This window comes from Hominisplanchenecus faecis, assembly GCF_020687205.1.
GTDB classification, from domain to species: Bacteria; Bacillota; Clostridia; order Lachnospirales; family Lachnospiraceae; genus Hominisplanchenecus; species Hominisplanchenecus faecis.
The window spans coordinates 1-42,658 of sequence record NZ_JAJEQE010000025.1 but is presented as its reverse complement, the minus strand read 5'-3'; the positions used below and the strand labels follow the sequence as shown (position 1 = coordinate 42,658).

Annotated in this window: 39 protein-coding genes, 3 tRNA genes and 2 pseudogenes; 38 read left to right on the top strand and 6 right to left on the bottom strand. The window is 39.5% G+C overall.

Going from position 1 to position 42,658, the window contains the following annotated elements:
* Positions 1-5: 5 nt before the first annotated feature.
* The 5 genes from LKD42_RS08600 to LKD42_RS08580 all read left to right on the top strand — a co-directional run bounded on the left by LKD42_RS08600 (position 6) and on the right by LKD42_RS08580 (position 3,281).
* Positions 6-77, top strand: a tRNA-Asn gene (locus LKD42_RS08600).
* A gap of 48 nt (positions 78-125) precedes the next feature.
* Positions 126-197, top strand: a tRNA-Glu gene (locus LKD42_RS08595).
* Positions 198-201: 4 nt separating this feature from the next.
* A tRNA-Cys gene (locus tag LKD42_RS08590) sits at positions 202-272 on the top strand.
* A 246-nt stretch (positions 273-518) separates the two neighbouring features.
* Positions 519-1,583, top strand: a complete 1,065-nt coding sequence (locus LKD42_RS08585) for a GTP-binding protein (RefSeq protein WP_248835442.1) — start codon at positions 519-521, stop codon at positions 1,581-1,583.
* Positions 1,584-1,898: 315 nt separating this feature from the next.
* Entirely contained in the window at positions 1,899-3,281 is a 1,383-nt protein-coding gene (locus LKD42_RS08580; RefSeq protein WP_248835441.1) for a leucine-rich repeat domain-containing protein, read from the top strand.
* Positions 3,282-3,331: 50 nt separating this feature from the next.
* Here LKD42_RS08580 and LKD42_RS15400 read toward each other — a convergent pair whose 3' ends face one another.
* Positions 3,332-3,559, bottom strand: a complete 228-nt coding sequence (locus LKD42_RS15400; RefSeq protein WP_248835440.1) for a hypothetical protein — start codon at positions 3,557-3,559, stop codon at positions 3,332-3,334.
* A 158-nt stretch (positions 3,560-3,717) separates the two neighbouring features.
* Here LKD42_RS15400 and LKD42_RS08570 point away from each other — a divergent pair, with 158 nt between their 5' ends.
* From LKD42_RS08570 to LKD42_RS08510, 14 genes and pseudogenes are all read left to right on the top strand, one after another.
* Positions 3,718-4,878: a M56 family metallopeptidase gene (locus LKD42_RS08570; RefSeq protein ID WP_248835439.1), complete on the top strand. Its 1,161-nt coding sequence runs from the start codon at positions 3,718-3,720 to the stop codon at positions 4,876-4,878.
* A complete protein-coding gene (locus LKD42_RS08565) occupies positions 4,865-5,107 on the top strand; it encodes a hypothetical protein (protein ID WP_248835438.1) in 243 nt (80 codons plus the stop codon). Before LKD42_RS08570 ends, LKD42_RS08565 begins: the two co-directional genes overlap by 14 nt.
* Positions 5,108-5,148: 41 nt before the next feature.
* Positions 5,149-5,997 carry a hypothetical protein gene (locus LKD42_RS08560; protein ID WP_248835437.1) on the top strand — a complete coding sequence of 283 codons (849 nt, stop codon included), beginning with the start codon at positions 5,149-5,151 and terminating at the stop codon, positions 5,995-5,997.
* A gap of 13 nt (positions 5,998-6,010) precedes the next feature.
* Entirely contained in the window at positions 6,011-7,318 is a 1,308-nt protein-coding gene (locus LKD42_RS08555; protein WP_248835436.1) for a leucine-rich repeat protein, read from the top strand.
* 196 nt (positions 7,319-7,514) lie between these two features.
* Positions 7,515-7,895: a BlaI/MecI/CopY family transcriptional regulator gene (locus LKD42_RS08550; RefSeq protein ID WP_248835435.1), complete on the top strand. Its 381-nt coding sequence runs from the start codon at positions 7,515-7,517 to the stop codon at positions 7,893-7,895.
* A 904-nt stretch (positions 7,896-8,799) separates the two neighbouring features.
* The gene (locus tag LKD42_RS08545) at positions 8,800-9,522 is read left to right on the top strand and encodes a DUF6273 domain-containing protein (protein ID WP_022118527.1); all 723 of its coding nucleotides are present in this window, start codon (positions 8,800-8,802) and stop codon (positions 9,520-9,522) included.
* 14 nt (positions 9,523-9,536) lie between these two features.
* Entirely contained in the window at positions 9,537-12,992 is a 3,456-nt protein-coding gene (locus LKD42_RS08540; protein WP_248835434.1) for a VWA domain-containing protein, read from the top strand.
* A gap of 196 nt (positions 12,993-13,188) precedes the next feature.
* Positions 13,189-15,750 (top strand): hypothetical protein, encoded by a 2,562-nt coding sequence (locus LKD42_RS08535; RefSeq protein WP_248835433.1) that lies wholly within the window; start codon positions 13,189-13,191, stop codon positions 15,748-15,750.
* Positions 15,751-16,248: 498 nt separating this feature from the next.
* Entirely contained in the window at positions 16,249-16,620 is a 372-nt protein-coding gene (locus tag LKD42_RS08530) for a hypothetical protein (protein WP_248835432.1), read from the top strand.
* A complete protein-coding gene (locus LKD42_RS08525) occupies positions 16,621-18,219 on the top strand; it encodes an ATP-binding protein (protein ID WP_248835431.1) in 1,599 nt (532 codons plus the stop codon). It abuts the gene before it with no gap.
* A gap of 185 nt (positions 18,220-18,404) precedes the next feature.
* Positions 18,405-19,091, top strand: a pseudogene (locus LKD42_RS15395) (substrate-binding periplasmic protein); the annotation flags it as partial.
* 240 nt (positions 19,092-19,331) lie between these two features.
* The gene (locus LKD42_RS08520; RefSeq protein WP_334301362.1) at positions 19,332-21,278 is read left to right on the top strand and encodes a response regulator; all 1,947 of its coding nucleotides are present in this window, start codon (positions 19,332-19,334) and stop codon (positions 21,276-21,278) included.
* Entirely contained in the window at positions 21,271-21,534 is a 264-nt protein-coding gene (locus LKD42_RS08515; protein ID WP_248835429.1) for a hypothetical protein, read from the top strand. Before LKD42_RS08520 ends, LKD42_RS08515 begins: the two co-directional genes overlap by 8 nt.
* Before the next feature lie 92 nt (positions 21,535-21,626).
* Positions 21,627-23,549 carry a hybrid sensor histidine kinase/response regulator gene (locus tag LKD42_RS08510; protein WP_248835428.1) on the top strand — a complete coding sequence of 641 codons (1,923 nt, stop codon included), beginning with the start codon at positions 21,627-21,629 and terminating at the stop codon, positions 23,547-23,549.
* A 122-nt stretch (positions 23,550-23,671) separates the two neighbouring features.
* Here LKD42_RS08510 and LKD42_RS15505 read toward each other — a convergent pair whose 3' ends face one another.
* From LKD42_RS15505 to LKD42_RS08495, 3 genes are read right to left on the bottom strand one after another with little or no spacing between them, the layout of a single operon-like run.
* Positions 23,672-24,037 (bottom strand): hypothetical protein, encoded by a 366-nt coding sequence (locus tag LKD42_RS15505; protein ID WP_248835427.1) that lies wholly within the window; start codon positions 24,035-24,037, stop codon positions 23,672-23,674.
* A 12-nt stretch (positions 24,038-24,049) separates the two neighbouring features.
* Positions 24,050-24,979 (bottom strand): relaxase/mobilization nuclease domain-containing protein, encoded by a 930-nt coding sequence (locus LKD42_RS08500; protein WP_248835426.1) that lies wholly within the window; start codon positions 24,977-24,979, stop codon positions 24,050-24,052.
* Positions 24,946-25,269: a MobC family plasmid mobilization relaxosome protein gene (locus tag LKD42_RS08495; RefSeq protein ID WP_248835425.1), complete on the bottom strand. Its 324-nt coding sequence runs from the start codon at positions 25,267-25,269 to the stop codon at positions 24,946-24,948. The genes LKD42_RS08500 and LKD42_RS08495 overlap by 34 nt, the downstream gene beginning before the upstream one ends.
* A gap of 135 nt (positions 25,270-25,404) precedes the next feature.
* On the opposite strand from LKD42_RS08495, the gene LKD42_RS08490 reads away from it, so the two are divergent.
* The 15 genes and pseudogenes from LKD42_RS08490 to LKD42_RS15390 all read left to right on the top strand — a co-directional run.
* Positions 25,405-25,977 carry a V-type ATP synthase subunit I domain-containing protein gene (locus LKD42_RS08490; protein ID WP_248835424.1) on the top strand — a complete coding sequence of 191 codons (573 nt, stop codon included), beginning with the start codon at positions 25,405-25,407 and terminating at the stop codon, positions 25,975-25,977.
* Positions 25,978-25,987: 10 nt separating this feature from the next.
* Positions 25,988-26,365, top strand: coding sequence for a TnpV protein (locus LKD42_RS08485; protein ID WP_248835423.1), 378 nt, complete (start codon positions 25,988-25,990; stop codon positions 26,363-26,365).
* Positions 26,366-26,539: 174 nt separating this feature from the next.
* A complete protein-coding gene (locus tag LKD42_RS08480; RefSeq protein ID WP_283094984.1) occupies positions 26,540-26,767 on the top strand; it encodes a helix-turn-helix domain-containing protein in 228 nt (75 codons plus the stop codon).
* A 2-nt stretch (positions 26,768-26,769) separates the two neighbouring features.
* Entirely contained in the window at positions 26,770-27,951 is a 1,182-nt protein-coding gene (locus LKD42_RS08475) for a DNA methyltransferase (RefSeq protein ID WP_248835422.1), read from the top strand.
* Complete coding sequence (locus LKD42_RS08470) at positions 27,944-28,867, top strand: Bpu10I family restriction endonuclease (RefSeq protein WP_248835421.1); 924 nt, start codon at positions 27,944-27,946, stop codon at positions 28,865-28,867. The genes LKD42_RS08475 and LKD42_RS08470 overlap by 8 nt, the downstream gene beginning before the upstream one ends.
* A 38-nt stretch (positions 28,868-28,905) precedes the next feature.
* Complete coding sequence (locus LKD42_RS08465) at positions 28,906-29,367, top strand: hypothetical protein (protein WP_248835420.1); 462 nt, start codon at positions 28,906-28,908, stop codon at positions 29,365-29,367.
* Between the two features lie 11 nt (positions 29,368-29,378).
* Entirely contained in the window at positions 29,379-29,504 is a 126-nt protein-coding gene (locus LKD42_RS15095; RefSeq protein ID WP_283094983.1) for a hypothetical protein, read from the top strand.
* 65 nt (positions 29,505-29,569) lie between these two features.
* A complete protein-coding gene (locus LKD42_RS08460; protein WP_248835419.1) occupies positions 29,570-30,541 on the top strand; it encodes a caspase family protein in 972 nt (323 codons plus the stop codon).
* Between the two features lie 30 nt (positions 30,542-30,571).
* Positions 30,572-30,955, top strand: a complete 384-nt coding sequence (locus tag LKD42_RS08455; RefSeq protein ID WP_087252175.1) for a hypothetical protein — start codon at positions 30,572-30,574, stop codon at positions 30,953-30,955.
* 27 nt (positions 30,956-30,982) lie between these two features.
* Positions 30,983-31,438 (top strand): toll/interleukin-1 receptor domain-containing protein, encoded by a 456-nt coding sequence (locus LKD42_RS08450; RefSeq protein ID WP_248835418.1) that lies wholly within the window; start codon positions 30,983-30,985, stop codon positions 31,436-31,438.
* Between the two features lie 379 nt (positions 31,439-31,817).
* Positions 31,818-32,234: an IS66 family insertion sequence element accessory protein TnpA gene (tnpA, locus tag LKD42_RS08445; RefSeq protein WP_248835417.1), complete on the top strand. Its 417-nt coding sequence runs from the start codon at positions 31,818-31,820 to the stop codon at positions 32,232-32,234.
* On the top strand, positions 32,228-32,578 hold the full coding sequence (tnpB, locus tag LKD42_RS08440) for an IS66 family insertion sequence element accessory protein TnpB (protein WP_248835416.1): 351 nt from the start codon (positions 32,228-32,230) through the stop codon (positions 32,576-32,578). Before tnpA ends, tnpB begins: the two co-directional genes overlap by 7 nt.
* Positions 32,579-32,707: 129 nt before the next feature.
* On the top strand, positions 32,708-34,345 hold the full coding sequence (tnpC, locus tag LKD42_RS08435; protein ID WP_248835415.1) for an IS66 family transposase: 1,638 nt from the start codon (positions 32,708-32,710) through the stop codon (positions 34,343-34,345).
* A 544-nt stretch (positions 34,346-34,889) separates the two neighbouring features.
* Positions 34,890-36,227 carry an MATE family efflux transporter gene (locus tag LKD42_RS08430; RefSeq protein ID WP_147633059.1) on the top strand — a complete coding sequence of 446 codons (1,338 nt, stop codon included), beginning with the start codon at positions 34,890-34,892 and terminating at the stop codon, positions 36,225-36,227.
* An 84-nt stretch (positions 36,228-36,311) separates the two neighbouring features.
* Positions 36,312-36,581, top strand: a pseudogene (locus tag LKD42_RS15390) (Y-family DNA polymerase); the annotation flags it as partial.
* A 215-nt stretch (positions 36,582-36,796) separates the two neighbouring features.
* On the opposite strand, the gene LKD42_RS08420 reads toward LKD42_RS15390, so the two are convergent.
* Positions 36,797-37,018, bottom strand: a complete 222-nt coding sequence (locus LKD42_RS08420) for a hypothetical protein (RefSeq protein WP_248835414.1) — start codon at positions 37,016-37,018, stop codon at positions 36,797-36,799.
* A 227-nt stretch (positions 37,019-37,245) separates the two neighbouring features.
* Between LKD42_RS08420 and LKD42_RS08415 the strand changes: the two genes are divergently transcribed.
* The 4 genes from LKD42_RS08415 to LKD42_RS08400 all read left to right on the top strand — a co-directional run bounded on the left by LKD42_RS08415 (position 37,246) and on the right by LKD42_RS08400 (position 40,824).
* Entirely contained in the window at positions 37,246-37,749 is a 504-nt protein-coding gene (locus tag LKD42_RS08415) for an HdeD family acid-resistance protein (protein ID WP_248835413.1), read from the top strand.
* Positions 37,750-37,840: 91 nt separating this feature from the next.
* Positions 37,841-39,157, top strand: a complete 1,317-nt coding sequence (pdxR, locus tag LKD42_RS08410; protein WP_248835412.1) for a MocR-like pyridoxine biosynthesis transcription factor PdxR — start codon at positions 37,841-37,843, stop codon at positions 39,155-39,157.
* A 91-nt stretch (positions 39,158-39,248) separates the two neighbouring features.
* Complete coding sequence (locus tag LKD42_RS08405) at positions 39,249-40,160, top strand: hypothetical protein (RefSeq protein ID WP_248835411.1); 912 nt, start codon at positions 39,249-39,251, stop codon at positions 40,158-40,160.
* Between the two features lie 133 nt (positions 40,161-40,293).
* Positions 40,294-40,824 carry a spore maturation protein gene (locus LKD42_RS08400; protein ID WP_147632799.1) on the top strand — a complete coding sequence of 177 codons (531 nt, stop codon included), beginning with the start codon at positions 40,294-40,296 and terminating at the stop codon, positions 40,822-40,824.
* Here the strand turns inward: LKD42_RS08400 and LKD42_RS08395 are convergent.
* On the bottom strand, positions 40,813-42,366 hold the full coding sequence (locus tag LKD42_RS08395; protein ID WP_248835443.1) for an ABC-F family ATP-binding cassette domain-containing protein: 1,554 nt from the start codon (positions 42,364-42,366) through the stop codon (positions 40,813-40,815). The genes LKD42_RS08400 and LKD42_RS08395 overlap by 12 nt on opposite strands.
* Between the last annotated feature and the right edge of the window lie 292 nt (positions 42,367-42,658).

The window sequence follows — 42,658 nt, the reverse complement described above, 5'->3', positions numbered from 1 at the left end:
TGTGATCCTCGATAGCTCAATGGTAGAGCATTCGGCTGTTAACCGAAGGGTTGTTGGTTCGAGCCCAACTCGGGGAGTTAGCACGCGGTATGTTCATACTACGTGCATATTTATATCTTAAATCTGGCTCCTTGGTCAAGCGGTTAAGACATCGCCCTTTCACGGCGGTAACACGAGTTCGATTCTCGTAGGAGTCATTATGGCGACATAGCCAAGTGGTAAGGCGTGGGTCTGCAACACCCTGATCACCAGTTCAAATCTGGTTGTCGCCTTGAATTAAAGTTCTGAAATCAAATTGATTTCAGAACTTTTTTTGTGCTATATGAAAAGTTCTGTTGAAAAGGAAGACTGGACAAAGTGTGGATTTTCGCTTATAACTACATCAGATATGCGGTGACGGGCAATAAGTTTGTATCAAATGGTAGTAGAGGCATGCTTTAATTTGCCATCGCTGATATTAGTTTATAGATCCCGACATGTTTGAATAAATGATAAGGATAAGGAGGATGAACGATAAAATGATAAAAATAGATTTGATCACCGGATTTCTTGGTGCAGGAAAGACAGCATTTATAAGAAAATATGCAAAATATCTGATAGACAGTGGAAAAAATATTGGTATTCTGGAGAATGATTTTGGTGCAGTCAATGTAGATATGATGATGCTTCAGGATCTGATGGGCGATCAGTGCGAGCTGGAAATGATCTCCGGTGGATGTGATCCGGAAACACATCGCAGAAGATTCAAAACAAAACTGATCTCCATGGGAATGTGTGGATATGACCGGATTCTGGTTGAGCCGTCCGGTATTTTTGATGTGGATGAATTTTTTGATATTCTGCATGAAGAGCCTTTGGATCGCTGGTATGAACCGGGCAGTGTCATTACGATCGTGGATGCAAATCTGGAAGAAGAGATGTCGGAAGAAGAAAATTATATTCTTGCGAGCGAAGCAGCCAGTGCAGGCAAGATTGTTTTCAGCAAAATAGGTAAAAATCTGAAAACAGAAAAAGAGGCACAAATGGAAGAAAAAGGATCTATTGCAAAGGCAGAAGAATCGATTTCCAAAGTGCTTGCACATATCAACATTGCATTAAAACAAATCAAATGTGAGCGTGTGATAGAGGAAAAAGATTGTCTGTGTAAAAATTGGGATACGCTGACAAAAGCAGATTTCCAGGATCTGATGTCAGCCGGCTATATACCGGAAAATTATCAGAAGCTGGATTTTGAGCAGGATTCCGTTTTTGAATCCTTGTACTTTTTGAATAAAAAAATCAGCGTGGAAAATATGAAAAAAGCGGCGGAAGAGCTTTTTCAAAATCCGGACTGCGGGCATATTTTCAGAATCAAAGGATTCTTAAATACCAGCTACAAAGAAGAAGTAATGATGGAAAATAAAACGACAGATGAAATGGAAAAAGCAGATTTCTGGGAAGAATTTAATGCAACACGCAAAAATATCAGCATCCAGCCGGTAAAAGAAGGACAGGAAGTGCTGATTATGATCGGGGCAGGGCTGAAACAGGAGAAGATAGAAGAATGCCTGGAGAGGCATTGCACAGAAGGGTTTGAGAAATAAATAAGAAGTTGTCGGTGGTTTCATGGCAGGCGTAAAGAATTGAAATACCGAGTGTTTTGTTAAGATGCTGTCAAAAGCTCCTGACCTGCCAGAGGTTGTTTAAGCGGGAATTGTTTTTCAGACGCAATGTTTTCTACTTATCTCTAATCCATTGTTTTTACATTATATTTTCAAAATGTAAATATAATGTAAAAGTGAAATCAAAGGTATTGTTTTTTGATAAATTGTGGAGTATAAAGAAATTACAAATACCTCAGGCTGCATGAACGTAAGTGATGCCTGATATGCGATTCTGAACAGGGAAAGGGTGGTTTTATGAAGAAGAAATTTTTGAAATTGTTCACGTCGGTTGCAATGCTGGCTCTCGTATTCTGTCTCCATCAGAATGTCCGGGCAGAGGATATTGCACAGCCAACGGAAAAGGATGTCTACATCCATCACGATGATGGAGAGGACTATGTAGCCAATCGCTATGAAAGAGCGATCGTGGTAGACCGTGTGGTATATCAGTATCTTCCGGAGAAAGACAGTTACCGGATCGTAGCATTTGATGATAACGATGAAGAATTTCCGGAAGGCATTACTTTTAAGCCTCGTTCGGAAGTAAGAGGCAAACCGGTCACAGGAATTTACATTGACGGGGAAGAGGACGGACCGAGCTATCTTACACGGCTCAATTTAGTACTCCCGGATTCTGTAAAAGATATTGAGATCAGCGGTGCAAGTTTTGGTTCTATTACATTACCAAAGTTCCTGATTGTCACACCGGGAGTAATATTCGAAAGTGATTTTGAGCAGATTATTATTCCGGAAGGAACTACAAATGTGAGTGGGATTCATAATATTTGGAAACTCCGAAAGATGGAGCTTCCGTCTTCAACAAAAAGAATTGGAAAATATTTCTTGGAGGACAGCTCGGATCTGAGAACCGTATACATTCCGGAAGGAGTTACCGAGATTGGTGCAGAAGCGTTTTCCGGATGTCCGAAACTTGAAATTTATATCCCGGCAAGTGTAAAGAAGATCGGTAAAAATGCATTTAAGAAAACGGATGAGTACGGACAGGTAAAAATGATCTATTGTGCCAATAATTCTGCCGCACATAAGTATGCGAAGAAAAATCATCTTCCATATACGATCATAGATCCGGTCAAAACTTCGTATAAAGCGACAGACCTGTCACTGAGCACAAAACAGATCAGTATGCCGATCGGTGCAAAGAAGAGAGTGCTTTATCAGGTAACGCCGGTCTATGCTGCCAAACGTAATGTAAAATTCAGCAGCAGCAATTCCAAAGTGGTATCTGTAAATGCAAAGGGTATGCTGACGGCAAAGAAAAACGGAAAAGCAACGATCACCGTTCAGTTAAAAAGCGGAAGTAAAAAGAAAGTGAAACTGAAAGTCGTTGTCCAGCCTCGGGCTCCGTATCTTTCGGCAGACAGCGTTGAGAATAAAAATACAACGGTATTTACCTGGAATAAATCCGAAGGCGAAGAAGGGTATGAGCTCAGCTGTTCCGATACGAAAAACGGAACCTACAAAGTCATCAAAAAAGTGACCGGCAAAACAAAGATCACATTCAAGGCATCAACAAAGAAATATTACAAAATCCGTGCCTGGTATAGAACAGCAAAAGGAAAGAAGTATTACAGTGATTATTCAGAGGCTGTATACCACCTGGGACATATGTGGTTCTGAAATTAAGATTCTGAAAAAATAGATATTTTATGATGCCAGGGTCAAAAGGTCTAAATCCACATGAGCTTGCTCATAGGTGGATGAAAGACCTTGGGACCCACCCCGATATGAGCATAAAAGTGGGATGATAATCCCACGATATGCGAATACTGGGGTGCTATGTGCCACTGGCACATGTTTAGCACCGACCGAAGCGGAGCGTAAAAAGGATTGTGGGAGTGCAACGCACGGAACAATCCGTAGGCATCATAGTTGGAGACTTTTGACACCCACATCATTTTATTGAAAGGCTGCAATCGTAAAAGGTTGCAGCCTTTTGTACTTGACAGAAATATCGGAAGTATTTATACTATTATTAATATAAATGAAAAATATTAATAATAAATATATAAAAACTTTAAATTGTAAATAAAATAACAGAAAAACAGGAAAAGATATGACGTTTAATCTTGGTTCACTTTGCATGGCGATTTTATGGAACAGTATTTTTATTGCAATTGTTTTCTGGATGGGAAAAAAGAAAATTTACACGACGCGAAAGGGGATTCATCTGACACTGATGTTTTATTTACTTGGGCTTGTCAGGATGATATTTCCCATTGACTTTCGACCATCTATAGGGATTCAAGTATCAAAAGGAATATTTCCGATTATAAATAATGTAATAGGTCTTGAAAAACACAATTTATGGGGAAGACAGTTTACAATAGCAAATGCTCTGGCAGCGATCTGGCTGATTATTGCAGGGGTTTTCATGTTGCGTTATTTTGTGAAATACCAGGAGATGCGTCGCATTTTTCAAAAGTATTCCACAGAAGCAAATGAGCAGTGCCAATCAGTTCTTAGCAGAATCAAACAGGAAAAAAAGATTAAAAAGAAAATAGCAGTATATCAGAATCCGGGGATTACTATTCCTTGTGCGGAAGGTGTATTCCGGTGGAATATTTATCTTCCGGACTACGATTATTCGGAAGAAGAATTATATTATGCTTTGCTCCATGAATGTACACATTTCACAAATGGAGATCTGTACATAAAATGGCTGACGCAGCTCTGTCGTTGTCTTTGCTGGTGGAATCCACTGGTTTACAAAATGCAGGATACATTGGAAAAAAATCTGGAAATCCGGTGTGATCTTACTGTGACCGAAAAACTCAGTCAGAAAGAGCAGTTAAGTTATCTTGGAACTATCGTTAAGACCTTGAAAAATGCACAGAAAAAAAGAGGCAGCGGTGTTTTGTACGGAGTCCATCTGGCAGATAAAAATGGAGAAGAGTTAAAAGAACGATTTGAAATTATCTGCAAAAATCAGGATAAAAAAACAGGACGAAATCAAAAGAGAAAATATATGGTATATTTTTTCCTTATGATTGTTCTTTCATATACGGTGGTTATACAGCCAGCTTATGATCCGCCGGAAGATGAGATTATAACAGAAGAAGGTATGGAAGAACTTACTCCGGATAATACCTATGTTCAAAAAGAGGGAGATAAATATTATATGATATATAAAAACGATAAAGATGAGATATCGAAGGAAGATGCAGAAGAAATGAAAATGAGTGGATTTGAGGTGAAAGAAAATGAAGAGAAATAAGGTGGAAAGTATATTGTTGATTGCAGTGCTGGCTCTCAGTATACAGACAGGGAGTTATAGTGCAGCAATAACCGATAGAGAGCTGGATCAATATTATGCAAAGAACATTCAAGAGAAAAGCACAGATGTTATTGTATGGAAGTATCGGGTATGGAATGGAAAGAAGCAGAAAAGGAGGTGGAATAAAACAAAAAACAGATGGGAAGATCCGGCATGGAAAGACGTATGACAAACAATGTGTAGCAAACAGAAGAGAAAAGGAGAAGAACTATGGCAAATAAAAAGGGAGATACAACAAGGATTCAGGCAGTTCCAGATGTAAATAAATGTACAAATCTGGGATGTTATTCTATGAAAGAAAGGGAAGCATATGCAGTAAAGACACGCAAAGATCAAATGCTCAGTACCATATATTATTTTCCAGATTTTCAAAAACCGTATACTAAAACATTTAAGGTAGAAAAAGGGGCATTGGGACACGGAAATGGTATGTGTTGTGCAGAAAAATATATGTTTTTTGGCTGCTGGGTAAAAGATCCGGATAAAAGTGGAAGAGAGCAGCAAAATTATTTGATTCGTGTCAAATATGGAAAATTGACGGATAATCTGACGAATGGAATTAAAATTAGCGTTCCAGAAGCCACAGGAGCTATTGCTTTTTACAAAAAAAGCCATTTGATTATCAAAGTGAAACCTCGAAATGGATATTTGACTTTTATGATGGGCAAGATATTAATAAATGAAAACGGAACAGCTGGAAGATTTGATACTCTTTGGACATTTTATGTAAAAAACACAACGGGTTTTTCAAGGGGACAGGATATTTATTACGATGCACAGACAGATTGCTTATTTATACCGCAATGTAATGATCATAATAATGTAAATAAAATTATGGTAGTAAATCTGTCCGGTGAATCAGAAACATATAAAGGAAATAAACTGTATACTCCACAGGATATTATCACGGTTGATAAGAGGAAAGACTATAGCAAATATGAAATAGAGTCATTGGTAATAGCTCCAAAGAGACATATTGTCATGGTGGCAAATATTGTTCCAAAAGGCACTATAACAGCAGATGATGCAGTGGAAAGGATATCAAATTTAAAATTTTAAAGGGGGAACTTTTATGTTCAGACAGTTTAAAAATATCATGTTAAAGGGCATAATGTTGTTTGCTTTGTTTTGTATACTTCCGATAATGGCTGCAAATGCGGCGGACAATGAGGCAAATCCGTTTGAAGGAAAAATTTATGAATCGGACTATGCTTATTTTGAAAATGCAGTGGCTGTAAATCATGTAGTCTATCGGTATATGCCAGAGACAGACAGTGTTCTTGCAGAATGTATTGATCTGAACAGTACTTTGAAAAAACATATGACGCTCACTATAGAAAAAAACGTTCTCGGGAAACCGGTTACGGAGATTGGTGGATATTTTACGGATCCTTATTATATGGATGCAAAAATAGGATATCTTTTTGATAAAATTTATATTCCAGATTCAGTAAAAAGTATTAATGGGCCGTCTTTCAGCGAGTGCACAAATGTAAAAAGTATCTATATTCCGGACAGTGTGAAAAAAATAGACGGTCAAGCATTTGAAGAGTGTACAAGCTTGCAGAGTGTTCGTTTACCGAATGGTCTGAAAGAGATAAAGTATGGATGTTTCTATAACTGCAAAAATCTGCGAAAAATTGTCATTCCAAATGGTGTGCAAAAAATCGGGGCCGATGCCTTTGCGGGATGTGAAAAACTTGAAATTTATATTCCGACGAGTGTCAGGAAAATCGGAAAATACATTACCTTGACGGATGTTAAAAAAATTTACTGTCAGAAAAATACGGTAGCGTATAAGTATGCGAAAAAGAATAAGGTAGCTGTTGAGATTACAGGGACTAAGAGAACACAGCAGAATTATGTTGCACAGAAACTTCTGTTGAAGAAAAATGCAGTTACTTTAAAGCCAAACAGTTCCTATCGGGTTGAGGCAGAAATGGTTCCTTTCTATGCCTCTAAACAGGAGCTGACATACAGCAGCAACAAACCGGAAATTGTAGCAGTAAGTGATGAGGGATTTGTTACAGCAAAGAAAGCGGGATCCGCTGTTATCACAGTAAAGACAACGGATGGAAGCAAAAAGAAAGTCAAACTGAAAGTAACAGTACGGCCAGAAAAACCGGTGAATTTTATTGCTCAGAAAAAAGGAAAAAAGAAAGCTGTTTTCAGTTGGGATCCGGTAGCAGGTGCAGCGGGATATGAGGTTGCCCAGGCAGATTCTCAGAAAGGAAAATATACCACCATCTGTCAGCAGAAAAAGAAAACCAGCGTGGAACTGAAAATATCGAAAGATAAATATTATAAGGTTCGTGCATGGTATAAAAAAGATGGAGAATTAATCTATGGAGCTTTCAGCAAGGCAATAAAAGCATCATAAAATTTTGCAGATTCAAGATAAATGGGCTGCGACCGAAGAGGTGGCAGCCTGTTTTATGGAAAATACACAGAAGGCTTATAGTGAGTTTGACAGGGATATTTGATTCGTTTAAAATTATTAATTATGAGAAAATAAGATGGTTCGTAGAGATATATGATTGATAATGAAAAACAGGCAAAACGGAAGGAGCAGAGAAATGAAGGAACTGACAAAAAGTGAAGAACAGATGATGGATATTTTCTGGGACAGCAAGGAGGCACTGACCAGTGTAGATATTGTAAAAATGCAGGTGAAAGCAACCTGGACAAATGGGCTGGTACATAATATCATTCGTTCGCTTGTTCAGAATGGATATCTGAAAGAATGTGGAATGGAGCAGTTCGGACGGCAGTATGCCAGAAAACTGATGCCGGCACTGACAAGGGAAGAATATATCGCAAAACTGATGATTCAGAAAAGTGAAGGGAAGAGCTCTGTGAAACAAATATTGGTAGCACTGGCGAAAGAAAGTGAGGACATGGAACAGGTCATCGAAGAACTGGAGGAGATCATTCAAAAGCTGAAGGAAGAACATTGATTTAAGTTGAACGCACGCATAAATTATTTGAAAATTATATGAAATTAACACAATTATCAAAGAATAAATGTCTGAATATTTAGAAAATAAAATAATTAAATAAAAATATAAAAATAGTGTTGACAAATGAGAAGAAGCGTGCTACTATAATGACAACAACAAAGAAAGCCAAAGACAAATAAAAAAACTACCTGTCAGGAGACGAGAAATCCTGGTAGAATAGAAAAAAAGTCAGAGGCAAGGTTGTAAAAGGAACTGAATAACACGTAAGAACAGAAAGTAGAGGTCAAGTCCAATGGATGGGTCAGAAATAACAACTGTTCAGTATAGACGTGGTATGGCTGGTGTTTCCTGCAAAAACAACCTTTAACGATATAATTTCAGAAGAGATCGAATTTATAACAGATAATCGGAGATGGGAAAATCTGAAAGATATGGTTAAAGAGTAACGAAACAGCCACTATATTGAAGGATTACCACATTATTCAAAGGTTTTTAGATTATGTGTAAAGAAATATAATCTAAAAAATATAAGTATTTTATATATCATTCTCAGATATGGTTTTTACAGAACAGTCGGTTACTTTCATACAGTCGAAAGGAATAGAACCACATTTGAAGAAGAAATATATAGAAGAACGTATAGAAAATAGATATTCGGAAAAAGATATTTGAAACTTTGGGTTAAATAAAAAGCAAATATTATATATCGACTATAATATTTAACATAAATAGCAGGAAACTTTGAATAGAATCCTCCGATTACATTCTAAATAAAAATACAATTAAATATTGAAAATAAGGGAAACCGTTACGGAAAGTAGTGGAAGTAACGGTTTCCTTTTTTGTTCTTAAAAACAATTCTGTTACGAAAACAATTCCAAAAAATATAAAAAGGTGCAGCATGAAAAAAATAATGATTCTGATAAGCGTAATCTTTTTGATGTGTACAGGTATATGGTTTCGATTTCATACGAAAGAGTGCCGTGTAGTATCGGATCTGGCATATGATAAAAATAAAAAGGGTGATCATCTGGTATATATCCGGGAAGGGCATGAACTGGTTCCATTTCTGGTATTGACTTCTGATTATAATGGCGAGACACTACTGTTGAGGAAAGAAGTACTGAAAATGAATATGCAGATAAATTCTTATGAAGCGTATTATGAAAACAGTTTTATGGATGATTATTTAAACCATGAATATATCAGACAGCTTCCGGATGGGATGCCTGTTTTGGAATCTGAGATTAAGATAACGGATGAGAAATCATTGGGAGTTTCAGGAACAGGGACAAAAAGTATAAAGAGAAAGATTTTTTTGCTGGCATACAGTGAGGTGATGGAAGATCAGAATATAAATGCAGCATCGGAAGGAACGTTTCTTAGATTTTTTGAGAAGGAAGAACAGCGTATTGTTTTGAAAGAAAATCAAAAAAGCAGCTGGTGGCTGCGAACGCCGAACACATATTATACTTCCTGCGTTTATGTTATTGGGGCGAATAACAAGATCGGCTTTTCCAATGCATATGATAAAAATGGAGTGCGGCCGGCATTTTGTGTGCCGGGGGACTGCAAAATGGAAACCGATCAGGATGGACACAGAGTATTGCAGCAGAGGCAGTAAAGGAGTTTGGGAATATGAGAAAAATGAAAAGGATCATCAGTCTTTGGCTGGCTGTTATTTTAGTGATCACCGGTGTGAATCTGCCATTTGGCATCCTGGAAATCCATGCGGCAGCAAATGTGAAGCGGTATACGGTATTGGTGCTGGATACCTCGGACACAGCAGAATTTACATATAATAATGAGACGATTTACACGGCAGATACGGCATTATCTGATGTCAAGAGTGCTGCCGGGAAATTTATCCGGGATATCAGTGCAACAGGCGGAGATAATTATGTGGCGGTCATTTCTTATAAAGATTATGCAACTACTGTATCTGGTTTTTCAAAAGAATACAGCTCGCTGATCAATAAGATTAATAATCTTTCCGCTTCCAGCACGACCAGAGATATATCAAGTGGTCTGGAACTGGCAAATTCTATGTTAAATCATGCAGATAGTGAAAATGTGATTAAAAATGTTGTGCTTTTTTCTACCGGAATGACCAACGAAGGCGATTATAATTATGATGGTTATTACGATGGAAATGTTGTGGGAAATGCATGGCACAGAAATGATACAAATGTTCACCTGTATGCATATGCAAATCATACACTGGAAGAAGCAGATCTGTTAAAAGATCAGGGAATTAACCTGTATTCTATCGGTCTGTTCAAGACGATGGCAAATATGCCGCAAGAAGGAAAGAATATTGCAGAATTTTTCAAAATGACTGCGTCTGATATCGCAACATCCGAGGATTATTTTTATCCGGTGTATTCGGTGGATGATCTGGAATTTACGTTTGGAGAGGTCGCAGATGATATTCTGTCTTCGGTAAAGGAGATAACGTTTACCTACAGTGGAGACAGTACAGCCAAATGTTATTATTCGGACAATTATTTTGCAAAGAGTGCCTATAATTATAATCCGAGTCTGGCAACGATGTCGCTCAGTTTTGCAATGTCGGCATTTGGAAGCAGTGATGGCGGTCAGACGGATTACACCAATAAAAGCAGCAATGCCAGAGCGTTGTTGAAAGAAATGGGATTCGCAGATGAAAATATAGCAGTAAATGACTGGTTTACGAAGAAACCGACGACGGATTCGATTGGCGTTATCATCGGAAATAAACCTGTGAAAGTAAAAGATGAGGAATATACACTGATTGCAGTTGCTGTCAGAGGCGGCGGTTATGAGCAGGAATGGGCAAGCAATTTTACGATTGGTACATCCGGACAGCATCAGGGATTTAATACTGCGAAAAATAATGTTCTTTCTTATTTGAAACAATATATTTCCAAGCAGGGAATTTCCGGACAGGTTAAAATATGGGTCACGGGATACAGCCGTGCAGCGGCAACAGCGAATCTGGTGAGCGGTGAACTTGATAAGGGAATCGCTTTGGGAAACGATATCTCGTATCAGAGAAAAGATGTTTATGGTTATTGTTTTGAAACGCCGGCAGGTGCATTGAGCGAAGAGGTAAATGGGGATTCAAAGTATGATAATATATTTAATATTATTAATCAGAGTGATCCTGTGCCTTATGTAGCACCGGCAGCCATGGGATTTGGCAGATATGGTATTGATCGATATTTGCCGTCTGCGGAGTCAGAACCGGAAGATTATGCAGATCTGAAAAAGAAAATGCTGGCGATCTACCAGGCGATGCCAACAACAGAGAAGTATGTTGTAGATGATTTTCAAATGAAAAAAATCTCTGTGGACAATCTGACCTGGAATGCGGTTGGGTTCTTAAAAGATGGGCTGATCGTTAATGATACGAAACATAATTATTCTCAGGGCGTATTTCTGTCAGATTATGTTACAATCTTATCTAAAAAATTTATCGTAAACAGAGAAAATTATGTTGATCGTTATCAGAATGAGATTCGGGAGATTTGTTCCGTAGTTTTTGGTTGTACCGATGAACAGTCAGGACGTCTGACGGATTCGATTGTATCGCAGGTAAAGAGTGAATGGTATAAATTTGTGGGTGCATATATCTGGAATACCGGGATCAATCCATGGGGAACGGAAGAAAAGGCATTGAAAATCGTATCGGGATGGCTCAGGAAAGCACTTCAGGATGCAGGAATCACAGATTATAATGAGCTTGTCATTGATTATGCGGGTGTGAAACTGAGTGATCTGATGCTTGCACTTGTCAGCAATCATCCGAATTATTTTACAACGGCTGTTTTAAATGGAGAAGGACTCGGGGCAGCTCATTATCCGGAACTGTGTTATGCATGGCTGGCATCGATGGACAGCAATTATGTCGGAACAACTGCAAATCGCCTGAACAATGGCGGATTCCGGATCATTCGAATCAACTGTGAGGTTGATGTTAAGGTTTTTGATGCAGAACAAAATAAGATTGCATCGATCATCAATGAGCAGTCGGATGAAACAGGAAGTTATATTGCAGGGGTGGATAACAATGGGCAGAAATATGTTGTCCTTCCGGTGGATGAAACTTTTTATGTGGAAATGACTGCACGTGAAAAAGACAGCGTCAATTACAGCATCAATGAATACAGTGCTCTGGCCGGTGAGTATACGCGAAACATCAATTATTTCAATATTGAGATGGAAAGAGGAGAAGTGGTGGAAGGCGTTCTCCCAGCATACGATAAAGCGGAGCTGGAGAAGGATACTCCGGAAGGTTCCGATGCGGAGTACAGACTTTATGATGCAGATGGAAACACAATAAATTCGGATTCGGATTTGTCCGGAGACGATGCAAGAAATGCATATTTTACGGTGGAAGCACTTGTATCTGATGAAAAAGCCGGAACTGTGATTGGCGGAGGTATTTACCAGTATGGGCAGTTTGCGAAACTTCAGGCAATTCCGGAGGAAGAATATGTTTTCGAAGGATGGTACAGAGAAGGAATACTGCTTTCAAAAGAAGAGGATTACAGGATACAGATACTGTCTGATGAAAGCATTACTGCGAAGTTTGTGAAAAAGCGGACACCAAAAGTGGTAAAACTTTCAAAGACGAAATATGTATACGATGGAAAGACAAAAAATCCAGGCGTTATTGTACTTGATGGTGATGGCAACAGAGTATCTTCCGATCATTATACGGTATCGTATCAGGCAGGAAGAAAGAAGGTTGGTCAGTACCATGTAAATGTAAAAATGAAAAATAAATACTGTGGCAGCAAAACACTTTCTTTCAAAATTGTTCCGAAAGCGACGAAGATCACCAAAGTCATCAAAAAGAAGAAGGCACTGAGTATTTCCTGGAAAAAACAGAAAAAGCAGGTGTCAGGATATCAGATTCAGGTATCAACAAGCAGAAAATTCAAATCAAAAAAGACAAAAAATATCAGTGGTATGAAAAAGAACAGTACTACGGTATCCAAGTTAAAATCCAGAAAGAAATATTATATCCGGATCAGAACCTGGAAAAAGAAAAACAGAAAGAAATACTATTCTGCCTGGTCAAAAGTTAAAATCGGTAAGACCAAATAAGAGTATCGGGGAGCCGCAAAAAAACAGCGGCTTCCTTTTTGGATATTTCCGGGGAAAAAGAACCGGTCAGACGGAAAAATTGCGAAAACCCTCGGTTTGACAATGTATTTTTGGTGTAGTATACTTTAAAAACATGAAGAGTAATAGTAGAATAAAATAGGATAATAACAGGCAGGAACATATACGAGGTGAAACAGTGGATAAATACGAATACAACCTTAAGTTAGAAGAAATAACAAAGCTGGCTGATCAGGGATATTATGAAGATGCGGCAGATATTATTGATACGATTGACTGGCGGAGAGTAAGAAATGTCAGAACGCTTTGTATGATCAGCGAAATTTATGAAGAAATCGGAAGATTGCAGGACAGTAAGGCACTTTTGCTTCGTGCATACCGCAAATCTCAGGCAGTGAGAAACATTTTGTTCCATTTAACGGAGATTTCCGTAAAACTGCGGGAGTTTGATGATGCAGCGGAATTTTACAGTGAATTTGTTGAAGCAGCACCGCACGACAATTCACGTTATCTTTTGAAATATATGATCTATCGAGGCAGAGGTGCGGCGATCGAGGATCAGATTGAGATTCTGGAAGAATATAATCAGAAAGAATACACGGAAAAATATGCCTATGAGCTTGCAAAACTTTATTATCGTGCCGGACAGAAGGAGAAATGTGTTGATGCTTGCGATGATCTGGTTGTGTGGTTCAGACAGGGCAAGTATGTTATCCGTGCACTCGAACTGAAACAGAGGATCAAAGCACTGACACCGGTACAGCAGGCGATTTATGACAACCGCAACGAAGCTACCATGCCAAAAGCGGAAATGGTAGAAAATGTTGCACCGGATCTGGAAAAAGCTATTCTGGAAAATATGCCAGAATCCAGCAAAGAAGTGATCACGGATGATGTGATTTCTGTAACGGAAAAAGAGATCGCACAGAGCGTCGCAGAACATACAGCTGAAAAAGAAGAAAATGATGATTACGGAATCTTTGCAGCATTTTCTGAAAATCAGGAAAAAACCGATCAGGAAGAACAGGATTTCCATAAGGAATTGCCGGTAACGACCCCGGAAAAGACTGTCGATCATGAGAATGCCGCAGAGAAGGCAGCGGATGATGCAGAGGTCGATGAGAAAATTGTGGATGACGCAGATTCCGAAGCGGAAAACGTATCAAAAGAAAAGGCAGATGCAGCCGGTCAGGATGCACCGGCAAAAGCGGATAAAAAATATGAATTTAATACAGAAGACCTTCAGGCAGAACTTGCAAAGAGTATGCGGGATATTCTCTCCGGTATTCAGAGAAAACCGGATGAGAGTGACATTATCGAACCGATGAATGATGTGACTGCCGAGGCAGAAGAAGCAGCTGAAGAAGTTCCGGCAGAAGAGATCAAAAGAAACAATATTGATGATATTCTGCTGTCCATGAGTCTTGCACAGAAAGAAGCGGCAATCGCAGCAGTTCTGGGCAAAAAGGTTGAAGCAGAAGCACAGCCAGTGAAAGCAGCAGAATCACATGTGGAGGAAGTCGCTGAAGTTGAGCCGGAAACAGAGGTTGAACTGGCTGAGAAAATAGTTGAGGTTGCACCAGAAGTTGAACCACAGGTTGAAGAAGTGGCTGAGGCTGAACCAGAAGAGGCAGCACCGATTGAGAAAGTAATTGAAGAAGTAGCAGAGCCAGAAGAGACACCACAGGTTGAAGAAGTAGTTGAGGCTGAACAGGAAATAGAAGTGCAGCCGATTGAGGAAGTTGCGGAAGTATCTCAGGCTGACCCGGAAACAGAAGTGAAAGAGGACGCAGTCGAAGACGCAAGTGCGAAAAAGGCGGCCCTTGGAAATACAAGGGATATTGCAAAAGAGATTGAAGCGGAGCTTGAGAAACAGGCGGCGGAGCTCGAAAAGCAAGAGAAGGAAAAGCAGGCCGAAAAAGAAAAGGAAGAAAAAAAAGAAGCAGCATCTGTAAAGGAAGAGGATGCAGTTCCGACGGATCTGACGGAAGAACAGAAGTATAATTTCTCTTATTTTGCAACGGTGGCAGGGCTGAGTCAGCAGATTGCTTCGGCATTATATATGGTAATGAAGAAGATGAAATCTACAGATCAGACGTCCAGAGTCGGCAATCTGATCATTCTTGGTGCAGAGGGCAGTGGAAAGTCTACGCTCGGTATTCGTTTTGCAAAGACAATCAGTGAAGAAAAAGGCGAGGAATCTGTAAAGATTGCAAAGATTTATGCAGAGGATTTCAATAAAAAGGATATTCCGTCTACGGTTGCCAAGATTGCGGGTGGTACGCTGATCATTGAGGAAGCCGGTGATCTGGATGATGCCGTTGTGGAACAGCTTTCCAAAGCGATGGAGTTCCGTACAGATGCACTTCTTGTGGTTCTGGAAGATGAGAAGAAATATCTGAAAGAGCTGTTTGAGAAGCATCCGGATTTCGCAGAGAAGTTTACAAGCGAGATTGTTATTCCGGTATTTACCAATGATGAACTTGTCGAATTTGGACGTACTTATGCTTACGAGGAAGATTACACGATCGACGAAGAAGCAATCCCGACGCTCTATGATAGAATCAGTGAGCTGCAGGAAGCGGGTAGACCGGTTACTGTGATCGACGTCAAAGAGATTGTGGATGAGGCCATCCGCCAGTCTGAAAAGATCGGATTTCGGAAACTGAGCATGGTTCTCTCCAAGAAGAGATACGATGCGGATGATCGTGTGATCCTCTACGAAAAGGATTTCAGATAGAAAAAAGAGTCTTCTACGACTGAGTTTGAGTAATCCACACAATCATAAGATACCTGTATTTATGCGGGTTACAAGCAAATTTGCGGGAGTGTAAAATAAAGTGTGTAAGTTGAGAAAATAAAATTTCAAAGCTTACGCACTTTGTTTGCTATACAGAGTGTGTTAAGATAGCAGGAAAGGATGAAAAATATGAAAACGGGGGATTCTGATGGAAGAACTCAGAGCTTTAAACGATGAAATGGAGATGTTTGTCAAGGATGCTTTGACGAGTTAATTTGCAAAAGTATTATTGCACAATATTCCAAGGACAACCCGCTTCATGTTCTGTGTGATCTGTCCCGTTATCCATATTCTTATAATGAAAATGGTGAGATGAAGGGGATTATCCCGGATTACTTCCGGAAAATTGCAGACTATGCCGGGATTTCCTATGAGTTTCTTACACCTGCCACCAGAGATGAGTATATTGCTTATCAGAAAAATAAGGAAGCCACAGATATGAGTATCGATGCACGCCTGGAAATAGATAACTATGCTGAGACGAAAAAATGGGGGCTTACTGCACCTTTCATTACAATGCAGCTGGCAAGGGTGACACGGCGTGAATTTGATGGAGAAATCAATGTTGTTACTGTTTGGGTTCTTCTTATTTTCGGATGGCTGCTGACTACTATGGCTGTGATAGCAATGCGTCTCAGTGCAAGAAAAAAAGCTCAGAAGGTAGCCCAGGAGAAGGCTGAGGAAATGGCGGAACTGGCAGAGCATGCACGGGCTGCAAACAAGGCAAAACAACATTTCTGTCACATATGTCCCATGATTTTGGGATATATCGAAATAAGAAGTATGTTGCATCAGTGGGAGATATTATAGATGAGAAAAAATAATTTCATGAATAAAATTATAAAGCTAAAAGGAAGTATATTGGCAGGGATAATACAAATTTTTGCCTGTCTTATTGTATATAAATTTAATATTCCAAATCCGAATATTGTGTTATTTGTTGTGCTTTCAGCGTCAATAGTACAATCCGGGTATTTGGCAGGGATAATAAGTGGTGTTATTGCTGTTTTATATTCAGCATTCTTTTTTTCCACAGATCACAGTTGGATCTTTTATACGCCGATTAATCGTGACAAGCTGTGCGTGATTGTGTTGGGAGTTATTTCTAATATTATTCTTGTCGGAAATTTACAAGAAGCAAATAGACAGGCAGAGCATAAGATTGCCAAACTTGAATCAGAGAAAAAACAAAAGAAGAAAGAGCTTGAGCAGCAGGATGAGTTGCATAAAGCATTAATTGCAGCAGACACTGCGAATCGGGCAAAATCTACATTTCTTCTTAATATGAGTCATGACATTCGCACACCACTCAATGGAATCATGGGTCTGCTAAAGATCAATATGGCACACAGTGATGATGAGGAACTTGTACGTGAAAATTACAAAGAAATGGAAAAGGCGGCAAACCATATGTTATCTCTGATTAATGATGTCCTACAAATGAGTAAATTGGAGGATGGCAGGGAAGAATTATCATTAGAATTAGTCTGTTTACCTGATGTTTTCTGTGATATGAAAGCTATTATAGATGGAAGTGCTCTGGATAAGGGAATTTCAGTGGATTTTTCAGAAGATAGTATTTGGGTACATCCGTACGTTATAACGAATCCGCTGTATTTGCGACAAATATTTTTGAATATATATGGAAACAGCATTAAATTTACAAATTTTGGTGGGAAAATTTCGACAAAACAGGAATGTATAGAAGAAAAGGATAATGTAATTACCTATCGATGGATAATTTCTGATACAGGAATTGGCATGAGCAAAGAATTTCTGAAACATATTTTTGAACCGTTTGCACAAGAAAGAGCTGATGCCCGGAGCAATTATCATGGAACCGGACTTGGCATGGCTATTGTGAAAAAAATGATTGATAAAATGGAAGGCACGATTTCTGTTACCAGCGAAGTGGGAAAGGGATCCACTTTTGTAGTTGAATTGCCTTTTGAGATGGGAGCTGCACCAGAAAAATCTAAGAAAGAAGAGGCGGATAAAGAGAATAGCATTCATGGTTTAAATCTCATGTTAGTAGAGGATAATGAGTTGAATGCCGAGGTTGCAGAAATACTTTTAGAAGATGAAGGTGCAATAATTACAATGGTTAATGATGGACAGCAGGCTGTCGAATTATTTAATAATAATCCGGTGGGTACATTTGATGCAATACTTATGGATATTATGATGCCGGTAATGGATGGATTGACAGCGACTAAAGCAATCCGGGCATTAAATCGACCAGATGCAGGAATAATTCCGATTATTGCAATGACCGCCAATGCTTTTGCAGAAGATGTACAAAGATGTTTAGATGCAGGAATGAACGCACATTTAGCTAAACCTTTGGATATTGAAAAAGTGAAAAAAACGATTTGTGAACATACAATTGAATTATATAATAAAGAGTAAAAGAATGTAATTACTCTGTTAGTAAATTGACACAAGTTGGCTGTAGAGTATAATTATAGTAAAAGTATAGCAGAAGCTGTCGCAAAGATATTTATAAAAATGTTGTGGGGGTATTGAACATTAATGAATGTAAAATTAAAATCTGGAAGCAAGCAAGCGACTGTAGCCTGGAGAGTGGGAGAAAGATGAAGAAGTGCAAATTAGTACAGAATATAAGAAATTTCAAATTTTGTTACTTTATATTTTGTACAATGATATGCTTGGTTGTTTTTCCTGTTTCCACATCTGCCCAAGAAAACTCTGATCATGTTATCCGGGTAGGATCTTTTGAGGAAACTTATAATGTAGTCAATGAAAAGGGAGAAAGAAGCGGCTATGGTTATGAGTATCTTCAAGATATTGCAGGTTATGCAGGATGGACATATAAATACATAACAAGTGATTGGAAAAACTGCTTTACACAGTTGGAAAATGGAGAGATTGATATTCTTGGTGACATTTCCTATACAGACGAACGTGCTGAAAATATGCTTTTTTCCGATATGCCTATGGGGGAAGAGAAATATTACATCTATACGGATGCATCCAATATGGATCTTACAGCAGGAAATTTGGATTCTTTTGAGGGAAAAAATATTGGTGTGTCTAAAGATAATATAGTGGAGGATGTGCTTAATGAATGGGAATCAAAATATGGTCTGCATACGAAGCATATCAATGTTTCTACAACCACAGAAATTATGGACAAACTGTCGAAACATGAAATTGACTGCTTCGTTTCGGTAGAAGAATCCCGTTGGGAAGAATCGGATATTTCACCGCTTACAAGTATTGGAGAGACAGAAATCTATTTCGCTATAAATCCAAAACGTCCGGATATCAAAGAAGCACTGGATAGTGCTATGCGCAGAATCAAGGATGACAACCCATTTTACACAGATGATCTCTACAGGCGTTATCTTTCTGCACAGAGCAGCTCGTTTCTTTCAAAAGAAGAAAGGGAGTGGATCGGGCAGCATGGAGCAATCCGGATAGGGTATCTGAATCAGGATGGAGGTATCAGCAGTGTAGATCCATCAACAGGCAAACTGACAGGTGTTATCACAGATTATGTGGATCTTGCAGAAAATTGTCTGCAAGGTCAGACTCTGGAATTTGAATTAAATGGATATGATACAAGAAGTGAACTGCTTCAGGCATTGCAGGATGGAAGAATAGACCTGATTTTTCACGCAAACCAGAATCCATACTTTGCAGAAACAAATGGATTTGCTTTGTCGGATACGCTGTTGACTCTCAATATGGCAGCAATTACGGCAAAGGATTCTTTTGATGAGAATAAAGAGAATATAGTTGCCGTTGAAAAAGATGATTTTGCATTGAAAGCATATCTTTCATACAATTATCCGCAATGGAAGGTTGTGGAATATGAGACATCAGATGCAGCAGTAAAAGCAATGCAGAAAGGGGAGACGGATTGTATTGTAAGCAATTCAGGTACTGTTTCAGACTATTTGAAAAATAATAAGCTTCATAGTGTTTTTCTGACAAAAGAAGCTGATGTTTCATTTGCTGTTCAGCAGGGAGAACCGGTTCTTTTGTCCATTCTGAATAAAACACTGACATCTATGCCTACAACTCAATTTTCAGGTGCAGTAGTTTCGTATAATGCTTCTTCACGAAAAGTTACAGCGAGGGATTTTATTCAGGACAATTTACTGGCTGTCTCACTCATAGTTGGAATCTCTATTTTTGTTGTCCTGTGTATCATTCTTGATTCTTTGAAAAAATCAAAACGTGCGGAAGAAAAATCCAAGAAGTCTGCTGAGCAGGCATTGAAGCTGAATCAGGAGCTTGAAGAAAAACAGCAGGAATTACAAAATGCACTTGTAGAAGCACAGAGTGCCAATAAGGCTAAGACTTCCTTTTTAAATAACATGTCTCATGACATCAGAACACCGATCAATGGTATTATTGGCATGCTTACGATTCTTGAGAAAAGCGGAAATGATGCTGAGCGGGCAAAGGATTGCATGAATAAAATATATGAGTCATCGAAGCTGCTACTATCATTGATAAATGATGTTTTAGATATGGCAAAGTTAGAATCAGATACAGTGGTTTTTGGTGATGAATCCATCAATCTGGATCAGGTATGTCAGGAAATCACGGAATCACTATCTTTTCAGGCAGAAGAAAAAGGACTTCATGTTATAGGAGAACATGATGATTACAGTGGTATATATGTTTGGAGCAATGCAGTTCATCTGAAAAAAATATTGATGAATCTGTTTACAAACAGTATGAAGTACAATAAGGTGAATGGTTTTATTTACATGAGTATGAGAACGATTGAAAGATCAGAAGATCACATGACATGTGAATTTAAAATAAAAGATAATGGAATTGGAATGTCAGAAGAATTTATAAAAAATGAATTGTTTACTCCATTTGTACAGGCAGATAATTCCCCACGTTCTGATTATAATGGGACAGGTCTGGGAATGCCTATTGTGAAACAACTTGTAGAAAAGATGGGCGGAACCATAACAGTTGAAAGCAAGCTTGGTGAAGGAAGCTGTTTTACTGTAATACTTCCATTTAAAATTGATACAAATGTACGGCCAGAAGAAAAAGAAGATTTTGATGCAGATATATCAGATATCCGGGTATTGCTGGTTGAAGATAATGAGCTGAATGTGGAAATAGCAGAATTTATGCTGACGGAAAATGGAGCTAAAGTAGAAACAGTGAACAATGGGTTAGAAGCTGTTCAGCATTTTGAAGCTTCCGAACCGGGAACATACGATGTTATTTTAATGGATATTATGATGCCGGTGATGGATGGTCTTACTGCTGCAAGAACAATAAGAGACCTGGAACGGCAAGATGCAAAAACAATCCCTATCATTGCTATGACTGCAAATGCATTCAGGGAAGATGCCGAAAGGTGTATGGAAGCAGGAATGAACGCACATCTTGCAAAGCCGTTGGATGATGAAAAAATTAAGCAGACCATAAGAGAAGAGTTGAGAAAGCAAAATGCCTGTCATGAATGATTATGAGGCAACCGCAGCAATCAGGAGCCTTCCAGATGCATGGGAAAAGCGGACAGGAAACAGAGGATGTGCATCGGAGAAACTGTATCAGCTTTGTGATACCATGGTTGCACCGAAATACCGTCCGCTGATACGTCCATTTCTGGATGTTTCTACACTTTCAGCCAGATTGAAGACGGAAGAATGTATTTCTACAGAATACAGGATGTGTGATGGCAGTTGGCACAGGATGCTTTTTACTGTAAAAAAAGGATGAGTCTGGAAATGTAACCCATGTTTGCAAAATACGTGAAGAGTTGAGGCGTTTTTGTATTAAATTAAAATTAGGTAAAAGGCATGTGAAATACGATGATGAAAAATAACTATATAAAACAAAAAAGAAAAGATCAAAATCCGGTAAATCATTGGAAAATTTTTGAGGGACAGTTGGTATTCCTTCTGGCAATGGTGATTTTGTTTGTTGTTGCATATACTTTTATTTTACAACAAGCATATACCCAAACTGCTCTGAAAACAGAAATTGAACGAGATATTTCCAGTGCAGATGCGGTTCATAAGCTGGTAAATGACAGACTGGGACGAAAAGATTTTAATGAAATAAAAAGTAAAGCTGATGAGAATACAGAACGATTCAAGAATATGTCGACATATATGAATGAAATCAGAACGCTGAATTCTACGAGATATATTTACACAGCAACCAGAAATGAAGACGGTAGATTGATTTACGTTGTAGACGGACTGGATCCATCGGCTGGTGACGTCAGACATCCAGGAGATCCGATTGAAAAGGAGATGGTTCCTTATATAGAAAAAGCACTTTCTGGAAAAACAGTATATTCTCAGGATATTGTTGATACAACATGGGGACCTATTTTTACAGCCTGTTATCCTGTGACAGCGGAAGATGAATCTAATGAAGTGATAGGTGCTTTCTGCATAGAAATGGATATGCAGAAAGCGTATGGAATGGTTGAGAAGACGAATAAGTTAAGTATTGTACTGGGATGCATTACAGCGTGTATTTTGTTAATATTATGTACCTGTGGATATTCTGTATATAAGAAGCAAAAAGAAAATGAGCAGAAACAGCAAAAACTGTTGCAGGAAGCTGCAAGACTGGCCGATTCAGCTAATAAAGCAAAATCAACATTTCTGTTTAATATGTCTCATGATATTCGTACCCCTATGAATGCAATCATTGGATATGCAGAATTGGGAGAGAAACATTTAAAGGAGCCAACTATATTAGAGGATTACTTTGAAAAAATATTATTGTGCGGAAAGAAAATGCTGCATTTGATTGATAACATTCTTGAATTAGCACGAATCGAAAACAACCAAGCAACGCTGGATGAAACAATAACTGATGTTTCTAAAAACTTTGATTTATGTATTGATATGTTTAGGAAACCGATAGAAGAAAAACATCAAACACTGAAAGTCAATAAGAACATTCGATATCCATACCTGTATATGGATGATGCAAGATCATCTGAAATTACGATTAACATTTTGAGTAATGCTGTGAAATACACGGGTGAAGGCGGTAACATAAGCTGTACATTGAACCAATATCCCGATGAAAAAGAAGGTTGGAGTGTATTAGAGCTTATCATAGCAGACAACGGAATCGGAATGTCAGAAGAATTCCAAAAACATATTTTTGAATCATTTTCACAGGAACGATCTTCGTCAGACAGCGGAATAGAAGGTAGCGGACTTGGCATGGGAATCGTGAAGAAACTGGTGGATTTAATGAAGGGCAAGATCACAGTTCAGAGCAAACCGGGAGCAGGTTCTACTTTTACAATCACGTTTCCATTAAAAATAGCAAATGCGGAAGAAAGGAATCCGAAACATGCAGACGGTCAGTTGAATATCAAAAAACTGGAAGGAAAAAGGGTTCTTCTGGTAGAAGATAATGACTTGAACGCAGAAATTGCAACGGAACTTTTGACGGAAGAGGGAATCATGATAGAAAGAGCCGAGAACGGCGTTGCATGTATTGATATGTTTAACAAAGCAAAGAAAAATTACTACAGTCTGATTCTGATGGATATTCAGATGCCGATTATGAACGGATATGAAGCATCCAGGAGAATTCGAGAACTGAAAGACGATAACAAATCGCAGATTCCAATTGTTGCAATGACAGCAAATGCGTTTGAAGAAGATAAGAAGATGGCTTTGGCAAGTGGCATGAATGATCATGTTGCAAAACCAATAGATATGAATGTATTATTGCCGACTATTATGAAATATATGTAAAGGAAGAAGAAGGACACTGATTTTGCAATCAGTGTTCTTCTTACATATCAGTCGACTAAAGAAAAACATTTTATAGTTGTACATTATCTCGTTGAGAAGGGTAAATCTGTGAACTTTGTTCACTAAGCAGAGCAGTGAAATTTTGACGAATAATATTTAAAGTCTTTTGCTTTTTCAGTAATTTTTGTTTCTCCCGGACAGTAGCAGCCGTTTAGATTCAAGGTTTTCAATCCGTTTCTGGATTTTTTTAGAGCTAGGGATTTTGGTAACGCCCAGATCCTGAAGCCCTTTTTTAGTGAATCGTGCAGTTGGTATTCTGTTTGATGTTTGGTCCGGTATGCTTTTGGATTTTTAGCAGATTTGCAATCTTCAATTACCTTACGGCAGAGTCGATAAGAATCGAAATGCTTTTGGATGAGTCTTTGAGTACCCAGTTCCGCACTGATTTCTGCAATCCGCTGATCAGCTGCTTTAACAGAATTTTCCATATCGGAAATAGGCTACTGAAAGTCTTCGTAGTTTAGCAGATTATTTTCGGAAAGATAATTGAAGGTGCGTGCCGCTTCTTTTAGATTATTGAGTTTTGCCCAACGTTCAAATCCCTCCCAGTTACCGGTAGTGACATACGTGGAAATATTGATATATAGTCGAGCCTCTTTGGACAGATGTTTTGATGCTTTGGTTTTATAACGGTTTTTCTCTAGACGGGTACGGACATTTTCTCCCGTATAATAACTCCCCAGTAATTTCATATATGTGAAATTTTTTTGCTCTGGTGCACGGAAAGAAAGATGTTTTCCCTGTCGGACTTCATATCCAGCCAACTGCATTTTCTGTAAAAACTCATTGTAATTGACAGAAGACCAGATTGCCTTATCCACGGCAACACGTAGCTTGGCTTTCCAACTGGTTCCACGATGATATTCCATGTTCTCTTTATAGCTTTTACCTTTTTCCCCGGTTGGCATACTGGTGGCAAGTCCATTTTCATGACAGATACGATTGCTGATTCTGCAGAGCTTATGGTAGCTCCGCTTATTAGAAACATACTTGTGATGATCAACAAAGCTTGCAGCATTGAAGATGATATGGTTATGAATATGATTTTTATCAACATGAGTGCTGATCACGTATTCATATTTTCCTTTCAGTACTTCGTCTGCAAATTGTTGCCCTAAGCGATGGGCATTTTCGGCATCAACTTCTCCAGGTTTAAATGACTGGATCAGATGAAATGCCAGGTTATCGCCTTTATCCAGTCCATTCTTTTTTGCCATTTCTCTTGTCATAGAAAATTCAAGATCTGCAGTTTCTGGGGAACAGCCAAAACTGGAAACTAACAGTTTTTCATCTGTCTTATCTGGATTTGTAATATAGTCCAGAGCTTTCTTGTCTGTTACTTTAATGGGGAAGATTTTAAGATACGCCATAATTCTTTCACCATCTCTTTCAATTCTTGTATTTCTTCCGGATACAGATCTCCGGTGTTGTTTACTTTTTTCGCAATCTGATTGATATTTACGCCAATCTTGTGCATTTCCTCATACTGTTTCTTTAGCGGAGTAGTGTCGGTGTTGACGATGTAACCGTCGATTGCCATTTTACGCAGATAAGCTCCCATGTTTTTGGTCTTTGATTCTATCATCTTCCTGCGGATAAGTTTCCTTTCTTCTTCGGTAACATAAAAATGGATTTCTTTGTTTCGCTTTCTCTCAGCCATTGCTGTTTCTCCTTTCTGTGAGAGGCAGTATAATCGTTGCTTTCAGTGCTTTTTCAATTTAGGGCAGGGTACCCTAAATTGCAATTTGTCACATAGATTAACAGTAGAAGTGTGCTGTTTAAGAAGCCCAGGGAAGTGCCAAAACAGATAGAGCAAACGGAAACTGAACACCCAGAGCATGTTGCTGAAAATAGCATAGCAGCAGTCAAGATAACAAAAGAAAAAGGGGCAGAACCGGAACAACCTAAAATGACGAGGCTTGCATCAAAGTATCCGAAACTATTTAAAGTGAATAAAGAACTGGAAGATCAAAACGGTGCAATTCAACAGAAACAAAAACAGCTTTCTGCAAAGAAGAAAGAACTGTCAGAAGTCACGGGATGGTTTAAAGGAAGAAAGAAAAAAGAATTGCAGAAAGAAATTGATGAACTGAAAAGCCAGATCAGAGATATGAAAGATTACCTTCCGAGGATTGTGCAGAAAATCGGATATAGAAGTGTACAGGAATTTTTAAAAGATTTTAAGGTTTCTCAAACTGAGTATAGCCAGTATCGAACTGCAATAGAAAAATGGAAGAAAGAAACTGGCAAAGAGCCAGTAGCACATGGTATTAGAGCAAAGCTGGCAGAAAAGAAACAAGAAATACAGAATGAACAGAAAAATAAACAGCATACCCGTAGTCAGAACAAAGATCGGGGAGCAAGATAGGAGGACAATCATGGAGAAACACATTATGGGAGAAAATGGAATCAGTTATACTTTAGGAGAGTACGGTCTGTATTATCCAGATCTGTATCTCCCGGAAGGGACAGAGTATCCGATTGGAAAGTATGGAATGCTGAGAAAATCATATTTGCAGGAGTATCGGAAAGGATTATATCTGGAGTTGGTACTTGCCGGGAAGTTAAATGAGCATCTGCATCAGATTGATGAGAAGTGTAATCAGATGATGGACAGACTGGTGGAGCAGATGAAAGAAAAGCAGGGAGTGACAGAAGAATTGAAGATGCAGGATCAGATGGCATGGGTTGGGAGAATGAATAATATCCGGGCTTGTGCGGAGGAGGTGATACTGAAGGCAGTAGTATATTGCTAAAAAAGTAGGTGGAAGAAGCAATTTATATTATTGGATTCATAAAAAAGATAATAAAGAATAGATAAGAACTTCTTGATATATATCAAGAAGTTCTTGCTAATAACAAATGAAGATGTTATAATTCATCATGATAAGTAAGCTTTATTGAGTTGAAGATGTAAGGGTATAGATTTTATGGAACAGAATATATTATTAAATTATAATAAATTGTGGAAATTGATGATTGATAAGAAGATGAATAAAACACAACTTCATGAAAAAGCACAGATTAGCACAAATGCAGTTGCTAAAATGAGTAGAAATGAAAAAGTCTCGTTAGAAACGCTGGCAAAAATTTGTTATGCGTTGGATTGTGAGATCGGTGATATTATAGAGATAGTAATAGAAGAAAGAAGGAAGTAATATTGGGAGTTTTATATGAAAATTTCAAAAGCATACCTATAGATAATGAAGAAATATCACAAAGTGAATTAAATATTGACAACAAAACGAGATCAAATTTATTTTGTTGGAATGGACAGTTTTCACCTCAATTTATAGAAACAATGTTGAAAAAATATGCAAAACAAGATTTTTTAGTTTTAGATCCTTTTCTTGGATCGGGAACAACAGTTAGCGAGTGTGCGAGATTGGGAATTAGTGCATATGGTGTAGAATTAAATGTATCTGCGTTTTGGATGGCAAAGACATATGAATGTTCTAATCTTTCGTTGATGGAAAGGTGGAGAATTGTAGCAGAAGTAGATAAAATAATTTCGTTAATTCCTAATAATAAAAATATTTTAGATTATATATTGCAAGGAATTAAAAGAAATGATGATATTATGGTTACAAATATATTATCGACACTTGTTATCGTAATGGATGTATATAAAAATGCGATAACAATAGAACTTGTGAATATAAAGTGGGAGTGGCTGAAAAATTTAATATTAACCTTACCTTATAGTGAAGAAAAAATTTGTGTAAATAGAGGTGATTCGAGGAATATTGCACTAAATGATTCTGTTGCAGATATGGTAATTACATCTCCGCCGTATATTAATGTTTTTAATTATCATCAAAAATATAGAAGATCGGTTGAAGCGTTAGGGTATGACGTTTTAAAAATTGCACGTAGTGAATTTGGAGCTAATAGAAAAAATAGAGGAAATAGGTTTTTAACAGTGATACAATATTGTATAGACATGGCGTTATCACTAAATGAGGCAATAAGAGTATGTAAAAATGGATCAAGAATGATATATGTTGTGGGTCGAGAATCCTCGGTATTAGGATACTCATTTTGTAATAGTGAACTGATTTACAATATAGGAAAAGAGATTTTTGATTTAAAATTATTGTTGAGACAAGAAAGGGTTTTTAAAAATAGATATGGTCAAATGATATATGAAGATATAATACATTTTGAAAATAAAAAATGCAAAATTTCAGAGGACGAAATTATTGAAAAAGCACGTATGATAGCGATTAAATCATTGAAAAAAAAGCTGGAAATTGTTCCGACTACTAAAAATACTGTTTTTTTAACTGAGGCAATTTCTAAAGCATTAAAAGTAAAAGAGTCGGAGGTGGCGTATGGCTAGAGGGGTACATGGAGAAAAAATAGTTTCTGCAATTCAAAGCAATAAGATGCCGGTCAAGGATGTTCCACGACTGGAAATGGCATTACAGAGATACGATGAATGGATTGAAAAATTAAAGGGTATAAATGCGGAAACGGTTGATGAATTAGTAGAAAAACTGGTGACTGAATTAAACACTTATAAAAATTACATAGATATAAACTTAATTTTTGATAGTGAAGAAGATTTTCTATATAGACAAAAAGGACAATTGAAATTAGATAATACAGTTATAGAAGAATTTATGCCAATATTTGTGAAGAAATGTGTTGAAAAGGTTGAAGAAAATTGTGATATAGAAATAAGCTCACAGATACCAACGTTCTCTTCTGTGTATTTTGCATCAAGTTTGAGTAATCCTAATATTGGTGGAGGAATAAATATTAAAACTAAAGATCAAGACTTTTCTATGAGCAGAAAACTATATTTGCAATCATCATATGATCCACAGTTTAATCCTGAGAAAACAGTAAAGCTTGAAACTCATTTGGGGTATGTCTTGGCAGAAATGAAGACAAATCTTGATAAAACGATGTTTCAAGAGGCTTCAGCAACGGCACATGATATTAAACAAGCTGTTACAGGAGCAAAATATTATTTGTTATGTGATTATTTGGATATGACTCCAATAAGTACAACAACTACGGATATAGATGAAATTTTAATATTACGAAAAGCTAAAAGAATAAGTTCTAATATTAGAAAAGAATTTAGTACAAAAATTGGGCGAGAAAAATGGAGACCATGGTACACGGAATATTTGATGAATAATCCTTATTCTGTAGATATGTTTAAGCGATTTATAAATCATATATTTTCTCAAATGAGTAATGAAGAGTTAATTGAAGAGAGTGTTTTAGAGGTTGGATATTTTTAAATAAAGGGACAGGTATGCAGGAAAAATATTGGAAATATATGGTTCAAATTAAAGCGTGGATATTTTATTTAGATGTGTATACGGAAGATTCTTACAGATGGGATCGGATAATTAATATCGTTGTGGCAATTGCATCTTCAACAAGTATTGCGGCATGGGCTATATGGCAAAAATATTCGTTTGTCTGGTCTATTATCATAGCAATTTCGCAGGTGTTAACAACGATTAAAGGTTTTTTGCCGTATAGTAAGCGATTAAAGATGTTAGTTCCATTTATGGAAGATTTAAAATTTCTATACAACAAAATAGAATATAATTGGTTTAAAGTAGCGTCGGGAGATTTGTCAGAGGACGAGATAAATGAGTTATTATATTCTTTTAAGGATGAGTTTTCCAATATAGAAAATAAAAATTTAAAAGAAGAGACATTATTGGAAAAAGATAATTTTAGAAAAATTGCCGATAGGAAAAATGATGCGTATTTTGCAAATAATTTTTAAGAGGTGTAAGTATGGACGAAAATAATAAACAAAATAAACCAACTGAAGAAAAAAAAGGAGGGAAAAGGGGGTTTTCACTTCCTCCGACAACTTCGAAACCACCAATGCCGTCGGTAAAACCGCCTAAAAAGAAATAAAAGATAATCGGTTGTGTGGAGTAGTAATGTAGGTGTATACTTAGAGGTAAGAAAGGGGGATGAAAATGAGAAAAGCACTGTGTGTAGGAATTGATTGTTATGAGCATGCAGATGATTTGCATGGTTGTGTAAATGATGCTAATTCAGTAAAAGCAGCTTTAGAGCGAAATGGAGATGGAACCTTAAATTTTGAAGTAAAACTTATGTGTGCTACTAGTGAGGCATCATATATAAACAGAAATGATTTAAGGGATGCTATAGAAAATTTATTTAAAACTGATTCGGAAATAGCAGTTTTATATTATTCAGGTCATGGCTCATTCGATGCATTAGGAGGATATTTATGTACGAGTGAAATACAACGTCCTGATGAAGGCGTGTCATTAAATGAAGTGATGGGATTTGTGGCACAATCGAAAGCAAGAAATAAGATCATTATACTGGATAGTTGTTTTAGTGGAGCAATTTCTAATCCTGCAGAAATGCAGAATTATTCTGTGTTACATAATGGGACAACGATACTTGCAGCTTGTGGACCATCAGAATATGCTTCAGAAGAAAATGGACATGGCATTTTTACTTCTCTTTTAGTTGAAGCATTGTATGGTGGTGCTATGAATTTATTAGGTGAAGTGTCACCAGGTAGCATCTATTCTTATATTGATCGTTCATTGGGAGCGTGGGATGAGCAAAGACCGTTATTTAAGGCCAACATTAGTAGCTTTGTTTCATTAAGAAAAAATGCACCGCCGATTCCGATTGCAGAATTACGACAAATAACGGAAATATTTACTTCACAATATGATGAATATCCATTAGATCCAACTTATGAACCTGATAAACATGAAGCAGATGTTAAAGATGTAAACAAAGAGCATGAGGCTATATTCGCAACTTTGCAAAGATTTGTAAAATTGAATTTGGTAATTCCGGTGGAAGAAGAACATATGTATTATGCTGCAATTCATCATAAATCTTGTAAGTTAACGGCACAGGGACAACATTATTGGCAACTGGTAAATAAGAATACCATCTAAGTGAAAGCAATGTAGAAGGAGAAGATTTAAATGATAAATGTATTTATACCACATCGTTGGAACAATGATGACTATGAAACAATTACTGCATTATTGGATAGAACAAAATACAATGTAAGAGATTATTCTGTCCCAAGTAGCTCACCGTTTGACAGTATTGATAGGCGATATAATGTAGATCCGCAAATCCAAAGACAGATTAAATATGCAAATGTTGTTGTTTGTTCAAATCGTCCAGCAAATAATTACGGAATGTCGATGGATGAGATACGATTTGCTATTTCTATTGGTAAGCCGGTTGTTGCTGTTAAGATTACTGAAAGTACAAGTTCTAATATTACAAATTTAAATATTCCGGTAATAGCTAAACGAAAAGATTCATTGGAGGATTGGATTCGCCGGAATGTGTATTAACGTTTATTAAAGATAAGGTGGTAAGAAATGCGGATATTTATATCTCATAAATTAGAAGATGCAGCTACGGCAAATTTGATAGCAAAAGAATTGCAAGAAATTAAAGTGGAATGTTATCTTGACTTGCTTGATAATTCTATAACAGAAAATGGTAAAGCTTTAACTGATCATATACGTGCAAACTTGAATGATTGCACAGATATAATCGTTGTTATGTCGAATATAACAAGATTTTCACAATGGGTTCCATTTGAAGTAGGTATGGCAGCACAAAAAGATATGCCGACAGCGACTTTTTTGAAGGAAGATGTTTCTTTGCCAGATTTTTTGCAATATTGGCCTCGATTAAAGAGATATACGGATATTAAAAAATACGTATTAGCGAGAAATGACGTGGATAGAGAATATCGCTTTATTTATGAATCTGTGAGCCAACAGCGAAAAACAGAACATTTTTATGATGTGTTAAAACAACGTTTATAACAAAGAGAATGTGGCAACAAATTGGCAACAGAAAATCAGTGAGCCAAAATAATATATGCAACTGAAATAAAATAACGGAAAAAAAGATACAAACTTAAACAAATATATTTAATAGCATCTTTGAACTTGCCGAGTTTGAATAGTAACAAAATGCCGAAGAGCCGCTTAGATAGCGGCTCTTTGTTTTCTTCGTCTATAAAATGTCTATATAAAATTAATAGTTCGCCTCAATCTCGTTTTTTATGTTGATATTAAGTAAGCGCTTAAATCTTGGGTAGCTTTACTGTCTACGTTTTTGGACTCATAATGATAGTAAATAGATTTTTACTACACTCCGCTTGATAGGAGATAGAAATTTACTACATTTGGAGGTTTCATTATGAGTAAGAAACGTGCTTCAGGGCGTTCCCTGGACGAATGGATGGAACTGGTAACTGAATGCAGACAAAGTGGCCTGACAGATGCTGCATGGTGTAATGAGCATGGGATATCTCCCAGCTGTTTTTACAATGCAGTTACCCGTCTCCGCAAAAAAGCCTGTCAGATACCGGAGCCAGTTGGAAAAGCCAGCACTCTTGACCTTACATCCCATAAACAGGATGTGGTCCAGATCGCTATAGAACCGGAAACTTCTCCGGCAGAACTGGTTTCAGATAAAGATAACCGTTCTATGTACCTTGACAATCCACATACGATTGAGATCGAAGCCAGAGGACTGATGATCCGGATGAATAATACCGTCCATCCTTCCCTTCTGAAGATCCTGATGGATGCACTGAAGGAGCCATTATGTTAGCGGATATTTCAAATGTCGATGCCATTTATATCGTCTGTGGAAGAACAGACATGCGTAAATCTATTGATGGCTTATGTGCGATCATCCAGGAGCAGTTTTCCATGGAGATCGACCATGCACTCTACCTTTTCTGTGGACGCAAATGTGACAGGATCAAGGCTATCTTAAAAGAACCCGATGGGATCGTTATGATCTATAAGCGGCTGACAGCCCAGGGTTCTTACCGATGGCCGAGAGATAAGTCAGAAGTCCGGAACCTCACATGGAGGGAATTCGACTGGCTGATGTCAGGCATCGATATCGAGCAGCCCAAAGCGATCAAAACATCCTGTGCAAAGCAGTAAAACTGCACATAAAACACCCCGTTTTTCCTGTATTTTCGGCGTCTTCAGGACACACTGTTTTCCTGTTATGCTGGCAGTCTGGTCTGTTTTCTGATATAATAGAGATATCAAAAACAGGAGGAAAAAGCAGTGGCAGACAGTTCCAAAGATATCCAGCTGCGTGAGCTGAAAGATATGATCACGGACCTGAAAAATTTAATAAAAACCCTTCAGGCAACTGTCGATGCCGGAAATAAACGGGAAGAAGCCCTTACACAGGAGCGTGATAACCTGAAAGAGGAAGTGGAACTTCTCCGTAAAAAACTTTTTGGCACTTCCAGCGAAAAACGTTCCACTGATCTCCCAGGACAGCTGAACCTTTTCAACGAAGCTGAAATGGAACAGGATCCTACAGCTGCTGAAGCCGAAGAGCTGGCAGCACTGCTTCCTGAAAAAGAAGGAAAAAAGAGGAAGTCCCGCACAACAAATGCAGAGCGTTTTAAAGGTCTGCCCGTAAAAAAAGAATATCTGGATATCCCGGAAGAGGAAAGGTTCTGTCCGGTCTGCAATGCCCCACTGGAAAAGATCGGTGAGGAATTTGTGTGCCGTGAACTGGTCTTTATCCCGGCAAAGCTGAAAGTCATTGAATACTACAGTATCAGCTATGAATGCCCGGAATGCAGCAAGCGTGATCTTCCTGTTATCAAAAAAGGAAAAGATGGAAAACCGCATATGCTCTATGGGATGGCTTCTGCTGGCACAGTTGCATGGGTGATGTACCAGAAGTTCTGCAACAGCCTGCCTTACTGCCGCCAGGAAAAAGACTGGAAACAGTATGGCACATCCATCACAAGGGCAACCATGGCAAACTGGGTCATCCTTAATTCAGATGCATTCTTCCGTCCGATGTATGAATACTTTCATCGGAAACTGCTGGAGCGGGAATTCGCAATGGCAGATGAAACGCCCCTTCAGGTACTGCATGAACTGGGACGCCGGGCCCAGACAAAATCCTACATGTGGCTTTTCCGCAGTGGGGAAGATGGCGGTGTACCGATCATCCTCTATAAATACTCGGAAACCCGTGCCGGAGACAACGCGGTTGAATTCCTTCAGGGATTCAAAGGCTACCTGATGTGCGACGGGTACAGCGGGTACAATAGAGTGCCCGCTGTAAAGCGTACAGCCTGCTGGGCACATATACGCAGGTACCTGGTGGATGCAGTCCCGAAAGGCAAAAACCTGGATTACAGCCAGCCTGCTGTGCAGGGTATCCTGTATGTAGACCGTCTCTTCCGTCTGGAAGAAACGATCAAAGCCAAAAGCACAACCTTCGATTCTCTCAAAAAAGCTCGCCTTGAAAAAGAAGTGCCTGTCATTGAGGGCTTTTTGTCGTGGCTTGACTTGCAGAAACCTATCCGGGGATCCCGGATGGATAAGGCAGTCACCTATATCCAGAACCGCCGGACCTATCTTATGACCTATCTGGAAGATGGCAGATGCAGCTTTTCTAATAATCTCAGTGAGAATGCGATCCGCCCATTCACAGTAGGCCGTAAAAACTGGCTGTTCTGTGATACTCCGAACGGTGCACAGGCCAGTGCCATTGTTTATACTATGGTAGAAATAGCAAAGGTAAATGGAGTAAACGTCTATCACTATCTGACCTACCTGTTAGAGAAACAGCCTAATGATAGTATGAGTGACGAAGAACTGGAGCAGCTGGCACCATGGAACGAAGATGTCAAAGCAGAACTCAAGCGCCGGGTAGAAAGCTCCGACGAATAATCAATCATATGTGAATTGTCAAGGTACTCCGGCTGCTGAAAAGTAGTCGGATATTTTTCTGGCGATACCTGAAAATTAAGCACTTACGATATTAAAAGAAGCCAAATCTTTTTTATACTGAAGTTCAAACATTTCAGTATACCTGTTATTCAGAAGATATTTTTTATGCCCAGAAATTTGGACAGATTCATAATTCTGTTGCCGGAGATGTACATGTCAGAGGGGATTATCCGGGCTTTGCTGCAAGATTTTTCGAAGAAAATGAAATAAATCTGGAGACGATGCCGGAAGATGATGAAAGTCTCAAGAATGGAACAGGAGATTTTTCCAGAATTCGAAAAGATTCTTTTTATTGGTACAAAAAAGTCATTGAATCTTGCGGAGAAAAATTATAAAAAGATTCAGACAGAAAGCCCTTTTGGAGAATAATATTTCTTCAAAAGGATTTTTGATATATATGGATAATTCCTGATGAAAATCTTTGTTAAACCATGTATAATAGGATTTGTGGATAATAAAAAATAAAAATGGATGAGGAATGAAAATGGAGGGAAATTTAACAAAAGATCCTATTCTAAAAACGCTGACGAAACTTGCGGTTCCGATCATGGCGTCATCGTTTCTGGGGACTTTGTACAACATCACGGACATGGCCTGGATTGGTCTGCTTGGTTCGAAGGCAGTTGCAGGTGTAGGTGTTGGAGGTATGTTTACCTGGCTTTCGCAGGGACTTGCAGCTATGGCTAGAATGGGTGGACAGGTGCATGTGGCACAGTGTATCGGACGTGGAGACAGAGAAAAGGCACACGGATTTGCACAGGCGGCAGTACAGCTTGCTGCATTTATGGGAATGGCATATGGAATTCTTTCGTTGCTTTTTACCAGACAGATGGTAGGATTTTTTCAGCTTGCAGATGCACAGGCTCATGCGGCGGCAATGTCATATACGAAGATTGCCTGTGGGCTAATCGTATTTTCTTTTATGACGCTGACACTGACTGGACTTTATACGGCACAGGGAGATTCAAAGACACCTTTTATAGCGAATCTTGTCGGCCTGGCCACAAATATGGTTCTGGATCCTGTGTTGATTCTTGGAGTGGGGATGTTTCCGAAGCTTGGTGTTGTCGGAGCTGCAATTGCGACAGTGACAGCACAGGCGATCGTTATGAGTATCATGATAGTCGGAATTGTCATACAAAAGAAAGAAAATGTACTAAAAGGAACTAGGCTTTTGGCAAAAATCCCGCGGAAATATCTGCAGGGAATCTGTAAGATCGGAATTCCGACAGCAATACAGGGAATGGCATATTGTGCAATCTCCATGGTGCTGACACGTATGATCTCCGGGTATGGTGCAGAAGCTGTTGCAACGCAGAGAGTCGGAGGTCAGATTGAATCGATATCATGGAATACTGCAGACGGTTTTGCAGCGGCATTAAATGCCTTTATCGCACAGAACTATGGTGCGGGCAAAAATGACCGTGTCAAAAAAGGATATAAGGCTTCTTTGTGGACGGTTGGTATCTGGGGACTGTTGATCTCAGCTGTATTTATATGTATGCCGGAACCGATTGCCAGAATCTTTTTTCATGAACCCAAAGCAATCGCAACATCAGTTGAATATCTGATCATCATAGGTTTCAGTGAAGCTTTTATGTGTGTGGAACTGACGACAGTCGGTGCATTATCAGGGCTCGGCAGAACCCGACTTTGCAGTATCATCAGTATAGCTTTTACCAGTGCAAGAATTCCGCTGTCGATCATTCTTGGAGGTATTATGGGTCTGGATGGAATATGGTGGGCTATTTCTTCAACCTCCATTGTAAAGGGAATTATTTTTACCTGTACATTTTTATGGATCACAAGAAAACGACGGTAAACTTTCAAAAACAATGTGTGTAATACAGAACAGCAGAAAGAAAAGATTGCGGAATGGATATTTCAGGCAATCAGAGAGTATTATATGAAAAAATGCACTTTTCCGAATGACAAACTGCATCATCCGGAACTTGCCGGAAAGCCAATGGCAGTCGGTGGTGATCCGGAGGCAAGACATGGAATTGTGCTGACTGCGAATTATATTGCAAAGCGAGCCGGAATAAAAACAGGTATGGCATTGTGGCAGGCAAGGCAAGTTTGCCCGGAAATAATTTTTGTACCGCCTCGCATGGATCTTTATTTGAGGTTTTCCAGAATGGCACAGGAGATTTACAGTGAATACACGGATCAGAGAGGATTTATGTATCAAGATAAGATACTGGCACAGCTGAATGCTAAGGAACACATGATTCATCCACAAGCATATTTTCATGGATAGGAAACGCAGCGTGTCAGGAGATTGTTTTCGGATCATCATGGCGTTATATTTTACATATAAGTTTTCTTAATGCCCATCTTCTTGCCCTTCGGACAAGAAGCATCTCTCGCTCTAAAGAGCTCGGTCAATTTTTATTTACCTGTCGAACGAAGCCATTCTTTTACTGTTTCCACATCTACTTTCAATGCAAGGGCAATTTGTTCAATCGGCATATGAAGTTCTGTAAGAGTAATAGCGGTATCTTTTTTTGCAGTATTGATGCCGTCGTTAAATCCATCGGCAACACCAGCCTCATATTCTGCTTTTCTGAGTTTTCGTTCTTCCTCTTCTTTGTCGTATTCGAATATACTCATCGAGATCACCTCCGATTTATTTGCACGAAGAAATTCAGAAAGATATGCTTGAAAATAATATTAACGCATAACTCTCATTATTTTAATATATTTTTAAAATATAATTAAAGTCAACATAAACAATAAGAACCTAGACAAATCTTCCAAATGGTACATTGTATCCGGCTCCGCTTCGTGGTAGACTGTTTTCATAGTGATTTTTATGAAAAAAGGGAAGGAGTGTTTTTATGGGAAGTAAGATAAAAACAATACAGATTCTTCAGGCAGCAGGCTATATCCTTCTGGGACTGTTTCTGGTGCTGAAGCCTGATACCAGTGTGCGGGCGATCTGTTATGGCTGCGGCGTGATTGCGGCGGCATACGGACTTCTGCATGTGCTCCAGTGCCGGAAAGGTAAGGCAAAGGGCGAACTGATCCTCGGTGTGATCTTTATTGCACTTGGCATGTTCTGTCTGATCACGCCGCAGACGGTGGTATCGTTTTTGCCGTTTCTGCTTGGCGTGGTACTGATGCTGGACGGTATCAGCAAAATCCAGAGAGCACTGGATCTGCGTGTGTTGGATGCAATCGGCTGGGGCAAGCTTCTGACGATCGGGATTCTTTTGATGATCGTTGGTGTGGCTTTGCTTTTCAACCCATTCGGGGCTGTGAAGATGACGATGGTATTCTTCGGAGCCTGCCTGCTGATCGACGGGGCACTGGATTTGTTATTTTTGCTTATCGTTTTGTAAGATGTCAGGGTAAAAAGGTTCAAAAGTCGGTTTTTTCTTGTAAGAAAAGACATTTAACTTTGACATTTTTGAAATTCCAGGAGTGTGATCTATGAAACCGGAACTTGACAATCAGTCTGTTCACCTCTATGTGAGGGTATATAATTATTACAAACAGCTTATTCTGTCGCAACAGCTTGCACCTGGAAGCAGGCTGCCGTCGATCCGGCGGTGTGCGGCAGAATTGCAGATGAGCCGGACAACGGTGGAGACGGCATACATGGTGCTTGCGGCAGAGGGCTATATTATTTCCAGGCCGCAGAGCGGATTTTATGTGACGGACATCGGCAGGACGCGAAAAACGGCAGAATTTCAGAAAAGTGCCGATCAAAAAGAAAAGAAGCCGGTGCTTTACAATTTTGCGTCTGCAAGTGTTGACAGAGAAACCTTCCGGTTTGAACTGTGGAGGCGGTATATCAAAAGTGCACTGCGGCAGGATGAGCGTCTGCTCTCTTATGGAGAACCGCAGGGAGAATACGATCTGCGGGAGGTTCTGTGCAGATATTTGCAAAACAACCGAAATGTGGTTTGTACGCCGGAACATATTGTGATTGGAGCGGGTGTTCAGAGCCTGCTTCACATTCTGTGTCCGTTGATTGAGGGACGTAAAAAAATTGCGTTTTATAATCCGGGATTTCGGCAGGGGCGAGCCGTTTTTGAGGATCATGGTTTTGAACTGTGCGATCGAAAACAGGAGCAGCCGGATGTCTGCTATGTGTCACCTTCGCAGGCGACTGCCTGGGGCGATGTTCTTTCGGTCGGAGAGCGGATGAAGATACTGCGTGAAGCATCTGAAAAAAATATTTTGCTGATCGAGGATGACTACAACAGTGAATTCTGTTATTATCATCATCCATCGCCGTCCATTCAGGGTCTGGCGGGCGGAAACGGAGTCATTTATCTCGGAACATTTTCCAGGCTTTTGCTGCCGTCGATCCGCTTAAGTTTTATGGTGCTTCCGCCGGATCTTCTGGAAAAATATCAGAGACGCAGAGATTTTTATAATCAGACGGCATCCAAAACGGAACAGATCGCATTGTGTCAGTTTATCCGGGATGGTCATCTGGAAAGTCAGATTCGTAAATCCAGGAAACACTATTTAGCGAAAACAAAAATTTTGTGCAGTGAAGCGAAAAGGATTTTTGTAGAAGAGGCAAAAGTTACGGCCGGGGAGACCGGATTTGTAAGCCTTCTGGAAATTTTCGGAGCAGGAAATCTGCGGGAAGTTCTGTACAGAGCAGAAGAAAAAGGTTTTGCTTTTTTATCTGCGGATGAAAGTGAGCAAGGGATCCGTCTTGCTCTTTCCTGTGCAGCAGTTCCGGTGGAGAAGTTTTCAGAGGCGTTACAGCTGCTGAAGCAGTGTTTCTGAATTTTGCAATGAGATTTAAAAATGCTTTCGATGGAAATACCGTTTCGCATGCAGATGTGGTGATGCGAAAACATTATGAAAGGAAAAGAAAATGGCGAGACAAAAGAATAAAATATTGATGTTTTTGTTTTCTCTGATCCCGGGAGCAGGACAGATGTATATGGGATTTATGAAGCAGGGATTGTCTTTAATGACAATCTTTGCAACGTTATGTGCAGTGGGTATCTGGCTGGATATCAAGCCGCTGCTTTTCTTTGCACCGATCATTCTGCTGTACAGCTTTTTCGATGCAACCAACAAGAATTCGATGGACGCAGAAGCGTTTAAAAAATTGGAGGATCATTATCTCTGGGGTGATGACTGGATGGAGTGGAGCGAAGGCTTAAAGGACAGCATCAGCAGACGGGATGGTAAAAAGGCCATGGGAACGGTTTTGTATATCGTGGCGGCGTGCATGATCTGGAGTGTTGTCAAATATTTTGCGGACATCATCTACGGGCCGACCAGTCTGCCAGGTGCTGTGATCGCAAAGATTCCGGTTGCTGTTGTTGCTGTATTTGTTTTATGGGTAGGCCGCAAACTGATGAAGAGTGCTTCTGATGAAGAAAAAAGATTCTATCGTGGAATGCCGTATCCGTATGCACAGAGCATGGGGATCCATATGAACGGTGAGCGTATGCCAAATCCATGGGAGCGTGTGTGGAGTGATCCGCAGAGAATGCAGCATCCGGAGCAGGAGCCGGTCAGAGAAACGGTTGTGGAAGAAGCTGCAGCTGCACAGGAAACCGCAGAAAAAGCAAAAGTAGAACTTCGCAAAGAAAACGAAACAAAAGAGGTTGTGAAACCACAGGAAGAAAAAGCGGGGACTGCACAGGAAAATGAGACACAGACAGGCACAGAGGAAACCGATGTGGTCGAAGAAGTGGCAGAAGCTGAAAAAGAAAGAGAAATCAAAGAAACGCTTGAAACCATGGAAGCGGAAGCTGCTGTGGAAAAATCCTGAAGCATGTTTTTGTGTTTCTGACAGCAGAGCTGAGCAAGTAGCGAAGCGGATTGTGAATGTCCGCTTTACCTGAATAGTTACAAAAATCCCTTCATAAGATACAGTAAACGGACGGACTTATGGAGGGATTTTTCTGTCATTTCTACTCTTTTTGTCGATGTATATGATACCGTTTGTTCTGCTTTACGTTGTCGGTTATGCCTTTCTGAAAAAGAGAGATGCATACGGTGATTTTGTGCGTGGTGCCGGGGAAGGAATCCACACGGCATTTGCGATCCTGCCGACACTTGTCGGTCTGATGACAGCCGTAGGGATCCTGCGGGCATCGGGTTTCCTTAAATGGCTCTCGGATATCCTTGGCAGGCTTTTTGCCGGAATCGGATTTCCGGTGCAGCTTGTGCCGCTTGCAGTGGTGCGTCTGTTTTCCGCCAGTGCGGCGACCGGATTTCTTCTGGATATTTTTAAAGAATTCGGGCCGGATTCCAAGATCGGAATCATTGCATCACTGATGCTCAGCTGCACGGAAACGGTATTTTATACGATGAGCGTTTATTTTATGGCAGCAAAAGTGACAAAAACACGGTATACGCTGGCAGGTGCACTGCTTTCTGTTTTTGCCGGGATTGCCGCCAGCTTTTTTCTTGGAAATTTTCTACAGCTTTAAGGACCATTCCTGGCAGTTCCAGACGGTTGTCACGATATCCTGATAGAATTCCGGCTCATGGCAGATCAGCAGAATACTTCCCTTATATTCCTGAAGAGCTTTTTTCAGTTCTGCTTTTGCGTCAACATCGAGGTGGTTGGTCGGCTCGTCCAGCAGCAGAATATTGCTCTCACGGTTCAAAATCTTGCAGAGACGTACTTTTGCCTGCTCGCCGCCGCTCAGTACACGCACCTGACTCTCGATGTGTTTGGTGGTCAGACCGCATTTTGCCAGCATGGAACGGATCTCGTACTGTGTCATTGCCGGAAATTCGCTCCAGATCTCTTCGATACAGGTCGAAGTGTTCTGCGTATCGGACTCCTGCTCAAAATAACCGATATGCTGATAATCGCCAAGATGCACTTTGCCGGAATACGGTTTGATCAGCTGCAGAATGCTTTTCAGAAGCGTGGTCTTACCGATACCGTTTGCACCGGTCAGGGCAATGCGTTCGCCGCGTTCCATGCGGATATTTAACGGTTTTGTCAGCGGTTCGTCGTAACCGATCACCAGATCGTTTGTCTCGAAGATCATCTTTCCGGAAGTACGGGCCGTTTTAAAGTGAAACTCCGGCTTTGGTTTTTCACGATCCAGTTCGATGATGTCCATTTTGTCCAGTTTTTTCTGGCGTGCCATCGCCATATTCCTTGTAGCGACGCGGGCTTTGTTGCGGGCAACGAAATCCTTGAGGTCGCTGATCTCCTGCTGCTGGCGGTTGTAGGCAGCCTCAAGCTGGGCTTTCTTCATGGCGTAGACTTCCTGGAATTTATCGTAATCGCCCGGATAGCGGTCAAGTCTGCAGTTTTCCATATGATAGATCAGGTTGATGACGCTGTTCAGGAACGGAATATCATGGGAGATCAGAATAAAGGCATTTTCATAATCCTGGAGATAGCGTTTCAGCCATTCAATGTGCTGCTCATCCAGATAGTTGGTCGGCTCGTCCAGAAGTAGGATGTCTGGTTTTTCCAGCAGAAGCTTTGCCATCAGTACACGGGTACGCTGTCCGCCGGAGAGGTCGGTTACATCACGGTCAAGCCCAAGCTCTTCCAGACCGAGTGCACGGGCGATCTCGTCTACTTTTGTGTCGATCATATAGAAATCGTGCTGCTCTAAAAGCTCCTGATATGTGCCGGTCTCGGCGAGCAGACGTTCCATTTCTTCCGGTGTGGCATCGCCCATCTGTTCATACATACGGTTCATTTCCGCTTCCATTGCAAATAAAAACTGAAAAGCAGAACGCAGGACATCACCGATCGTCATGCCCTTTTCCAGGACAGAATGCTGATCCAGATAGCCGACACGGACATTTTTTGCCCATTCGACCGTTCCCTCATCCGGTGTCAGTTTTCCGGTGATGATATTCATAAACGTGGACTTGCCTTCTCCGTTTGCACCGATCAGGCCGATATGTTCGCCTTTGAGGAGACGAAAAGAAACATTGTCGAAAATCGCACGGTCACCAAAACCATGCGTCAGATTTTTTACATTTAAGATCATAATTACTCCTGTCAAATTTTGTGAAGTTATGAAAGTTGTGAGATGCCATATGAATTGTTTCGTACTTCGTACTTTCACAATTCTTTCTACGCTCCGCTTCGGTCGGGGCGGGTTCCAAGGTCTTTCATCCACTTATGAGCAAGCTCATGTGGATTTAGATCTTTTGATCCTGGCATTTTATGATGTTGGGGTCAAAAGATGCCATACGAATTGTTCCGTACTTCGTACTCCCACAATTCTATCCAATATTCGCATATCGTGAAGCTTACGCTCCACTTTTATGCTCATATCGGGG

Excerpts from the sequence above, each read along its gene's own strand:
- LKD42_RS08585 (WP_248835442.1), top strand. The coding sequence starts at position 519 with ATGATAAAAATAGATTTGATCACCGGATTTCTTGGTGCAGGAAAGACA.
- LKD42_RS08580 (WP_248835441.1), top strand. The coding sequence starts at position 1,899 with ATGAAGAAGAAATTTTTGAAATTGTTCACGTCGGTTGCAATGCTGGCT.
- LKD42_RS15400 (WP_248835440.1), bottom strand. The coding sequence starts at position 3,559 with ATGATGTGGGTGTCAAAAGTCTCCAACTATGATGCCTACGGATTGTTC.
- LKD42_RS08570 (WP_248835439.1), top strand. The coding sequence starts at position 3,718 with ATGACGTTTAATCTTGGTTCACTTTGCATGGCGATTTTATGGAACAGT.
- LKD42_RS08565 (WP_248835438.1), top strand. The coding sequence starts at position 4,865 with ATGAAGAGAAATAAGGTGGAAAGTATATTGTTGATTGCAGTGCTGGCT.
- LKD42_RS08560 (WP_248835437.1), top strand. The coding sequence starts at position 5,149 with ATGGCAAATAAAAAGGGAGATACAACAAGGATTCAGGCAGTTCCAGAT.
- LKD42_RS08555 (WP_248835436.1), top strand. The coding sequence starts at position 6,011 with ATGTTCAGACAGTTTAAAAATATCATGTTAAAGGGCATAATGTTGTTT.
- LKD42_RS08550 (WP_248835435.1), top strand. The coding sequence starts at position 7,515 with ATGAAGGAACTGACAAAAAGTGAAGAACAGATGATGGATATTTTCTGG.
- LKD42_RS08545 (WP_022118527.1), top strand. The coding sequence starts at position 8,800 with ATGAAAAAAATAATGATTCTGATAAGCGTAATCTTTTTGATGTGTACA.
- LKD42_RS08540 (WP_248835434.1), top strand. The coding sequence starts at position 9,537 with ATGAGAAAAATGAAAAGGATCATCAGTCTTTGGCTGGCTGTTATTTTA.
- LKD42_RS08530 (WP_248835432.1), top strand. The coding sequence starts at position 16,249 with ATGAGTATCGATGCACGCCTGGAAATAGATAACTATGCTGAGACGAAA.
- LKD42_RS08525 (WP_248835431.1), top strand. The coding sequence starts at position 16,621 with ATGAGAAAAAATAATTTCATGAATAAAATTATAAAGCTAAAAGGAAGT.
- LKD42_RS08515 (WP_248835429.1), top strand. The coding sequence starts at position 21,271 with ATGAATGATTATGAGGCAACCGCAGCAATCAGGAGCCTTCCAGATGCA.
- LKD42_RS08510 (WP_248835428.1), top strand. The coding sequence starts at position 21,627 with ATGATGAAAAATAACTATATAAAACAAAAAAGAAAAGATCAAAATCCG.
- LKD42_RS15505 (WP_248835427.1), bottom strand. The coding sequence starts at position 24,037 with ATGGAAAATTCTGTTAAAGCAGCTGATCAGCGGATTGCAGAAATCAGT.
- LKD42_RS08500 (WP_248835426.1), bottom strand. The coding sequence starts at position 24,979 with ATGGCGTATCTTAAAATCTTCCCCATTAAAGTAACAGACAAGAAAGCT.
- LKD42_RS08495 (WP_248835425.1), bottom strand. The coding sequence starts at position 25,269 with ATGGCTGAGAGAAAGCGAAACAAAGAAATCCATTTTTATGTTACCGAA.
- LKD42_RS08485 (WP_248835423.1), top strand. The coding sequence starts at position 25,988 with ATGGAGAAACACATTATGGGAGAAAATGGAATCAGTTATACTTTAGGA.
- LKD42_RS08480 (WP_283094984.1), top strand. The coding sequence starts at position 26,540 with ATGGAACAGAATATATTATTAAATTATAATAAATTGTGGAAATTGATG.
- LKD42_RS08470 (WP_248835421.1), top strand. The coding sequence starts at position 27,944 with ATGGCTAGAGGGGTACATGGAGAAAAAATAGTTTCTGCAATTCAAAGC.
- LKD42_RS08465 (WP_248835420.1), top strand. The coding sequence starts at position 28,906 with ATGGTTCAAATTAAAGCGTGGATATTTTATTTAGATGTGTATACGGAA.
- LKD42_RS15095 (WP_283094983.1), top strand. The coding sequence starts at position 29,379 with ATGGACGAAAATAATAAACAAAATAAACCAACTGAAGAAAAAAAAGGA.
- LKD42_RS08460 (WP_248835419.1), top strand. The coding sequence starts at position 29,570 with ATGAGAAAAGCACTGTGTGTAGGAATTGATTGTTATGAGCATGCAGAT.
- LKD42_RS08455 (WP_087252175.1), top strand. The coding sequence starts at position 30,572 with ATGATAAATGTATTTATACCACATCGTTGGAACAATGATGACTATGAA.
- LKD42_RS08450 (WP_248835418.1), top strand. The coding sequence starts at position 30,983 with ATGCGGATATTTATATCTCATAAATTAGAAGATGCAGCTACGGCAAAT.
- tnpA (WP_248835417.1), top strand. The coding sequence starts at position 31,818 with ATGAGTAAGAAACGTGCTTCAGGGCGTTCCCTGGACGAATGGATGGAA.
- tnpB (WP_248835416.1), top strand. The coding sequence starts at position 32,228 with ATGTTAGCGGATATTTCAAATGTCGATGCCATTTATATCGTCTGTGGA.
- LKD42_RS08430 (WP_147633059.1), top strand. The coding sequence starts at position 34,890 with ATGGAGGGAAATTTAACAAAAGATCCTATTCTAAAAACGCTGACGAAA.
- LKD42_RS08420 (WP_248835414.1), bottom strand. The coding sequence starts at position 37,018 with ATGAGTATATTCGAATACGACAAAGAAGAGGAAGAACGAAAACTCAGA.
- LKD42_RS08415 (WP_248835413.1), top strand. The coding sequence starts at position 37,246 with ATGGGAAGTAAGATAAAAACAATACAGATTCTTCAGGCAGCAGGCTAT.
- pdxR (WP_248835412.1), top strand. The coding sequence starts at position 37,841 with ATGAAACCGGAACTTGACAATCAGTCTGTTCACCTCTATGTGAGGGTA.
- LKD42_RS08405 (WP_248835411.1), top strand. The coding sequence starts at position 39,249 with ATGGCGAGACAAAAGAATAAAATATTGATGTTTTTGTTTTCTCTGATC.